The sequence below is a fragment of the Psychroflexus aurantiacus genome, assembly GCF_010820555.1.
In the GTDB taxonomy this organism is placed as follows: domain Bacteria; phylum Bacteroidota; class Bacteroidia; order Flavobacteriales; family Flavobacteriaceae; genus Psychroflexus; species Psychroflexus aurantiacus.
Map to the genome: position 1 here is coordinate 514,241 of NZ_JAAIKD010000001.1, position 57,671 is coordinate 571,911.

48 protein-coding genes (2 of these 48 running past the window's edge) are annotated in these 57,671 nt (G+C 39.3%); 14 read left to right on the forward strand and 34 right to left on the reverse strand.

All coding sequences use genetic code 11. From position 1 onward, the window contains the following. The 3 genes from G3567_RS02240 to G3567_RS02250 all read right to left on the reverse strand — a co-directional run. Window positions 1-622: the 5' portion of an MFS transporter gene (locus G3567_RS02240; protein ID WP_164003668.1), read on the reverse strand. The gene continues 545 nt to the left of window position 1, outside the view; only the first 622 of its 1,167 coding nucleotides appear in the window; the start codon lies at window positions 620-622; the stop codon falls past the left edge of the window. Window positions 623-894: 272 nt separating this feature from the next. Next, complete coding sequence (locus G3567_RS02245; protein WP_164003669.1) at window positions 895-2,736, reverse strand: PLP-dependent aminotransferase family protein; 1,842 nt, start codon at window positions 2,734-2,736, stop codon at window positions 895-897. A gap of 207 nt (window positions 2,737-2,943) precedes the next feature. Continuing rightward, window positions 2,944-3,465 carry a hypothetical protein gene (locus tag G3567_RS02250; RefSeq protein WP_164003671.1) on the reverse strand — a complete coding sequence of 174 codons (522 nt, stop codon included), beginning with the start codon at window positions 3,463-3,465 and terminating at the stop codon, window positions 2,944-2,946. Between the two features lie 190 nt (window positions 3,466-3,655). Between G3567_RS02250 and G3567_RS02255 the strand changes: the two genes are divergently transcribed. Next, window positions 3,656-4,105, forward strand: coding sequence for a GreA/GreB family elongation factor (locus tag G3567_RS02255; RefSeq protein WP_164003673.1), 450 nt, complete (start codon window positions 3,656-3,658; stop codon window positions 4,103-4,105). Window positions 4,106-4,165: 60 nt separating this feature from the next. Here the strand turns inward: G3567_RS02255 and G3567_RS02260 are convergent, their stop codons facing one another. The 10 genes from G3567_RS02260 to rnr form a co-directional block, all read right to left on the reverse strand. Next, window positions 4,166-5,368 (reverse strand): porin, encoded by a 1,203-nt coding sequence (locus G3567_RS02260; protein ID WP_164003675.1) that lies wholly within the window; start codon window positions 5,366-5,368, stop codon window positions 4,166-4,168. A gap of 138 nt (window positions 5,369-5,506) precedes the next feature. Beyond that, window positions 5,507-6,010, reverse strand: coding sequence for a GNAT family N-acetyltransferase (locus tag G3567_RS02265; RefSeq protein ID WP_164003676.1), 504 nt, complete (start codon window positions 6,008-6,010; stop codon window positions 5,507-5,509). Window positions 6,011-6,377: 367 nt separating this feature from the next. Further along, complete coding sequence (locus tag G3567_RS02270) at window positions 6,378-6,953, reverse strand: GNAT family N-acetyltransferase (protein WP_164003677.1); 576 nt, start codon at window positions 6,951-6,953, stop codon at window positions 6,378-6,380. Between the two features lie 174 nt (window positions 6,954-7,127). Further along, entirely contained in the window at window positions 7,128-11,072 is a 3,945-nt protein-coding gene (locus G3567_RS02275; protein WP_164003678.1) for a PAS domain-containing protein, read from the reverse strand. A 171-nt stretch (window positions 11,073-11,243) separates the two neighbouring features. After that, a complete protein-coding gene (locus tag G3567_RS02280) occupies window positions 11,244-11,936 on the reverse strand; it encodes a DUF6090 family protein (protein ID WP_164003130.1) in 693 nt (230 codons plus the stop codon). Window positions 11,937-11,961: 25 nt separating this feature from the next. Beyond that, a complete protein-coding gene (locus G3567_RS02285) occupies window positions 11,962-12,729 on the reverse strand; it encodes a hypothetical protein (RefSeq protein ID WP_164003679.1) in 768 nt (255 codons plus the stop codon). Window positions 12,730-12,882: 153 nt separating this feature from the next. Then, entirely contained in the window at window positions 12,883-13,611 is a 729-nt protein-coding gene (locus G3567_RS02290; protein WP_164003680.1) for a hypothetical protein, read from the reverse strand. A 142-nt stretch (window positions 13,612-13,753) separates the two neighbouring features. Next, window positions 13,754-14,407, reverse strand: coding sequence for a hypothetical protein (locus G3567_RS02295; protein ID WP_164003681.1), 654 nt, complete (start codon window positions 14,405-14,407; stop codon window positions 13,754-13,756). A gap of 139 nt (window positions 14,408-14,546) precedes the next feature. After that, window positions 14,547-15,248 carry a hypothetical protein gene (locus G3567_RS02300; protein ID WP_164003682.1) on the reverse strand — a complete coding sequence of 234 codons (702 nt, stop codon included), beginning with the start codon at window positions 15,246-15,248 and terminating at the stop codon, window positions 14,547-14,549. A 356-nt stretch (window positions 15,249-15,604) separates the two neighbouring features. After that, a complete protein-coding gene (rnr, locus tag G3567_RS02305) occupies window positions 15,605-17,830 on the reverse strand; it encodes a ribonuclease R (RefSeq protein WP_164003683.1) in 2,226 nt (741 codons plus the stop codon). 401 nt (window positions 17,831-18,231) lie between these two features. Between rnr and G3567_RS02310 the strand changes: the two genes are divergently transcribed. The 4 genes from G3567_RS02310 to G3567_RS02325 all read left to right on the forward strand — a co-directional run bounded on the left by G3567_RS02310 (window position 18,232) and on the right by G3567_RS02325 (window position 20,925). Further along, on the forward strand, window positions 18,232-18,471 hold the full coding sequence (locus tag G3567_RS02310; RefSeq protein WP_164003684.1) for a DUF2007 domain-containing protein: 240 nt from the start codon (window positions 18,232-18,234) through the stop codon (window positions 18,469-18,471). Between the two features lie 673 nt (window positions 18,472-19,144). Then, a complete protein-coding gene (rpiB, locus tag G3567_RS02315; protein ID WP_164003685.1) occupies window positions 19,145-19,576 on the forward strand; it encodes a ribose 5-phosphate isomerase B in 432 nt (143 codons plus the stop codon). A gap of 6 nt (window positions 19,577-19,582) precedes the next feature. Further along, complete coding sequence (locus G3567_RS02320) at window positions 19,583-20,479, forward strand: cation diffusion facilitator family transporter (RefSeq protein WP_164003687.1); 897 nt, start codon at window positions 19,583-19,585, stop codon at window positions 20,477-20,479. Then, window positions 20,479-20,925 (forward strand): GNAT family N-acetyltransferase, encoded by a 447-nt coding sequence (locus G3567_RS02325; RefSeq protein ID WP_164003689.1) that lies wholly within the window; start codon window positions 20,479-20,481, stop codon window positions 20,923-20,925. Before G3567_RS02320 ends, G3567_RS02325 begins: the two co-directional genes overlap by 1 nt. A gap of 5 nt (window positions 20,926-20,930) precedes the next feature. Here G3567_RS02325 and G3567_RS02330 read toward each other — a convergent pair whose 3' ends face one another. The 3 genes from G3567_RS02330 to G3567_RS02340 form a co-directional block, all read right to left on the reverse strand. Next, window positions 20,931-22,559, reverse strand: a complete 1,629-nt coding sequence (locus G3567_RS02330) for a S41 family peptidase (RefSeq protein WP_164003691.1) — start codon at window positions 22,557-22,559, stop codon at window positions 20,931-20,933. Beyond that, window positions 22,556-22,912 (reverse strand): ribonuclease P protein component, encoded by a 357-nt coding sequence (gene rnpA, locus G3567_RS02335; protein ID WP_164003692.1) that lies wholly within the window; start codon window positions 22,910-22,912, stop codon window positions 22,556-22,558. Before rnpA ends, G3567_RS02330 begins: the two co-directional genes overlap by 4 nt. Before the next feature lie 67 nt (window positions 22,913-22,979). Beyond that, window positions 22,980-24,161, reverse strand: a complete 1,182-nt coding sequence (locus G3567_RS02340) for a phosphoglycerate kinase (protein WP_164003693.1) — start codon at window positions 24,159-24,161, stop codon at window positions 22,980-22,982. 78 nt (window positions 24,162-24,239) lie between these two features. Here G3567_RS02340 and G3567_RS02345 point away from each other — a divergent pair, with 78 nt between their 5' ends. Beyond that, complete coding sequence (locus G3567_RS02345; protein WP_164003694.1) at window positions 24,240-25,379, forward strand: DNA polymerase III subunit; 1,140 nt, start codon at window positions 24,240-24,242, stop codon at window positions 25,377-25,379. A 51-nt stretch (window positions 25,380-25,430) separates the two neighbouring features. On the opposite strand, the gene G3567_RS02350 is transcribed toward G3567_RS02345, so the two are convergent. From G3567_RS02350 to G3567_RS02375, 6 genes are all read right to left on the reverse strand, one after another. After that, complete coding sequence (locus tag G3567_RS02350; RefSeq protein WP_164003695.1) at window positions 25,431-25,982, reverse strand: OmpH family outer membrane protein; 552 nt, start codon at window positions 25,980-25,982, stop codon at window positions 25,431-25,433. Between the two features lie 189 nt (window positions 25,983-26,171). Next, entirely contained in the window at window positions 26,172-26,993 is an 822-nt protein-coding gene (locus tag G3567_RS02355; RefSeq protein WP_235923438.1) for a class I SAM-dependent methyltransferase, read from the reverse strand. A gap of 22 nt (window positions 26,994-27,015) precedes the next feature. Beyond that, on the reverse strand, window positions 27,016-28,887 hold the full coding sequence (gene mnmG / locus G3567_RS02360) for a tRNA uridine-5-carboxymethylaminomethyl(34) synthesis enzyme MnmG (RefSeq protein ID WP_164003697.1): 1,872 nt from the start codon (window positions 28,885-28,887) through the stop codon (window positions 27,016-27,018). Between the two features lie 5 nt (window positions 28,888-28,892). Beyond that, complete coding sequence (ybeY, locus tag G3567_RS02365) at window positions 28,893-29,324, reverse strand: rRNA maturation RNase YbeY (RefSeq protein WP_164003698.1); 432 nt, start codon at window positions 29,322-29,324, stop codon at window positions 28,893-28,895. Next, window positions 29,308-32,658, reverse strand: a complete 3,351-nt coding sequence (locus G3567_RS02370; RefSeq protein WP_164003700.1) for a DUF4175 family protein — start codon at window positions 32,656-32,658, stop codon at window positions 29,308-29,310. The genes ybeY and G3567_RS02370 overlap by 17 nt, the downstream gene beginning before the upstream one ends. A 166-nt stretch (window positions 32,659-32,824) precedes the next feature. Continuing rightward, window positions 32,825-36,238 carry an amidohydrolase family protein gene (locus G3567_RS02375; RefSeq protein ID WP_164003702.1) on the reverse strand — a complete coding sequence of 1,138 codons (3,414 nt, stop codon included), beginning with the start codon at window positions 36,236-36,238 and terminating at the stop codon, window positions 32,825-32,827. Between the two features lie 333 nt (window positions 36,239-36,571). On the opposite strand from G3567_RS02375, the gene G3567_RS02380 reads away from it, so the two are divergent. Together G3567_RS02380 and G3567_RS02385 are read left to right on the forward strand one after the other, a co-directional pair. Further along, window positions 36,572-36,853: a hypothetical protein gene (locus G3567_RS02380; protein ID WP_164003705.1), complete on the forward strand. Its 282-nt coding sequence runs from the start codon at window positions 36,572-36,574 to the stop codon at window positions 36,851-36,853. A 344-nt stretch (window positions 36,854-37,197) separates the two neighbouring features. Continuing rightward, window positions 37,198-37,860 (forward strand): biotin transporter BioY, encoded by a 663-nt coding sequence (locus tag G3567_RS02385; protein ID WP_164003707.1) that lies wholly within the window; start codon window positions 37,198-37,200, stop codon window positions 37,858-37,860. Between the two features lie 590 nt (window positions 37,861-38,450). Here the strand turns inward: G3567_RS02385 and G3567_RS02390 are convergent. Both G3567_RS02390 and G3567_RS02395 read right to left on the reverse strand, forming a co-directional pair. Next, window positions 38,451-38,777 (reverse strand): helix-turn-helix domain-containing protein, encoded by a 327-nt coding sequence (locus tag G3567_RS02390; protein WP_164003708.1) that lies wholly within the window; start codon window positions 38,775-38,777, stop codon window positions 38,451-38,453. 204 nt (window positions 38,778-38,981) lie between these two features. Next, a complete protein-coding gene (locus G3567_RS02395) occupies window positions 38,982-39,359 on the reverse strand; it encodes a hypothetical protein (RefSeq protein WP_164003710.1) in 378 nt (125 codons plus the stop codon). 138 nt (window positions 39,360-39,497) lie between these two features. On the opposite strand from G3567_RS02395, the gene gltX reads away from it, so the two are divergent. Then, entirely contained in the window at window positions 39,498-41,015 is a 1,518-nt protein-coding gene (gene gltX, locus G3567_RS02400; RefSeq protein ID WP_164003712.1) for a glutamate--tRNA ligase, read from the forward strand. 70 nt (window positions 41,016-41,085) lie between these two features. After that, window positions 41,086-42,045 carry an SPFH domain-containing protein gene (locus G3567_RS02405; RefSeq protein ID WP_164003714.1) on the forward strand — a complete coding sequence of 320 codons (960 nt, stop codon included), beginning with the start codon at window positions 41,086-41,088 and terminating at the stop codon, window positions 42,043-42,045. Between the two features lie 81 nt (window positions 42,046-42,126). On the opposite strand, the gene G3567_RS02410 is transcribed toward G3567_RS02405, so the two are convergent. From G3567_RS02410 to G3567_RS02425, 4 genes are all read right to left on the reverse strand, one after another. After that, window positions 42,127-42,342, reverse strand: a complete 216-nt coding sequence (locus tag G3567_RS02410; protein WP_164003716.1) for a DUF6327 family protein — start codon at window positions 42,340-42,342, stop codon at window positions 42,127-42,129. Beyond that, a complete protein-coding gene (locus tag G3567_RS02415; protein WP_164003718.1) occupies window positions 42,339-42,737 on the reverse strand; it encodes a phage holin family protein in 399 nt (132 codons plus the stop codon). Before G3567_RS02415 ends, G3567_RS02410 begins: the two co-directional genes overlap by 4 nt. Window positions 42,738-42,755: 18 nt before the next feature. Continuing rightward, window positions 42,756-43,100: a YtxH domain-containing protein gene (locus tag G3567_RS02420; RefSeq protein ID WP_164003720.1), complete on the reverse strand. Its 345-nt coding sequence runs from the start codon at window positions 43,098-43,100 to the stop codon at window positions 42,756-42,758. A 126-nt stretch (window positions 43,101-43,226) separates the two neighbouring features. Then, window positions 43,227-44,765, reverse strand: a complete 1,539-nt coding sequence (locus tag G3567_RS02425) for a glycine--tRNA ligase (protein ID WP_164003722.1) — start codon at window positions 44,763-44,765, stop codon at window positions 43,227-43,229. 310 nt (window positions 44,766-45,075) lie between these two features. Here G3567_RS02425 and G3567_RS02430 point away from each other — a divergent pair, with 310 nt between their 5' ends. Continuing rightward, on the forward strand, window positions 45,076-45,756 hold the full coding sequence (locus G3567_RS02430) for a ComF family protein (RefSeq protein ID WP_164003723.1): 681 nt from the start codon (window positions 45,076-45,078) through the stop codon (window positions 45,754-45,756). Window positions 45,757-45,802: 46 nt separating this feature from the next. After that, entirely contained in the window at window positions 45,803-47,413 is a 1,611-nt protein-coding gene (locus G3567_RS02435; RefSeq protein ID WP_164003724.1) for an Ig-like domain-containing protein, read from the forward strand. Here G3567_RS02435 and G3567_RS02440 read toward each other — a convergent pair. The 3 genes from G3567_RS02440 to G3567_RS02450 form a co-directional block, all read right to left on the reverse strand. Next, window positions 47,400-48,176 carry an amidohydrolase gene (locus G3567_RS02440; protein WP_164003725.1) on the reverse strand — a complete coding sequence of 259 codons (777 nt, stop codon included), beginning with the start codon at window positions 48,174-48,176 and terminating at the stop codon, window positions 47,400-47,402. The two genes, G3567_RS02435 and G3567_RS02440, sit on opposite strands and share 14 nt — an antisense overlap. 2 nt (window positions 48,177-48,178) lie before the next feature. Then, a complete protein-coding gene (locus G3567_RS02445; protein ID WP_164003726.1) occupies window positions 48,179-49,048 on the reverse strand; it encodes a ChaN family lipoprotein in 870 nt (289 codons plus the stop codon). Between the two features lie 88 nt (window positions 49,049-49,136). Next, the gene (locus tag G3567_RS02450) at window positions 49,137-49,679 is read right to left on the reverse strand and encodes a KilA-N domain-containing protein (RefSeq protein WP_394351386.1); all 543 of its coding nucleotides are present in this window, start codon (window positions 49,677-49,679) and stop codon (window positions 49,137-49,139) included. Between the two features lie 387 nt (window positions 49,680-50,066). Between G3567_RS02450 and G3567_RS02455 the strand changes: the two genes are divergently transcribed. Continuing rightward, window positions 50,067-52,418, forward strand: coding sequence for a S9 family peptidase (locus tag G3567_RS02455; RefSeq protein WP_164003727.1), 2,352 nt, complete (start codon window positions 50,067-50,069; stop codon window positions 52,416-52,418). Between the two features lie 1,575 nt (window positions 52,419-53,993). On the opposite strand, the gene G3567_RS02460 is transcribed toward G3567_RS02455, so the two are convergent. Genes G3567_RS02460 through G3567_RS02470 form a run of 3 tightly spaced genes read right to left on the reverse strand, consistent with a single transcriptional unit; the run spans window position 53,994 to window position 57,137 of the window. Further along, on the reverse strand, window positions 53,994-56,048 hold the full coding sequence (locus G3567_RS02460; protein ID WP_164003728.1) for a M13 family metallopeptidase: 2,055 nt from the start codon (window positions 56,046-56,048) through the stop codon (window positions 53,994-53,996). Between the two features lie 54 nt (window positions 56,049-56,102). Then, on the reverse strand, window positions 56,103-56,570 hold the full coding sequence (locus G3567_RS02465; RefSeq protein ID WP_164003729.1) for a nuclear transport factor 2 family protein: 468 nt from the start codon (window positions 56,568-56,570) through the stop codon (window positions 56,103-56,105). A 45-nt stretch (window positions 56,571-56,615) separates the two neighbouring features. Continuing rightward, a complete protein-coding gene (locus G3567_RS02470; RefSeq protein ID WP_164003730.1) occupies window positions 56,616-57,137 on the reverse strand; it encodes a hypothetical protein in 522 nt (173 codons plus the stop codon). Between the two features lie 210 nt (window positions 57,138-57,347). On the opposite strand from G3567_RS02470, the gene G3567_RS02475 reads away from it, so the two are divergent. Next, window positions 57,348-57,671, forward strand: partial view of an NAD-dependent epimerase/dehydratase family protein gene (locus G3567_RS02475; protein WP_164003731.1) — the start only. It continues 624 nt past the right edge of the window; 324 of the gene's 948 nt are visible here — the first part of the coding sequence; the start codon lies at window positions 57,348-57,350; its stop codon lies beyond the right edge, outside the window.

The window sequence follows — 57,671 nt, forward strand, 5'->3', positions numbered from 1 at the left end:
AGTTTCGGTCGCGAAAAACCTGAAAAAAAGCAGAGAAGTTTAAATTTCGACGCGTTTGGCGATAAGGGCCATCTGGCACCAGGAGCATGATCAATACCCCGCCCAAAAGCGCAAGGGAAGAGGTCACTATCAAAACCGTTTTCCATAAAAAAGCATCGGTCAACTCTTTGAGCAAATGGGGAAAGGCTGTCCCAAGCACCAGGGCACCCACCAGAAAGCCAAGGGATTTGCCTAAGCCTGTTTTGTAATAATCGGCTGCAATCTTCATCCCCACCGGATAAATACCCGCCAGAAAGAAACCTGTCATAACCCGGCATAAAAGCAACGTAGACAGGCTGTGATCTTCCCAGATGACCGCCAAATTGAACACAGCTCCCAAGAGAGCGGACCCAAAAAAGACGCGGGAAGGCGAAAACCGATCTGCAATACTCAAAATTGCAAAAATCAAAGTCCCCAGTATAAAGCCCAGCTGAACGGCAGAGGTTAAATGCCCTAAAGCGCTGGGTGACAAATTGTAGTGGATCACCAGCTCACTCATGACTCCATTACCTGCAAACCAAAGCGATGTACAGCAAAACTGAGCAAACACAATCAGCGGTAATATATGTTTCGAAATCTTCACGCCGTGAAGATATCAAATGCTGAATACGTCCAGTGATAAAGATTAAATAAAATTAAGCGGTATCCGGACTCACTATTTACACCAAAATATAAAAGCCATGTTGATATTTATAAAATCTCTGTGTTCTCAGTGGCTCTGTGGTGAGAACTATAACGGAGGCATAAGACCGCTCTCTGCCGGTAAAGGCCGGCTTTAAAATTAGGTTTTTGAACGCATGTTTCCATCGCGCAAACACAGAAAAAAGCAAGATGAATTCAATTCTGCTTTAAAAGTTACAGCTGCTTCACAAAATCTGAAAAGACCGCTTTGTGACGTTCCAGGTCCAGATCCGGAGAAATGGAAACCCTGGCAATGTAATCCTTATCTTCTTCCTTGGTGGTGCCCTGGGTGGAGGTTGCCGGTATGGTCCAGTAAGAGCCTTTCAGCTGACCGTAACTCACACAGTGTTTGCTTCCGGGAATCCGGCTGATCATCATCGTGATGAGTTTATGGTTTAAATCCCTTTTGTAGGTTTCGCGTTCTTCATCCGTATCGCCTTTGGTTGGCAGATCCAGGGAAAAGACTGAAGGGGTGAAGCCCTGTTCCACCACCTCATCGGGAACGAAATTGATTTTAGCCTCGGGGAGTTCTTTCCTGATGAAATTCACAAACTCACGGGTGTTTTTATAAGCATCCTTTATTCTTTGATTCATGGAGGGTAACTGTTCGGCCAAGATTTCAACCTGAAGATCTGTAGCTTCATTGTCGCAAAGCTGAAAATGCTTTTGGATGCATGGCATCACATCCTCTGCCTTTTCGTTGGCGACACAGTAACCGGCCGTACATCTTCCGCCACTTGGAAATTTGGATCCGCTCACGTAAGAAATGGTTCTAATGTCTGAAAACATTCCCTCCTTACTTAAGAAGTGAACATTGGGACAAAAAGTCTGATCCAGGATAAACACCGGTGGAATAGCGTCCTGGCCCTCCGGATTTTGTCGTGGCTTTCTTAAAGCTGCGGTCAGTTCTTCCAGATTCGGGACTTCTACTCTGGGGTTGGTGGGAATTTCGGCTATGATGTAAGGCACTGCATCTTCCCGGGCCGTCTGGTCCAGAACCTGAGCGGTGCTTTGTACCATATCGTTGTCCTGATCTACCGGCAAGTCCATGATATCTACGCCATCTACCGCTTCCACGACACGTCTGGCCTGGTCATTGGTTCCGCCATAACAGTTGGGAGGAACAATGATTTTGATCCGTTTGCCCGGATGATTGGTTTTGGCATCGTCAATAAGCCCCATCATGATGGCATATTGAACGGAGAGTCCGCAGGAGCCTAATAAGACATCTGAAGTGGCTAAAGTGATGCCCTGCACCTCCCTGATGACCTTCTCCAAATTGTCGGCTCTGCTTGTTTTTACCTCTACAGATGCTTTTATACCGACAAACCTCTGTAAAGCTTCAAAGGAGTCTGCCGGAGTCATCGCAATGGATTCTCTTCGGCGCACATGCTGTATTTCTGAAACGTAAGCTTCATTTTTGTTTCCGTTCACGATCAGGATACTCCCCAGTTTCGGGTATACATTGACGTGAAAGTCAATCCCCGGATTTAATTCGGCCTGACCGACCTGATGCTCCTGAGAAATGAAAACCGTACTGCCTTCAAATTCCGGAATGTCATCGCTGCTTTTGACCTGTTTAAGCTCAAAGCTATACCCGTAAACGCGCTTGAGCGTTTCGGCATCCAAGAAATTGGGCAGGGCTTCGGTATAAAGGATTTGGGTGGGTTTATCCTGAAGTTTGTTGGTGCGCAATACTGCAAAAACAGGCATGGTCTGTGAAGAAAAACTGATGACCTGTTCCGGTTTTATCCCGTGTTTATGGGCGATTCCCCACTCTAAAACCGAGGATAAGGGATGCCCGAGACGAATGTAATCGTAAGCTGTTGGAAGCTTGGCTAATTCAGAGTGATCTGCAGTGTGATTTTGGTACAGGACTTCCAGCTGTTCCAAAAACTCGGTTTTGGCCCTGCTTTCGTTATAAATATCCAGCCGGTGTGTGGTGAGCTTCAGCCAGTCGGTTGGAACCTGGTTTAAAATGTCTTTTATATAGGTTTGTACCTTATGATCTTGCATGCCTTTGGTTTTAAAGAGAGGCAAAATTAAAGATTTCTAAGGGCTTCGGCGGTGGTCTTAACAAGATGTTTTGGGTTGGAGTGGAGAGCGCATATGCGCAAGCTATGAATGCAACTAAAGGCAAACTTAGCCTGAAGTTGAAAGCATAAAAAAAAACATCCGTCTCCGACGGATGTTTTTTACAATCGAGTTTTGAGTTGAAACCCTTTACATTTCTTTCTTAGCAGAATCGTGGGCCTGCATCATTTGCTCATGTTCACTTCTTAACTTTTCATGCGCTTCAATCATTTGGTCGTGTGCTGCATTCATTTGTTCCTGTTCTTCCAATATGGTTTCAACCTCATAATCAAAAGTATTCAGATCGACATCTTCAGTGGCATGTTTTTCTATCAGATCCTGATGCTTCTGAAGCAGGTTTTCATGGAGTTGAATGGTCTTATAATGCTGCACTAAAATATCCTGATGCTTTTCCCTAAAGACGGCGTGTATGCTATCCATCTCGGGCATGCCTGAATACTCATCAGCTTTTTCCTTCATGACGTCGTGCATCTCTTCCATTTTTTTATAGTTTTGATTCATGAACGCATGCGTACCCATCAGTTCCTCGTGTTCTTCCACCATGTCTTTATATTCTTCGGTTTCTATAGGATTTTGGTTACAGCCTATAAAAACAAAAGCCAATAAACTCATAGCTATAGTCAATACATTTTTATTGAGTAGAGTTTTCATTTTTTTGATTTTTTTGATTCATCTTCAATTTAATGATATTTATTTTGAATTTGAAATAATGTTAAAAATTACATATTTTCTGAAAGGAGTCCCTGAGACAGTATAATTTTTTTTTCATCTGAAACACAAGCCCTGATCTGCTTATGGTATCCTATATTTATCGACCTTTAAAATCCGCTAAAACCCACTTATGACTCTCAAAGCAAATCTATATAATCAGTGCCTGGAACTCGTGGAAAAACGTCGCCACAGCATTCTCAACCAGATTGCTGATATCCAAAACAGCCTGCTTTCGGAAACCAAAAGCAGTGCGGGCGATAAGCATGAAACAGGCAGGGCCATGCTTCAGCTGGAACGAGAAAAAGCAGGACATCAACTGGCAGAAATTGAGAAATTAAGCGGCGCGCTTTCTAAAATCAATACTGAAGAAAGACCCGGAAAAGTGGCCGTGGGCAGTCTGGTTTTTACCTCCAAAGCGCTTTATTTTATAAGCATCAGTCTGGGTGCCTTACAAGCCGATGGGAAACCCGTCTATGCCATTTCACCCGGGACACCTGTGGGACAGTTGCTGATGGGCAGACAAGTGGGGGATGAACTGCGTTTTAACGGAAATTCCTTTGTGATCGAGCAGGTGGTTTAATGAGGTCAGGTCAGATTTTTACCTTTTATCCCATACATGTTCTGTTGTTATTTTTTTGGATTATAGCAAATTTAATGGAGCCAAAATGCCGATTTTAAGTTCATTTCTATTGAAACTTCCCACATTGAAATTGGCTTTGGCATATTCCGTATAATCAAAATACCTTCCCACATAGGCTATAAAAAACTGGATATCTATCGTTTTAAAAGGACTATAAGTAAGCGTAGGAATGGCTCCATAACTGGTTCTTACGTGATCCTTCGTGCTGGTATAATTGTCGTATGCCGTATTCGTCATAAGCGTAAGTAAGCCTTTGAATTTAGGGCTGAAACGGTATTCTGCTCTTAACCAGTTTTCCACATAAAGTACGTTTTCTGCAATCGTGTTTTCTTCAAGTAAATTGTTGATAATTCCCTTGGTATCTATTTCTTCATAACTGTACTGAAAATCGTACATCAAACTGAAGTCTTTGTCCTGATATTTATGTCCTAAGGTAAAGAAATAGGTGCCTCTGTTTTTAACTTCGTTGCTGTAACTCGCGCTGTAATTTGTTTCAAATTTGCCGTCAAAAAAGCGTCCGCGCCAGTTGACTACTCCATTGACCGGCCAGATAGGTTCTTCTATATTTTCAGCCACAATATCCCCGTAAAGATCTTTGTAAAGCAGTGTTCTTGAATTTAAAACCTGAATTCGAAACTGATGATTGTCAAACGCCTGGTAAGAGAGACCTGCTCCCGTGACAAAAGCTAAAGCATTGCTGTAAATATCATTGAATTCCAGGACATATAAAGGACTGAATTCATATTCGTAACCTCCATAAAAGGCAAACATTTTACCGATATAGACATCCAGCTTTTCGGCTGCTTTTACTTTGACATAAGCGAGTTGAATATCGTTGCTTAGACGATCTAAAGACTGAACTTCAGAACTACTATTGAACCGATTTCTGAAATTAAACTCTATGCGTTCATGAAGCTGACCTGAAATACTGAGGGCTGTAAATCCATTCTCGAACTGTATGCCATTGTAATACTGGTCTCCACCTCTAAACGTGTAAGCCTGAAACTCGGTGCGCATGTCGAAACCAATGTTTATATTTTCTAAAAGTTTTATTTTATCTTTTGAAAATAGTGGAGCATTACTGCTGTCATTGTCTTGTGAAAATCCGCTTAAGGGGAGTACTAAAAAACTTAATAGGACTCCTAAAATCTTCCCTGTTGATTTTGAATTTCGATGGTTTCTACTAGACTCCTGTAATGGCATTCGCTTGAAATTTTAATCCTTTTGAAAGGAGTTCAGTTTCAAGTTAGTGATTATTTTAAGAACACCTGGTTTCTATTCTTTAAATCGGAAGGTATTAGCATTGAGTTTCAAACTAAAAATGAGTGGAAAGGCTAAGTCTTAGGCTAATGCTTTTTCATAAAGATTGTAAGTCGATATGGGTAATTTCTTAGCCCCTACTTGTTTAAAACCCTGGTTTTCGTAATACCTGCAAAGCTTTGGATTTGTAGAATCCGCATCCAGTCGCAGGTATTTACAATCCATTGCTTTAGCGTCTCTACCAATTCTTTTTATAATTTGAATTCCTATACCCTTCCCATTGTACTCTTCTTTCACCAGCAGGGAATGGATGTACCTGGCCTTTTCGTCTTGTTTGCCCCAGTACAGCAGGTCTTGATCCAGAATTCTGACCATGCCCAGAGTTTCATTATTCTCATTCTGAACAAAAAAGTATTCCTTATTTTGAATCCCTTCCTTTACCCATTCTATTTTTTCTGAAGGCGGGTTTTTCCAGTATTGCCAGTGGTCGATGTTCATCCTGCTGATTTTATCGGCCGCAGCCTGAAACAGGCTTATAACGTCTTCTAAATCTTCTTTGTGTATGAGGGTGAAGGTGAGTTGCATTGTAAAATTATTGATTTTGTTTTCATAGCCTACGATTTAAATCGCGGGCTATGAAATGTATGGTTAAATTGAAATGGTTTTAAGCATTTTCTTTATCCTTTTTTGATGTAATTATAAACTTTTTCAACTGCAGATCCTGAAGCACATAAGATTCTGGTTTTAGTCTAAATATATTCATTTTAAGGTTTCAATTAAAATCTCACATATCCATAATTACCGGTTGACGAAAGGCTTAAAAAAAGATAAGCGATAATATCTGATTTTTACGCCTTAGATTAAATTATGCTAAAGTGTCTCAGCTAATTTAAAGTATTGAAGCAGGAAACTCGAATTCATCAGTTTAGTAGATTAGCTCCAGTGTTTAGATTTATTTTTTGAGCCCTTTATAAAAATCAGATTGAAGCAGCGAATAAATTTCACTATCCAAATACTCTCCGTTATAAAAATAGTTCTCTCGAAAATAAGCTTCTTTTTGAAACCCCATACTCGTCAATAGTCCGCGGGAATTATCATTTCCAGGATTGATGTTGGCTTCTAAACTATGCAGATTAAATTTCTTAAAACCAAAATTGAAAATACACATCATCGCTTCTTTCATCAATCCTTTTTTCCAAAACTCTGGCTTCAGTGTATATCCAATCTCTGCTCTGGAATTTTTAGGATCGATGTTGAAAAACGCAAAATCACCGATAAATTTCCCGGTCGATTTCTCTATCAGAGCCCAAAGCATTCCGGTCCTCTCCTTGTACAGCTTTAATTTTTTAGAAATAGACTCTTCAGACTGTTGGAGGCTTAGATGCCTTTCCTGATCCATATAAACCATGACCCGTTCATCAGAACGGATACCCTGGACCTCTGAGGCGTCTGACAAGTTTAATTGCCTTAGAAGTAACCTCTGACTTTCCAATTCTGGGAATTCCTCGAAGTATAGGTCATTGAGCATAGACGTTGTGGCTGATTAAGTGAAGTTACAAAATACATAACGGTTCTCAGCTATACGAAGGCATGGATTTTAACCACTCAACCTTCTACGAAGAACTGAACTTTAAATATAGCACTTAACTGACCTACAAAGCACGAAATCACTGCTTGCGTATAGGTGATGTTGTGTAAATTTCTACTCCTCTAATGGATCTATCTTTTGCATTAGCATACCCTTTAAAGTCTCCCATTCTTCCTTCAGTTCGGTAAGCAGAGCCTCCAAATGCTCAAAGGAACGATCTGTGGTAGCATTTTCCATTTTTCGTGCAATATCAGCTAATATGTCACAGCGCATGCTAAGAGAAGTACCATTAATTGCATGGGCAATTGTCCTGATATTTGCTAAATCTATTTCATTGTATGCCTGTTCGAGTTGTTCTATCTTTTGTGGTATAACGGTAATGAACATCGATATTAATTGTTGAGCCACCTCCATATCATTTCCAATACCTTCTGCTAGTTCGCTAAATCCAAAATGAATTTCACTTTTAGTGTCTATGTTTTTCAAATCAGCATTGACGTTTTTTCCTTGCTGAAAGAATTTATTTAATACTGCTTGTATTTTTGTGGATTCTAATGGTTTAGTTAAAAAATAATTCATTCCTGAGGCAAGACAACGTTCTTTTTCTTCCTTCAATGCACCTGCTGTAAGGGCAATGATGGGAAGGTGATTATTTGGATTGATTTCCAACGCTCTGATTTTTTGGGTTGCTTCAATGCCATCAAGTTCGGGCATGTGTACATCCATAAAGATTAAGTCAGGAGAAATGCTTTGGTATTGCTCAATAGCTTCTAAGCCATTTCTTGCTTCATATACTTCGCTATTGGGCATCAGTTGTGAAAGCATGATTTTGCTAAGCACCATGTTCAAGGGATTGTCTTCTGCAATGAGGATTTTTATTTTTTCGCTTGTTTCGTCTGTTTCTGCTGCTGTTTGTTCAGTTTCTTGGTGTGGGAGAGTTGCTGCTTTTTGATGGAGACGAGAGAGGTAATTGAATAGATCTTCGCTTTTAACGGGTTTATTTAAAAGGAAACGAATTCCTAACTCCTTACTTTTTTGATTCAACTCTGCATTATCTAATGAGGAATGAAGTAAAATGACAGGTTGCTTTTCGATGCTTAGTTTAAATTGATCCTTCATTTGGCGGATAGTGTCTATACCATTGAAATAGGGCATTTCATAATCGCAGATTACCACTTCATAAGGTTGAGAATTTTGCAGTTTCTGAAGTGCCTCAAGTCCATTGCTGCAGGAGTCTGTTGCTATCTGCCATTGCTTGAGCATTTGCTCGAGAATGAGTCGGTTGTTATCATTATCATCAATAATCAAACAGCGTTTTACACCTTTAATCTGTGTGGTATCTAGTTTTACTCCCTCATCAAAATGCGTGATGATTTCAAAATAGAACGTAGTGCCAACATCAGGAGTGCTGTCTATGTGGATTTTGCTTCCCATTTTTTCTGCAATCATTTGCGAAATTACCAGTCCTAAACCTGTGCCTCCATATTTACGCGTGGTGGAACTGTCAGCTTGAGAAAATGATGTGAAAAGTTTTGCTTTTTGCTCCTCGGTAATACCAATCCCTGTATCTCGTACGGAAATTGAAAGTTTACCTTGGTTGCCTTCAAGTGCATGATAGGCTACTTTTAGTGCTACTTCACCCTTTTCCGTAAACTTGACGGCATTGCTTAAAAGATTGGCTAAAATCTGTTTGGTGCGAATAGCGTCAAGATGGGCAAAACGAGGCATAGAAGGGTCGATATCCAATAACAACTCAATCCCTTTGTCAGCTGCTGAGAAGTTGATAATATCGATGCTATTTTCTAAAAGCACCACCATATCAGTTTTCATGACCTCAAGCTCCAACATTCCCGCTTCAATTTTAGAAAAATCAAGAATATCGTTGATAATTCCCAAGAGTGTATGCCCTGATACATTGGCACTATTAGCATATTGTTGTTGAACATGGTTTAGTGGGGTTTTGGTAAGCAACTCCGTAAAACCAATCACCCCATTGAGTGGCGTACGGATTTCGTGGCTCATATTGGCAAGAAACTCAGATTTTGCTTTGCTGGCGGCTTCGGCTTGTTCTTTGGCTTTGATTAGTTCTAATTCAGCCTTTTTACGCTCGTTGATGTCTTGCAATACCCCCAAGAGTCTTACACATTTACCGTCTTTGAATTCACTATTTCCAATTGCTCTTACCCAAAACAATTTGCCTTTGGAACTTGTAAGTTGCAATTCTAAGTCATAAGGAGTACCATCAACCAAAGCTTTTTGGATGGCTTTCTCAAGTTGTGCCCAACTTTCGGGGGCATAATAACTAGCCATTTGCTCATACGTAGGCACAAAACCATGAGGCACTTCATGGATATCACAAATGGTATCCGACCAGCTGATTTCGCCTGTCAAGTTGTTAAAATCCCAGCCACCCACCTGAGCCACACGGCTGGTTTGCAGCAGGAAATCCTTGGTTTTTGTCAGTTCTACCTCCGCTTTCTTGCGTTTGGTAATGTCTTGTCGGATAGAAATGTACTGTACAACCTTACCCGATTCGTTTAAAACAGGCTGAACAATACAACTCACCCAATAATTACTACCATCTTTTTTCCGCTTTTTGATTTCTCCTTTCCAGGTTTTGCCTGCCATAATCGTTTCTTTCTGATTATGCCAAAATTCCCCGTCGTGGTAGTCTGAATTCAGGATATGGTGGTTTTGCCCGATTAGTTCTTCTTCAGTGTAGCCAGATAGCTCACACAACTGTTTGTTTACTTTTACAAATAGGTCTTGTGTATTGGTAATGGAGAGGGCAGAACTCTCGTTTATGGCACTGGTGATGTCTTTTATCTCTTTGCTGATGGCAGCAATTTCTGCTTCCTTCTTTTTTTGCTCGGTGATATTGGTATGCGTACCGACTACCCTGCTGGCTTCCCCTTTTTCGTTTCGCTCTACCACTTTTGCTTTGTTCAGTATCCACAAATACTGACCTGCCTTGTTTCTGAATCGGTATTCGTGGCTGAAGGTGTCGCCATTATCAGGGGTTTGGGTGACTTTGTCGATTTCAGCAAACACCCATTGGGCATCATCGGGGTGCAATCTTTCTGCCCATTCACTGGCTAAAAATGCAAGTTCGCCCATTTCGTAACCTAGCATTTCTACCCAAGCCTTTGAGAAAACAGTAACGCCATTGGCAGGTGTCCAGTCCCAAATACCGTCACCCGAAGCGTCTAGCGCGTAGTTTAATTGTTTGTTTAATGCTTCTCTCTCTAGTTCAATTTTTTTCCTTTCTGTTATATCTTGCGCCACGCCCCTTAGGGTAGTAATATTCTTATTTTCATCAAAAACCGCCTCTCCACGTGCCCAGATCCATACTTGGCTTCCGTCTGTGCGAATGCCCTTAAGTTCTAATTCATAGGGAATACCCTGCTCAATAGCAAGGGCTACAGAAGCCGTTATGGTCTCCCAACTTTCAGGGCTGTATAGTTGCTTCTGCTCGGGAAAAGTGGGCGTAGGAAGAATAGGGTCTAAGCCAAACATTTTGTAAAGTTCCTCAGACCATAACACCTCATTGGTTTTTAAATCAAGCTCCCAGCTCCCTGTTTTGGAAATTTGTTGGCCCTTCCTAAGTTGGTCAGTAGTTCTCTGAAGCAGTAATTCCTTGTTTTTAAGCTCTGTAATATCTTGGTGTGCCCCCAGCATTCTAACAGGTTTGCCCTGCTGATCCCTGATTGCCAAACCACGGCACCTAATCCAGACGGTAGAGCCATTTTTATGCGTATATCGTACCGTTTGGTTGTAAGGGTGATCCGGATTTTCGCAATGTTTGATAAGGTTTTCTGTGGCAAGTTTTAAGTCTTCAGGGTGGATAATATGTTGCCAAGCCGATGCTTTATGCGGCATTTCACGGTGGTCGTATCCTAAAACCGCCCAAAATTTAGGATTCATCCATTCTTCTTCGGGCTGCTCCAAATCCCAATACCACAAGCCATCTAGAGAAGACTCTTGAATAAAATCAAAAATTGACTCATCGGTTTTGATCAGCTCGTAGAGTTCTTTTTTTAGGTAGTTGGGGGATTTCATTTGGAGATATGCTATTAAAATTTTACATAGCTTTTATGTAGATGGTTTGTTGTGTAATAAAGTAACAAATTTAGCGAGTACAAACCAAATATAAAATCCTAGCGGATTTTCAGAAGTAGGCGAGAACAAGCGATTACTTATAGCCAATGTTGTGCTTTCGTTTTTTAATTTTTATTCAATTTTTTGGTTAATGATGAGAAGCAATTCGTTATAGTCCTTTATTACTTTATTTGCGCCTTCTAGAAGGGCAGATGTCATCAATGTACTACTGGCAATAACATTCCTGAAATTCTCACTGTTATATGCATCTACATTTAGATAGTCCTTAGAATTTAATATTCCTTTACTAACCATTATATCTGTCATTACTCCTCGATTAACTAAATAAGGAAGTATATTAGAATGCACATCATTTTCTAGATACTCTATTCCTTTATTATAATATCCAATTGATTCTGAAAGATTCTGCATACTTTTTGTAAGTTCAGACCATTGAAAAATCTTTTTATTAGAGCCAAGTTCGTTTTCAATTATGGGCAGATCAATTCTTTCTAGATAGAAAAAGACCATACTACTAATCTTTTTTATCTTTTCAGTATCAGAAATATTCTGGTCACTACTATTCAAAAATTCAAGACGTTTATCAACTCTTTGTTTCAAGAATTCGATTGCGCTTTCCAGTTCAGTTTTGTTCTCGTTTATTTCCTCTCGAAGATTTACCAATACCTGTTGCGATTGCTTTTCTAATATTCTTTGCTGATTCCAATTATTAATCTGAAGAGCAATCAAAATTCCAATAACAACAAGTATAATCTCACCAACGGCATATTTTAAATACCTGCCTGTATTGCCTTCTGAAAGCATATTTCGCCTAATTTTTCTAAAGAATTTAATCATCTTTGGTTGTTAAGGTTGTAGCTAACTGAGGTCTATCACTGAGTTTTTCATTGATCAGATTGATCATTTCAACGGTCGATTCTAACTGTTTTTTGGTAATACCCTTAATAGCCTCTGAAAATTCCTTACGACCTAATAATTGGCTATTGATAGTAAATCGAAGTTCAGGATCAATTGAATAATCCTGCCGAATACTACCGTCTGGGTTTTGTCCGAATTTCATCCCATTGTTTGAAACGAAAACGCCATAAATATTGTCGATTAGAAATAGATTGTTGTTTGTGATTACTGCCGCAAGATAATCCAGCTGTTGATAGTATCTAATGAGTTCATTCTTAAGCTCTTTGTCTTTAATGAGTACAATATTACCCGTTGATTCCAGATTGTTGAAGGTAGCTTTATTTGCAATAAAGGTACGACGAGTCGTAAGTTCAAATAATAAAGGTGCTATATCCGAAGGAGAGGGAATTGGTTTTTGCATAAACATTAAAACACTATCTGCCTTGGCAATCATTTCAGATTCATTGGCTAATTGACCATCTATGATCTCCTTTTGTATCTCAAGGTCTTCACGAAGGTTTTCCAAAGAAATTCGGAGCAGCTCTTTATCTTGAACACTCTGGTTCCAGTTACCGATTTGTACAGCGATGATGATACCGATCACAACGAGGAGTATCTCACCCACAGCATACAGGGCATACTTCCCAACTTTGCTATCAGCAATGAGGTTCTTACGAATGGTTCTAAAGAATTTAATCATTAGTTAGTGGTTTCTGGTAATGAAGTACAACGGGCTTGCATATGTGTTTGTGGCGGGTAAACAGGCGCAAGTCATTTAGTTATACTTTTTCATTTATAAACATACCAAAATTTTAGATTCAGCAAGAACTTTAGCCATAAAACATATGCGATGTTACCTACCGTTATTCTTGATGTTTATTTCTAAAAAGAATTCATTTTGGTTCAAATAGTTATCTACACTATAACACTTAACAATATATTTATTTTCAGCTATTTCTTTACCCCATTCAGGACCCCAATTATTTGGCTTATATTCTCCAATTTTGATTATTTGTTCATCTTTTTCTTTAAAAAATTCAAATCCATTTTCAGTATATTCAGCGACCAAGTCTACATTCAAAGACATAATGAAATTTTCACTTTTGGCAAAAACAGGCTCGCCAAAAGTTTCAGTTACTGAACCGTTTGTTTTGTTTACAATTTTATAGTTATTACCTTCTCCCCATTGAGTTCTAACTAAATAGAAATTTTCTTTCTCATAAAAATCATATAAAGTATTTTCATACTCACCTTTACTAGGCGAAAGCTTGATCAATTTCCATTTATCTTCATTGTCAATTTTTAAAAATAATTCTGTTGAATCCTTTTTAATAAGATTGTCAAATTTCTCCATAAAAAGTTTTTCTCTTGATCTTGCTCTTACGTGCGAATTATCAGATTTAAATTCGGCATATCCAATCAATTTTTGAAAATTTGATTTCTTTTGTTCAACTAATGTGTCAACTATTTTTAGGGATAATTTAAAATTATCAACTTTAATAACCGTGTCAATTTTAATTTCCTGAGAATTAGCAGTTAGAGCAAGTAGAAATATTATTACTAATATCGTTTTTTTTATCATAATGGCAGGTAACGTTTGGTGTATGGGGTGTATGGTTAGTTGCGTGGTTCGCAACTAATTTAGTAAACAAATACTTGCCAGAGGAAATTCCGAAGGAATTTTCGTGATAAGCACTTGCCAAAGCAATTAATTATACACAGTTTTACCTGCTGCCTTTTATTTTTTCAAATTCGTTTTTTAATTCCGTTTTATATTTTTCTACTTCTTTTGATGTATACATACAACAAAATCCGGCTTGTATTTTCCACGTTCTGAACTTATAATGCCGGCCAGTAGATTTAAATTCCGATTCCGTCATTCGAGTAAATCCTTTTTCGGTTTCGTCAGAGTTTAAATAAATTCCAGAAACCATTTTTATGTCTGTTTCTGGCAAATTTTCATTAAAGTCCGAAGATGTCAATAAAATTCCGCTATTTGGGATTTTAATTTTTTTATTCCAAGTGATTGCTGAAATTGACAAATCTTTCGAGTTTTCAACTCCATAAACTATAGTCACATATTCTTTGTCAAAGTCAGACGGAATAATTAGTGTTTTTGTTCGAAATTGATAATTGTAAATAACCACAACAATTATGCTCACTAGCAATTCTGTTAGGAATATTTTTTTGTAATCCTTTAACCATTTTTTTAATCCAAAGTCAATTACAAAAAGTAAAATTCCAATGACGATAAGTGCAATAACTACAAAAAAAAACCAACCTAAATTTCTTTCCTTGAATACAATGAATATCGCATAAATTATAGACGAAACTGATAAAATCAGAAATGGTGTTATTTTTTTTAGCGTCTTGTTCATTCAGCTTGCAGGTAACGGTTCGCGCATAACATAAGTGGCGACTTAAAATGCGCAAGTTTTTCGGTTAAACTTTTACTTTTATAAAAATACACAAACCTTTCGTTTCAGCTCCAAATCTCGCCATTTTTGTTATGCGCTGTTATGTGCTGGCTTTTTTTCCGTTCATTATTATTTCAGCTGTCCCAGATATAAAATCAGTCAATTTATCAATCAAAGTTTTTAAAAAGTCAATTGATTCAATTTTTACTTGTGATTTTTTGATATCAAATAGTATTCCGTTTGAATTTTCAATAAATGTTAAAACATCATTTTTCGGTGATTTTATTATTCCATTATTGTGAGCTATGGAATTTCTAATCAACTGATACTTTTTTATTTCAGCCCATAGTTCATTTAAATCATCCAAATTCACGTCTAATACATTTGTTACATACTTTCTACATTGTCCAATGTAACCTTGTCCGTTAATGTCTTTAGGTCCAATTTTTAAATTTTCAGCATTTTGGCACCATTCACAGAGCTTAAAAAATTCATTTTCAAAAGTTGAATAAATTGTCAGATAAATTGATTGATTAAGAATGTTAGGAAATTCCGAACTATTTATAATCTCCATTTCGTAAATGTCAAATGCATCTGGCATCTCAGGATTATTAGAGTGTTTTTTATTCCAGGCTTGATACTTTTCGTTTAATTCTTTCTCTTGTTGAATAATCATTCCCGCAGAGTTATCCAAATAATCTTTTATTGGGTCAAATTTGAAATTCAATAAAATTCTTGTGTTATCAAGAAAGTCGTATTTTCTTAATTTTCTAGAAGACATATTTTGGTTTTCAGCTTGCACATAACTCGTTTTATATGTCTAAAAATACATGTTTATCTCAAACCGTAACGGGATAACCTCAGGTTTTTATAAAGTTTATCTCGTAAATACGTTTCATATTAAGCCAGCACTTCCCCTTCAGAGGTTATCCTTACCCAACTGGAGCTTTGGTCAACAGTTGACCTTAAGCAATGTACCGACAGCCTTTTAAATCAACAAAGGCAAGCCTGCCTTGCATTCCTTGGAAGGCCAGGTTCAGAATAAAAAGATCTGTTTTATTCGTTATGGAAACCTAAAAAAGGCGATTTAATGAAGATTGAACTTCATTAAATCGCCTTTTTATAAATACGGATCCTTTAAAATCCTGTTTATTAGGTTTATTCGCTTTCTATCGCGACCTCTTCAACAGAACCCAGCAATTCAAAATCTATGGTTCTTTTGACCAGGTCTGCTTTTTTCACACGGACATACACTTCGTCACCAAGCTGATACATCTTCTTGGTTTTTCGGCCTATGATGGCATAATGCTCCTCGTTAAAGTCGTAGTGATCGTCAGAAATATCCTTCAATCTCACCATACCTTCGCATTTGTTTTCTATAATTTCTATAAAAACACCAAAATCAGTCACCCCGGAAATAACGCCTTTGTATTCGGTTTCTTCCTGGTCCTGGATATATTTCACCTGCATGTACTTGATGGAATCCCGTTCTGCATTGGTCGCCAGTTTTTCCATTTCACTGGAATGCTTGCATTTTTCTTCGTACTCCGTCTCACTGGCGCTTGGGTCCTGGTCCAGGTAACGCTGCAGTAAACGGTGCGCCATGACATCCGGATACCGTCTGATAGGCGATGTAAAGTGCGAGTAATAGTCGAATGCCAGACCATAATGACCTATATTCTGGGTAGAATAATACGCCTTACTCATGGTTCTGATGGTTAAGGTATCCACCAGGTTTTGCTCCTTTTTACCTTTCACATCCTCCAAGAGGCTGTTGAGGGTTTTGGCCACTTCTGCCCTGTTCTGGAAGTTGAGATTGTAACCAAATTTGGAAACAACGGTATTCAAAGCTTCCAGTCTATCCTCCTGAGGTTCGTCGTGACAACGGTAGACAAATGTTTTAGGTGGCTTTCTCTTTCCTATAAACTCCGATACCTTTCTATTGGCCAGAAGCATAAACTCCTCGATCAGTTTATTGGCGTCCTCACTGGTTTTTACATAAACCCCTGTTGGATTGTTATCTTCATCCAGATGAAATTTCACTTCCACTTTATCAAATGAAATGGCCCCTTGCTGCATACGTTTGTCACGCATGGTTTTAGCCAGGCTGTTTAAGGTTAATACAGCTTCTACAATTTCCGGCTCCACCTCGTAAGCCTTTTGAGATAATGAAATATCAGCAGGAATGTGTTTGTCTTCAGAATCGATGATATACTGTGCTTCTTCGTAAGCAAAACGCGCATCGGAATAGGTAACCGTTCTTCCAAACCATTCGCTTTTCACCTTGCCGTCCTGAGTCACTTCAAACAAGGCAGAAAAGGTATATTTTTCCTCATTTGGCCGCAATGAACAGGCTCCATTGGATAAAACTTCAGGAAGCATAGGAACCACACGATCTACCAGATAAATGGAGGTCGCCCGGTTATAAGCTTCTTCATCCAGGATAGTTCCCGGCTGAACGTAATGCGCCACATCGGCGATATGGATTCCAATCTCAAAATTACCATTATCCATTTTTTTGAAGCTCAACGCATCATCAAAATCTTTGGCATCGGCAGGATCTATCGTAAACGTAAGCGTATCTCTAAGATCTCTTCGTTTCTTGATTTCCGACTGGTGTATTTTGGTATCAATGCCATTGGCAAATTCTTCAACTTCCGGTGGAAATTGTTCGGGTAAACCGTAACCTGCTAAAATAGCATGCATCTCGGTTTCATGCTCTCCGGGCACGCCAAGCACTTCTGTGATTTCACCCTTAGGGGAATCGTCTTTATCTTTCCATTGCAGAAGTCTGACTTTCACCAGCAAACCGTCTTCGGCATCGTGCATTTTATCGTTGGGTACGAAAATATCGGTGTACATTTTTGAACTGGCGACCACCACAAAACCGAATTTCTCCTTCTTGTGAAGCACACCTACAAAATCGGTTTTGTTTCTCGTCAGCACGGTGATGACTTCACCTTCCGATTTGGAGCGTTCGCGTTTTTTGAACACATACACTTTCACTTCGTCACCATCCAGGGCGTGATTCAGGTTTTTATTGGAGACATAAATATCCTGCTCCATATCTTCAACCATCACATAGGCATCTCCACGGGAGGTCATATCGATGATCCCGATATGAAAATCCTCTTCTTTGCCGTCAAATTGAAATTTCTTGTCTTCCATATGTTTCAATTGACCTTTGGCGGTCAGCTGACCCAGCAGACGAATGACTTTATTTCTGGTTTTGGTATCTTCTATTTTTAATTTATCCAGGACATATTTGTAGTCAAAACTCTTATCGGATTGCTTTTTAAATAGGTCCAGGATTTTTTTTGATAAACCTCCATCCTGATTGTCTGGGGCTTGGAAAGGCTTTTTGCCTTTTTTCTTTTTACTCATAAGTTGTTAAATAATCTTCGCTAAAAGTAATATATTAAAATTGGAATGCGAAGTTGGCACACTAAATCTTTGTTAAGTCCTTTGTATGAAGGATTTAACAATTTAATGATGTTAAACTTGCATAATAGTAGCTATAATTTAATATTTATTGTTAAATTTTTTATAATTTTAGTGTTTATTCAAAACCAATGTCAGGACCTGCCAAAATCATCTCGGTATTCTTACTTATCTTCCTGCTAGGATTTCTAGCCATTTACCTGTACATACACTTTTTCTTAAACCATCAACTTTAATTCAGTCCCGGAGATTTTAATAGAAACTTCAAGCATGCTTTAAGAAAGATTAAATCTGCTTTAAAGCTTTAGGTAAGCTGATTATATTTCTTATTTTTAAATAAAAAAATGAATGACTTCATCAAGCTCGCCGTATTCACGTATCCGCATGAATATACAGTGCTTAAGCTTTTACTTGAAAAAGAACATATTCGTTTTTTCTTTCAAAATGAAACCGTTATAGGCGTTATTCCTTTTTACTCCAATGCTTTAGGAGGAATTTTCTTAAAAGTACATCCGGAAGATCTCAAAGAAGCTAAGACTATTTTGGAAGATTATAATTTTGAAAATCATCTTCATATTGTTTGAAGTTAATTGAGCTCATTATTTTTTTAAAATCAAATAGTTTAAACTGAGATTCGATTCTCAAAATAGATTTCAAAAGCTGATCTGTTTTCCACTTATCCACAATCTATAATACTATTATTCTTTTTTTATAAATTTTAAAATTAAATATGATGATTACTATTGCTCGTGTATAACTGGAAAACTTTTTTCAATTTCCTTTTGATTTTTTTAAAAGTGAGTTTATCCACAGGTTTTAAGTCTATGATTTTGATCTAAAAATTTGATTATTAGACAACTCTTAAAAAGTTATACACAGTTCTAATTTGAGTTTGAACACTTGTTTTTGAATAACTTTTTTCAAGCTTGCTGTGGATAACTTTAAAAAACGAACGCAAAAGTTTTTCGAAATCTATTCTCTAAAAATTTTGTTAAATCAAATTTTTATCTACCTCTATTTTTAGTTTTAATTTCAAAATTTTTAAGCTTCTTTTTTTACTCAAGTTATCCACATTTTATTAAAAAATACCTCCTGTAAAAGCCCTTCAATTTGAAAGTTATCCACAACTGTAAATACAAATTTTCATTTTTCCCTTAAGCTCCTGAAAGACAATGCCGGGCCTATAAAATTGATCAAAATTCCCTACTTACTGAAATTATACCTTAACTTTGTTTTTTCCATTCAAAAACTACACGCATGACAATTTCTATCGGTAACGATCACGCTGGGACTACTTACAAAACTGCCATTCAAAATTATTTACTGTCTCAATCTATTGAGGTGATTAATCACGGAACAGATTCAGAAGAGAGTGTGGATTATCCGGATTTTGTTCATCCTGTTGCTCAGGATGTTGAAAACGGAACTTCTCATTATGGTATTATCATTTGCGGAAGTGGTAATGGAGCTAATATGACTGCCAATAAGCATCAGGGTGTAAGATCGGCCCTGTGCTGGAATACAGAACTGGTTGCTCTGGCAAGAGAACACAACAATGCCAATGTATTGAGTCTTCCTTCCCGGTTTATTAGCCTAGAAGAAGCACTCGAGTTTGTAAAAGTTTTTCTGCATACGTCATTTGAAGGCGGACGCCATGAACGACGCGTTGATAAAATTGCCTGTCAATAGTATATTTTGAGTCACAGCCATTCACATCAAAAATCACAGAAAAATTTACTTTTTTCTATAGTCCTTAATATTCTCATTACGGCTTCTCAGGTTGTAGGTGGGTTTATAAGCGGAAGCCTTGCTTTGCTTTCAGATGCACTTCATAATTTTACCGATGTGGTTTCTTTGGTGATAAGCTATGTAGCCTCAAAATTTTCTGCAAAGAGCGCCACCTCGGGCAAAACTTTCGGCTATAAACGCGCTGAAATTATGGCTGCTTTTGTGAATTCTTCCAGTTTAATCCTCATAGCCATTATTCTGATTAAGGAGTCTGTGGTTCACTTTTTCAATCCAAGGACGATTAATTCTGATTTGGTGATTTGGCTTTCTGCCTTGGCGATTCTGGGTAATGGACTAAGTGTTTTGCTTCTATTGAAAGACAGAAAAACCAATATGAATCTGTCTTCGGCCTATTTTCATTTGCTTACAGATATGCTTGCTTCCCTGGCTGTTTTTGCAGGGGGCCTGCTGATGAAATTTTATGGTATTTACTGGATAGACAGTGTACTGACGTTTTCAATTGCCGTTTATCTTATTTTTGTGGGTATAAAGCTTTTTAAACGGTCTTTTAATGTGCTGATGCTTTATACGCCCTCGCATATCGAAATTGAGGACATCGTTACCAAAATTAATGCACTCCCTCTTGTTAAAAACATGCACCATGTTCACATCTGGCAATTGAATGAAATCGAACTGCATCTGGAAGCTGAAATCGATTTTGAAGAAGATATTAGCTTATCCAAATTTGATAAGCTGCTGGTTGAAATCGAAGAGATTTTACTCAGGGAGTATGGCATTAATCACATCACTATTCAACCGGAATTCAATAAATCCGACAATAAAAATATAATAGTTCAAGACTGATGGAGACCAAAATTTTACGTTTTACAGAACTTACCGCATCCCAGATGTATGATATTTTACAATTACGCTCAGAGGTTTTTGTCGTAGAACAGGATTGCGTGTATCAGGATATAGATGGACATGATGATAAGGCTTATCATGTTCTGTTTTATGACGAAGATATCCTGGTGGCTTATTCCAGGATTTTACCGCCAGGTTCTTATTTTGAAGAACTGAGCATCGGCAGAGTCATCGTAAAAGAAACGCACAGAAGTCAAAAACTGGGACACGAATTGATGAAAGTCAGCCTGGAATTCGCACTTAAAACCTATCCAAAATCCATGGTTAAAATCTCCGCACAGCAGTATCTGATCAAATTCTACGAAAGTCATGGATTTGTTATCTCCGGAGAAGGTTATTTGGAAGACGGCATTCCTCATATTGGCATGAAACTGGTAAGTCACTAATTTTTTTAGTTCTTTTTATATCCTAAAATCTCCCGGTAACCGCTTTCGTTGTTCAAAATAGCAATGGCGCTGTCTATAACTTCCCCTTCTTCCGTATAATAGGTGTACACGGCCTCATCATACCCCAGTATTCTTAAGATGTTTTCTGTGATAAGTCTTTTCAGGGTCTGGGTTTCTTCCTGAAAGGCTTCTTTTTTCTCTTCATCCAGTTCCTTTTGAAGACCGCTCAGGGAGGATTGAATGGACTTTAGATAATCTTCAGAAGCTGCAATTTCTTTTAGTTCTTCTATCTTTTTATCGGTTTCCGTTTTAAACCTGAAGTTTTTGTCATTGATAAATTTTCTAAAATCATCGACAATAGCTGAATTGAATTTAAAATCTTCAAGTTTCAAATCTGTGTTTTCACTGACATAATTCACTGAAAAATCAAAGATCAGATTCTCTTTTTTCAAAGCCTTTACCCATTTGCTTTCCTTTTCTACATTCACTTCAAGATCGGGTTTGATCCCTCCACCATCATAGACACTTCTCTGGTTTTTGGTTTTGAACTCTGTGTATTCCTTCTTTTCTTTTCTGATGCTTTCTCCATCCCGATAATCCAGTGCCTGAATACATCTCCCGCTTGGCGTGTAATACCGGGATATGGTGATTTTAGCCTGTGTACCGTAATTCAGTTTTTTAGGGCGTTGTACCAGTCCTTTTCCAAAACTTCTGCTTCCGATCACGACGGCTCTGTCCAAATCCTGAAGACTGCCTGCTACTATTTCACTGGCCGAAGCCGAATTTTCATTGATGAGTACCGTTAAAGGAATTTCAGTATCCAGGGCTTTGTTTTGAGTCGCATAGGTCTGGTTATACTTCTCTATAGCCGATTTTGTAAAGGTAATGGTCGTTCCTTTTTCAATAAATACATTGCTCACGTTAACGGCTTCAGAAAGCAGTCCGCCCGGGTTATTCCTGAGGTCGAGAATGAGTTGCGTAGCTCCCTCTGCTTTCAATTTTTGAAAAGCTTCAATCACTTCAGAAGATGCCGATCTTGTGAACTGTGACAAGACGATATAGCCTGTATTGTTTTCTAAAAGTTTATAAAACGGAACGGCCTTCTCTTTAACAATACCCCTTTTTAGAATCAGCGTTTTAACTGTAGAATTTCGATTCAATTCCAAAATGACTTCAGTATCCGTTGCACCTTTCAGCAATTCTCCTGCATCTTCATTATAATCTCTAACCCGGATATTTCCTATTTTGATGATCTCATCTCCCAGTTTAAGGCCGGCTTTATCGGCAGGAGAATCTTTGAGTATATTATTAATTAAAATCGCCTCCGGTGTGCTTATTACCTCTGCGCCAATTCCAGTATAGGTACCGGAGTTTTGAATTCTGGCGTTTTGTATTTCCTGTTCATTCCAATAGACCGTATACGGATCCAGATCGCTCAACATGGCTTCAATAGCCTTGTCCATCAAGGCTGCCGGATTCACTTCGTCCACATAATTCATATTGATCTCTTTATACAGATTGGTGAAAATTTCAATCTGTTTTGCGATTTCAAAAAAATCGTTCTTAAAGGTCGTAAACCCATAGCTTGTTATAGCGACTAGTGTGGTGAGTATGACAAGTTTTATGTTTTTCATTTCAGTTCTTTTAAAAGAGTTGATAGCGTTTCCTGTATCTTCACCGTAGGCATTTTCTTTCTGCCTATGTAAATAAGCATTACAGCAAATTTGCTTCCAGAATCTGTTAATTCCTGTTGATGTAAACGGTAGGCTTCTCGCAATTGTCTTTTGATGCGATTGCGATCTACAGCGGTTTTAAAATTTCTCTTGGAAACGCTTACCCCAACTTTATGAAGTTCTCCCTCATGTTCGGTATAACGAATCAGCAGAGGAAACGCTTTAATCGTTTTTCCATCTTCAAAAACCTGTTTAATCAGTTTTCTGGATTTTAGTTTTTTCTCCTCGGGATAGGTGAACGTTTTCAAATTCATGCGTGTAAACTAAAAAGCAATACCTCTCTCTAAAGGTATTGCTTTTCAAATTATAAAAAATATGTTTTTATTTTAAAGCGTCAATACCGGGCAGGCTTTTACCTTCCAGCATTTCCAGCATAGCTCCTCCTCCTGTTGATACGTAACTCACTTTGGTATCGAAACCAAATTTCTTGGCTGCCGATACACTGTCTCCACCACCCACTAATGAAAAAGCTCCGTTTTCAGTGGCTTGTGCTATTGCCTCGGCAAGGGCAATGGTTCCCTTAGAAAAGGTATCCATTTCGAAAACACCCAAAGGTCCGTTCCACAGGATGATTTTGGACTCCTTAATCACTTCAGCAAAATGTGCCCTGGATTTTGGACCAGCATCCAGTCCCATCCAGCCTTCAGAAATAGCTTGGATATCTTCAATTCTGGTTTCAGAATCATTATCGAACTCCTGTGTCACCACACTATCTACAGGCAAATGAATCTGTACATTCTGTTCTTTAGCTTTTTTCAAAATATCAAGGGCCATGTCCTGTAAATCCTCCTCTACAAGAGATTCACCAATACGTCCTCCCTGTGCTTTTATAAAGGTAAAGGCCATCCCGCCACCAATGATCAGGTGATCTACCTTAGGTAAAATATTTTCGATTACCGTAATTTTTGAAGAAACTTTAGCGCCGCCAAGTATAGCTGTAACCGGCTTCTCTGAAGAATTCAGGACTTTATCCAGGCTTTCTATTTCCTTTTGAAGAAGAAGGCCCATGGCCTTGTCTTCAAAAAATTTAGCGACTATGGTTGTAGAGGCATGCGCTCTGTGAGCGGTCCCGAAGGCATCGTTTACATAAATATCTCCCAGACCTGAAAGTTTTTTAGCAAACTCTTCGTCTCCTTTCTTTTCTTCAGGATAAAATCTAAGATTTTCCAGGAGAAGAATTTCACCGGGTTTCAAAGCTTCAGCGGCTTCTTCAACTGTTTTTCCTATACAATCTTCAATAAACTTGACCTGTACGCCAAGCACCTCAGAAACGGCTGAGCGTATGTGTTTTAAGGAATATTTTTCTTCCTTGCCTTCGGGCCTGCCCAGGTGCGACATTAAAATAGCGCTTCCACCGTCTTCAAGAATTTTAATAATCGTTGGTTTAGCCCCTTCAATGCGACTCTTGTCTTCTACTTCAAAGGCTTTATTTACGGGTACATTAAAGTCTACACGTATTAATGCTTTTTTATTTTTAAAGTTGAAATCATTAATGGTATTCATCTCTCGTTTTTTCTGAATTAACTTCAAATTTAATGAATTAATCTTTCAAAAGGCTCATAGCTTTGTTATTTTAGCCTTATGACTTTCGAAAGCATTCTTGGATTAGAACACCTCAAAAACCATTTGAGAAATAGTTTAAAAAACAACAGGGTTCCCCATGCGCAGTTGTTTACCGGACCCACAGGTTCCGGCACTCTGCCTATGGCCATTGCCTTTGCCCGAGAACTGATGATTCATCACTCTCCCGCTCAGCGGGAATCCTCGATTGTGAACTTCATGGATCAACTTACACATCCCGATCTGCATTTTGTATACCCTATAAACAAGACAGCCAGTTCGCCCTCCAAACCCGTTTCCAAGGATTTTATTTCCGAATTCAGATCTTTTGTATTAGACAACCCATACCAGACCTTATATGACTGGTATATGCAAATTGGTATTGAGAAAAAGCAAGGTTCTATCAATGTTGATGAAGCGGCAAATGTTGTTAAATCGCTATCCCTGAAAGCTTATGAAGGCGGACCAAAAGTGATGATTGTCTGGTGCGCAGACAAGATGAATACAGCCGCTTCCAATAAACTTTTAAAACTGATTGAAGAGCCGCCCAAGAACACCTATTTTATTTTAATTACCGACTCGCCTGAAGATATCCTGCAGACCATTCGTTCCAGATGCCAAAGCCTGGGTTTTCCTCCGCTTGGTGAGGCAGATCTTGTGGAAGGTCTGCTCTCCAAATTTGATATCTCAGAAAACGAAGCGGTTAAAATTTCTCAGCAGGCCGATGGAAGTTTTTCCAAAGCCCTGCATCTGGCAGAACATAATTCTGACGATGAGCAATTCGAAAAATGGTTTATCGTCTGGGTCAGAAGTGCTTTTAGAGCAAAAGGCAACAAACAGGTCGTGAGTGACCTCCTGGACTGGTCGGACCAGCTGGCCGCTGAAACCCGGGAAACACAGAAGCGCTTTCTCAACTACTGCATTCAGTTCTTTCGCCAGGCCTTGCTGAATAATTATAAGGCTAAGTCTTTGGTTTATCTAACTCCTTACGATACACAATTTAAGTTTGATAAATTTTCAGAATTTATTTCAGGAGCCAATATTCCTGAAATCTTTGCAGTTTTGGAAACCGCTATTTTTCACGTGGAACGCAATGGAAACGCCAAGCTGATTTTCTCCGATTTGTCGTTTCAGTTAACGCGTTTTTTCCACAAAAAATAAAGCCACCCGCTAGGCGGGTGGCTTTAAAATATGCAGAGCTTATGCTCTGTATTAGTTCTCTGTAGTTTCTTCTTCTTCTTCTTCTGCTTCTTCTTTAGTTTCCTGTCCAGCATTCATTCTCTCCAGGATATCTTCTGTAATATCTAATCCTTCCTTGGCATACATGATATTTGCCGATTCATTAGATCCAAAAATAAAAGCATAATTTCTTTCCTTTCCGTACTCTGCAACATAATCTTTAACTTCTGAAATGATGGAGTCAATCGCCTGGTCACTTTCCTGTCTTAACATCTGACTTTTCATCTGTTGTTGCTGCTGAAGCATTTGCTGCTTTTTCATCAATTCACTTTGTCTCTGTTCTTTCTGTTTTGCGGACATTCTTCCCATACCTTCTTGAAATTCCTGAACTTCCTGTTGAAATTCTTTAGCAACAGAATCTAACTCCTGAGATAAAGCCTGACTTTTTTTCTCAAATCTGGCTTCTGTGGTTTTCATCTTATAGTAATCCTGAATCAAAACGGTATTATCTACATAGGCAGATTTATCCTGCGTACAAGACATTAATGAGGTAATTACAGCTAAGCTTAAAATTATTTTTTTCATGATATATTTTGTTTAGGCAAATGTAAAAAAAGATGGCAGAGGGCAATGAAATTATTTCAATCATAAAATACTATCTTAAATTTTTTATCTATAAGTTTATCTTATAAATACAGCCCCCTTTTTATTCATTCTAAGCGATTTTATCTTTTTAGAGGACAAATTATACTCCCCACTGGTGTTTAAGGCCGTCTAAGCCTTCTTTTGAAGCAGGAACAGGTTGGATGAGTACTCTTTCGTGCTCATGGCTTTTAAATTTGAAATCAGGCCTGTCAAAATCCCTTTTAATTTAGAATTTGACTTATAAGATTCAGAAACCATGGAAATATAAAAGGCATCAAATGGCATCGGTGTTATTTTGATTAATTCTAAATTGTGTCGTTGTGCCAGCTCTTTTATATTTGTTCTGTTGAAATGCCACAGATGTCTGGGCACATCCCAGGCGGCCCATTTCTCCTTATAATAATTTGCATCATAGGATTTATAATTGGGAACAGCGATAAGTAAAAGGCCTTTTGTATTTAATTTTAATACAAGTTCCTCGATTGTGGTTTCATAATCGTCTACATGTTCCAACACGTGAAACAGCGTTATGGCATCGTAATTCGATTTGGTTTCAGAGAGGCTCTTGTAGACTTGTATGTTTTTTTGTCTGGCCTTCTGATAAGCCAGACTTGTAGGTTCTATACCTTCAGCTGCAACCCCCTTCTTTTTTAGATAAGTAACAAACTCCCCGGTTCCGCATCCAAAATCCAACACGGTTTCAATCGCGTTCGAATACGAGGTTAAACATTTGAATTTAGTTTTGAACATCTGGTTTTTTACCAGATTATAGATGTTGTGAATTAAGGTTTTTGGTTCGGACCGATGCGAGATATAACCCCCAAATTCATAATATTTAGAAAGACCCGATGGTTTAGGGCTGGTTTGTAAAACCCCGTTTTTATCAGGTTTCAAACTGAATTCTTCTTGGGTATAGGCTTCGTCTTTTATGTTTAATTCGGATACTTCCATATGCATTGTTCCACGTGGAACATTATCTTCCCATGTGTACTAAAAGTACAGAAACATCGCTCGGATTGACGCCACTTACTCTTGAAGCCTGAGATACCGTCCTCGGTTTAATTTTCGTTAGTTTTTCCCGGGCTTCAAAGGACATGGATTTTAAAGCAGTATAGTCAAAATGTTCCGGAATTTTTACGTTTTCGAGACGATTCAATTTATCGGCATTCAGCTTTTCTTTTTCAATATAACCTGCATATTTTACCTGTACCTCTACCTGTTCCAAAACTTCATTGTCCAGTTCATGCGTCTGTATAAAGTTTTCTACGCTCTCCAGTTTACGCATGTCCTCCATCGTGATGTTTGGTCGGGCAAACACCTTAAATAATTTGCCTTGCTGATCGACTTTGGAGGAATCTTTAGCCTCTAGAATGGGGTTGATTTCTTCGGTGGTGACACTCTGGTTTTTGAAAAACTCAACGAAGGCCTCCGACTTTTCTTTTTTATCCTCCATCAGTTGCATGCGCTCCTTAGTCGCAAGTCCAATGTCAAAAGCCTTTGCGGTTAGTCTAAAATCGGCATTATCCTGTCTGAGTAAAGTTCGGTATTCTGCCCTTGAGGTGAACATCCTGTAAGGTTCCTCTGTTCCTTTCGTAATCAGATCATCGATTAACACACCGATGTAAGCCTCGCTTCTGGATAGGGTAAATTCTTCTTTTTCCTGAACTTTTAAGGCGGCGTTTATACCGGCCATCAATCCTTGTGAAGCCGCTTCCTCGTATCCTGTGGTGCCATTGATTTGTCCGGCAAAGTATAAACCGTCTACCAGTTTGGTTTCAAGCGTATGTCTTAATTGCGTAGGCGGAAAATAATCGTACTCTATGGCATAGCCCGGCCTGAAAAACTTTACGTTTTCAAATCCCGCACATTGCTTTAAAGCTTTATACTGAACGTCCTCCGGCAGGGAGGTTGAAAATCCGTTGACGTAATATTCCACCGTATTCCAGCCCTCAGGCTCTACAAACATCTGATGCCTGTCTTTATCCGCAAAGCGATGAATTTTATCTTCTATACTTGGGCAATATCTAGGCCCTGTACTTTGAATGGCTCCATTAAACATGGGTGACCTGTCAAATCCTTCTTTCAGTAATTCATGCACCTCAGGTGAGGTATATGACATCCAGCAACTTCTTTGTTTTGTTAAAGGTTGAGTTTCTTTCGAATAAGAAAATTTCCAGGGTTTTTCATCTCCTGGCTGTTCTTCCATTTTAGAAAAATCCAAGGATCTTCCATCCACTCGAGGTGGCGTTCCTGTTTTCATTCGTCCTGCTTCAAAGCCTAGATCTTCAAGTTCTTTCGTTATTCCAAAAGACGCTCGTTCTCCTGCTCTGCCACCGCCAAAGTTTTTATCGCCAATATGGATTAATCCATTCAGAAAGGTTCCGTTGGTCAGTATAACCGTTTTCGCTTTTATCTTTAATCCCAAAGAGGTTTTTACACCACGGATTACATGATTCTCAACGATCAGTCCCGACACCATTTCCTGGTAGAAATCCAGATTTTCGGTTTGTTCCAGGCGTTCTCTCCAGTGCTGAGAAAACAGCATTCTGTCGCTTTGAACCCTTGGACTCCACATCGCCGGCCCTTTGGATTTATTCAGCATTTTAAACTGTATAGCACTCGTGTCAGACACGATTCCGCTGTAACCTCCAAGCGCATCAATTTCTCTCAGGATCTGCCCCTTCGCAATACCGCCCATCGCCGGATTGCAAGACATCTGTGCTATATTTTGCAGATTCATAGTCACCAGCAAGGTGCTGCTGCCCATGTTTGCTGCTGCCGCTGCTGCCTCGCTTCCTGCGTGACCCGCTCCTACTACAATAACATCATACCTATCTTTAAACATAACTTCTATTTGTGTTCCACGTGGAACAATTCTAATTTTTTATTTTCTAAAGCTCTCATTTCAGCTTTCAACTCTTCAGAAGAATCGCTATATCCACAACAATGTAAAACCCCGTGAACCATGACTCTTCTCAATTCCTCTTCAAATTCTACGTTGAAGGTTCCGGCGTTTTCTTTAACCCGGTCTATACTGATATAAATTTCAGCTGAAATGAATTCCTCTTCCGAATAGTCAAAAGTGATAATATCCGTGAAGGTATCATGATTTAAATAGGTCTCATTGATTTCCAACAAATCGATATCACTACAAAAAATATACCCAAGTTCACCCGCTTCTTTTCCCTCGCTTTTTACTACAGAGGTTAGCCAGTTTTCATGCCTTTCTTTATAGGGCAATTCAAAGTCTGTTTTGCTATAAAAGTTAATCGGACTTTCCATTGAAGTAGATATTAATCAGTTTTTTATATTCAGGCTGCAAAGGTAATTGTTGTCGGTTTAAAATCTCTGTTGTGTTAAAATATTCTTTAGCCTTTTCTTTCCAGTCCGAAGACGAAGAGTTGAAGTCTTTTTGGCGGGTTTCAGCTTCACGCTCGTCATCCTGCCCCTGCCGATTTGCCGCTTTTTCGAGTTTTAAAAGCTGATGATTCACCTCTTCCATTTGCTTTAGCAAATCACTGCTGAATCCTTTCATCAGCAATTCCTGTTCCAGGCGATCCAGACTCTTCTCCAGTTCTCCAGAATTCTCTTTCAATCCCAGCTGTTCAATTCTGTTTTCCAGGCGATTTCGCAGTTCCTGCTGCTGTTTGTAGATTTCATAAATCTCACCGCTCATTTGTTCCTGCTGAGCCGGCTTGCCTTCTTGCTGCTGGCCCTTTTCACCTTCGCTGTTTCCTTCGCTGGATTCCTGGCCTTCCTTTCCCTGTTCTCGTTCCTGCCCTGCTTTGGACTGTCCCTGCTGCATCTGCTTCTCCAATTCTTGGTGGGATTTGATGATATCCGACAGTTGTTCTCCGGCTTGTCCCTGTCCCGGTTTTGGTTTACCCTTGCCAGAACCATTCATTTGATTTTGCATCTGGTCCAGAGCACTGTCCAGCATATTGGATAAATCGTTCGCATACATCATGGTGTACTGCTGACTTCCTGTGCCCATTCTTACCTCGTTTTCTGCCAGGCGTTCCAGGGATTTTTCAATGTTGAAATTGATATCAGAAATCGTATTGTTTACCGTTTCCTTTATCATGGGCGTACGCATGGCAAGGGCATATAAACTATCATCCACATGCTTAAAGTTCTCCCTCAATTCGGCTTGTCTTTTTAGCTTGGAGGCGTAAGCCGGATTGGAATTGGAAATGCCTTTAAATTCTTCCATCAGGCTTTCCTGTTCTATTGAAAATACAATCAGATTATCCAGGATTTGTCTTAGCATCTCAGCATCTTCCACCTGCTGCTGCATCCCGGAAGAAGTCATAGCTTTCATCATTTTCTGAGAGAGACGTTTCATGTTCTGAGCGGCTTTTTTCTGCTTTTGCCGGGCCTCCGTTTTGCTGGATTTTTCTTGCTCAGCATTTTCTTTTTCAGCTTCCGAAGATTCCAGCTTTTCTTTCGCCTCCTCTTGATTCCTGTCGATCTCATCCGTTAATTCCTCATCTTTCCCAACCTCCATTGGAGCTTTTAAAGATTCATTTTTTTCATCGAGTTTCTTCAGTTCTTCTTTGAGCTGATCAAATTCTTTATTTAAATCCTCCTGAGCCTTAGAGGTGTTTTCTTCAGCAGCAGATAATTCATTCTGTTTTTCGGCTAAATTTTCTAATTGCTCAGCCAGCTTTTCAGTCTTTTTTTCAACATAAAACCGCTTGGTTAGTTCCAGAAGCTGCTCGAGATTTTTCTCCTGCTTTTTGGATTCCCGGTCAAAAGACTCCAGCTTTTCATTCAGTTCTTCCTGATTGATCTGGTCCTTTAGCTTTTCCAGCTCTTCCAGAAGTTTCTGATTTTTTTCAATCTGCTCCTGATTTTTTTCCAGCCTGTTTTCCAGATTTTCTTTTTCCTGATTCTGCTCTTCAGCATCCATTTTTTTAAAATCCTCCTTCAGCCGCTCGCTGTAATTCTTCATCATTTGCAATTGCTGCTTTTGACGTTGAATGAAATTATCCAGCTTTTGTTTTTCGGTGTAATCCAGTTTGCTATTCTTCTTTTGCCTGTTTTGAAGTTCTTCTAATTCTTCGTTTGTTTTGCGCTTTTCCAGAGTTTCACTTAATTTTTCAACAGAGCTGTCCTGGCGTTTCAAATTGTCTGAAGATTTTTCAAGACGCGTTTTTTCACGATACGAAAAGACGTCGGAGGCCTTGGATTTTCTACCATTCACGGCATCATTATCATAGACTTCAAAGTAATATTCGTAAGAGGTACCCGCCTGCAATTCCAGATCTTCATTGGGGAAGGCATAGGAAAACTCAGCATAGTTGCTTTTGGACAAGGGAAGGTTTACTACCGACTTATCATTCTGATTATCAGGAGTATAATACACTAAAACCAGTTTGCTTAGCCCGTAATCATCGCTTAGTTTTCCGAAGAAATACGACTGCTCCGTCATCAGGCTGTCTTGTTTTCGTTCCACGACCAGCTTGGGGAACTCATCTGCTATGACTTCGATGGAATAATTTAAAACATCATAGTTTTTGAAATTGGCATTGGAGGTCGCTATCGCGTAGTTCTTATTTTTATTCTGAATTTGTTTCAGACTAAACTCCGCGTTTTCGACATCAAACGTCAGGCTGTCCGTTTCGCTTATAAATTGGACCTGGTCTGTCGTTTCTGTCGAGATGATCCATTCAACTTGAGTTCCTTCAGGCACTGAAAGGTTTCCGGTTCCCGAGATGGTTTTGTTTTTTTTAGTCGTATAGTCCGGATAATCCAGGTTCATTTTCATGTCTCTGATCAGTGGAATATCCAGGGCATTCAGCCGGTATAATCTTGAAGTTACCTGATTGGCTTTTAGCTGAAATTCCTGGGCTTCAGAAACATTTTTAAAGGTATAGGTATATAGGCCCGCCTTTTCCTGAAGCCTCGTTTCTTTTCCAGCGATGGAGATAAACACATCCTCCGGCTTTACCTCGCCTATGGTCCCAACCTTCAGCTGAAAAGATTTCCCCTTTTTGGCATCCAGGTTCCTGTTCATAATCGAAAATTGAAAGGGCGCCGGTGCTGCATAAGCGGTATTGTAATTGACGATGCGTTCATAGCTGTAAGAAAACGAATCGCCCAGACCCGAAATCCAAATCGCCAGTAAAACCAAACCGGGTAGGATTAAAAGTCTAAGGTACCTGAGGTTTTGTCGAAAGTCGATTGCCAGTTGAAACGGAATGCTTTTGAGTGTTTTGGATTTTTGCTCTATACTGGCAAGGACCAGTTCGTCATCGGCTCCTTGCGCTTTGAGCTGAAGGATGTTTTTGAGTTTGTCATTCACTTCCGGAAAGTGACTGCCGATCTGCGAAGACGCTTCCGTGAAATCGATACCTTTAGACAATTTGAACAGCTGACTGGCCGGTATCAAAATCAGTTTGAAAAGCAGCACGGCTTCAGCCGCGACTAGCGTCCAGAATAAAAGCGTCCTGATCCCCGAATCGAACCACAGAACATATTCCAGGGCAGCACCAAAAATGAAAAGCAACAGACTCAATCCCACAAAGAGCAAGGTCCCCTTGATTAAAAGATTGGTGTAGAACTTTTGGATAAAGCGTTCTAATTTGTCTTCTATGATTTTATAATGCTGCATGCTCCTGTACTCTGGCTTTGGTATAACTTGCTAAGTTACCAATTAACCTGCTTATTTTTAAAGACTTGTCAATTTTTAACGAGAAGAAAAGTTTTGTAATGCGCACAAAAAAAGGTTCTGATTTCAAATCAGAACCTTTTGCATTAGGTTAATCTCAATTTGCTTTCTACTCTTTTTGGACGCCGGGCAGATTTTCCGGTCTTTTGGTTTGCCATTCAAAAGCTTCCGCTTTTTTCTCGTTAGGCGCAATTTCATCCAGATTATCGGCATCATATACTCTGCCATTCTTAATCACATGAGTCAGGGTGTTAGAGTTTCGTATTTCCTCTAAAGGATTCTTATCCATAAGGAGTAAATCTGCCAGTTTACCATCCGCTATACTCCCCAGATCCCCTTCCAAACCGAGAGCTTCTGCACCCAAGATAGTAGCTGTTCTTAAAGCATCCATAGTGCTCATGCCACCGCTCGCCATCGACCATAATTCCCAATGGAAACCGAGTCCCTGTAATTGACCATGACTCCCTACTCCTGCGAGTCCACCTGCTTCCACAAGATCTTTCATGAATTTGGCATGTTTAGGAAAAACATGTTCTTCTTTCATGAACCAGGCCCCTCTTCGGCGAGCCTTTTTTGCAAGTTCTTTGTAGGGTGTGAAATACTGCAGCTTGTCATCATGGTAAGGCTCCTCGGTCGCGTAATAGAATTCTTCTGCCCAGGGACCACCGTAAGAAACCAAAAGCGTGGGTGTCACGGCCATTTTTGATTCTGCTATGGTTTGAACAGCATCTTTATAAATGCCTACGATTGGTAAACTGTGCTCATGACCCGGATAGCCATCCAGTAATTGAGTCATATTCAATTTGTAATCCAGACCGCCTTCCGTGGTCGGCATTAATTCCAGTTCCTTGGCTGCCATCAGGATCCATTGGCGCTGCTTGCGATTTCCAGCCAGATACATTTTTATGCTTTTGGTATCATAGTATTCGCTATATTGTTTTAAAACCTCTTTGGCATGCTTCAAAGATTTTATGTTATACATCCAATACCCAACTCCTGGTCCGGTGCTGTAAACTCTAGGTCCGTGTATTGCTCCTGAACTCACCATATCAGAATAGGTCAGAACGTCTGTAGTTGCCGTTTGTGGATCTCGCGTGGTAGTCACACCATAAGCCAGATTTGCAGAATAAATCCAAACCTGATTTTTATGTAAGCCCCAGTTAGGCCACATGTGAGCATGCGTATCTATAAAACCCGGGGTGATGGTTTTTCCTGTAGCGTCGATGGTTTTTGCGCCTTCTGGCACAGGTATGGATCCGGTTTTTCCCACCGCTTTGATACGATTATTCTCGATAAGAATATCGCCATGTTCAATAACCCCCTGATCGGTCATGGTGATCACCCTTGCGTTTTTCAATACGATAATGCCTTCAGGACTATCTTTTTCAAAACCGACTTTTATTTTAAGTTCTTTAGCGGTGTAGGCCTCGTCTTCTTTTTCATCCTCTTTCTCATCCTCTTTTTCCTTAACCTCCTCCTTCTCAGAATCCTCTTCTTTAGAGTCTTTTTTCTTCATCTCTTCAGCTTCTTTTTTAGCCGTTGCGAGACTATCGGCATAAGCTTTTCCTTCCTGTAAATTATAGATAAAATGACTGGCACCCAGAGACCAGTGCACGTTTTTGCTGTCTGCGGACCAGCTGGGAAATTCACCTCCCATCACGGTCAGTTTCATGGCAGGAAAAGCTGCTTTATCGGCTTTTGCGACAGAAATCTTAGGGGTTTGTCCATATTTTGGAAGAGTCACCGTATATACATCATTTGCAATTTTCGCTAAAGCGGAAGTTCCATCCGGAGAAATTCTTATTTCTGAAGGTGTAGAGGGTTTGTTTTTCTCTTTCGCAGTATTCGGCAGAAGGTTGTGAGTGCCGTCATGGGCATGGGTCATATCCACGGAAGACCCATAGGTGGTTATCCCGGTCAACTGTAAATGCTCTTTTTGATCGGTCCCGTCCCATCGGATTGAAATCAAGCCTTTGGAACCTTGGTTTAAATAAATCCGGTCTTCTTCTTTTGTGAAATGCGGCGTATTCCGGCCTTTGGCCTTATCTATCAAATTCACTTCTCCGCCTTCGGTTGAAATCCAGGCCAGATCCTCCATCATCAAAGAACCAAAGGGGTCCACCGCATCTTTATAGACCTGATTTGCTCCCCGGCTGAATACAATTCTGTCTTGAGTATACGACCAGGCCGGATCCAGGTAAAGTGCCGGATTCTGTGTAAGCTTTACCAGCTTTCCTCTGCCATTGGAATTCACTTTGTACAAGTGTCCTCCTTCTGTTTCTTCCCAGGTTGTAAAAACAATTTGTTTGCCATCAGGAGACCAGACCGGCATCGCTTCAGTAAACTCATTTTCAGTCAGTCTTTTGGGTTGACCGTCAGGCAGCTCCATGACGTATAATCTATTGAGTGCAGTGAAAGCGAGTTGTTTCCCGTCAGGCGAAGGCACAGCATCTCGAATTTGAGTGGCAAAGGCTTCTTTATCATCTTGGATCGGATAATTGAATTTTAGTCTGGGACCTAATTCCAGTTTCAGATCCACTTCAAAAGGAATTTCCGAAGCCGTTTTTGACATAATATCTATGTTATGAATCTTACCACCATAAGAAGCTATTAAATGCTTGCTGTCTGGAGTGAAGGTCATGGCAGGATAGACACCTAGCGGGGCAATAGATTCCTGTTCATCTCTTTGTACAGGATAAGCCAGCCATTCTTCGTCCCCGGTTTGAAGATTTCTCCTCACCAAACCTGTTTCAGTCTCGAAGCGCGTTCCATACACCAGCCACTTTCCATCCGGTGATAAGGTGGGTGTAAATGCTGAGCCGTATCTGGAGGTAATGGTGGCCATATCGCCGTCCTCCAGATCGTAAGTCCCGATTTGATACTGGGGAAACTGAGCATTGTAATTCCAGGCCGATTTTCTTTGAGAAAAGTAAATCAGTTTACCGTCAGGGCTAACGGCAGGGTCTGTGGTTTTTAGATTCTCCGGCTTGTCGATGAGCTGAGCACCAGAACCGCCCTCTCTGTGAAAGATATGCAGCTTTATATTTCTCCTTCCTTTGGCCCCTACAAGGTATTCCCCATCCGGAGTCCAGTCTGCAGAAAAGTAATTTTGATTGTTGTCCTTAGTGATTTGAGTCATCTCTTTAGACTCCAAATCCATGGTCCAGATGTTATCAGAACCGCTTTTATCGGAGATAAAAACGATGGATTTTCCATCCGGGGTAAATTTTGGATGCACATCATAAGGCATGCCTTCGGTAATTTTGGTCGCCTTACCCCCAGACACCGGGAGTGTGTACAAATCTCCCATCATATCAAAAATAAGGGTCTGTCCATCCGGGCTGATATCCAGAGAAAGCCAGGTGCCCTCGTTGGTTTTGAACGCGATGCTTCTTTCCGGCTCCAGCGGCAAGTCTTTGGTAGCCTTTTTAATACTGTCCTTCTCCTTGTCTTCCTGAGCAAATGCAAGGCTGCTAACGGCTAATACAGCAATCAGTAGGCTGCATAATTTAAATTTTTTCATCACTTCTGTGTTTTATAAAGCAGAAAAGTAATGAATTTTAAGATAAATGCCTGCTATGGGAAGAGGCTTATAATTCATCTTTTATTAAACTATTTGCATAATAAATTCAAATCTTATATAAACTTATAGGTTTTGTAAATAGTTTATTCACTATTTGAATAAGATAATGCTCAAGGTTCAGCTAGTTTTGTATGTCATCAATACTTAACTGATCTTGAATTTGGCGTGTTTTTTACAGAGAGGGAAGTGAGTTATGCCAGGTTTTTTGAAAGGCATTATTTTCAATGATCTGGATTCTGGTCGTGATGTTCTTTACCCTAAACGTGAGTTGATATGGTACAAAGGAAACATGTTAAGAAGCTGATTTTAGTCCTGATTTATTCGTTCTTCAACCTGCATGACAGCAAGAAAGCCAAAGAAAAAGCGCTTTTGAACTTACCGGAAATACCCTTAGATGAGTTGAATGAAAATCAGCTAGACGGTATAAAGCGGCTCGTAGTTATGGATATGGAATGTACCTACTGTGCTTATCAAATGGAAGACTTAAAACTGGTGAGTAAGGCGTTAAAATCTAAAAATTGTAGGAATCTCGGAGCAGCCCCCTCAACATACTAAAAGCCTATACGGAACAGGACCCTTTTTTATCAACCCTCAACCCTTATCACTCATGACTTCAATAGCACTATGGCTTTCCACTACGGTATTGGAACTACTCCTCATGTTTTGATTTATGATGCCGGAAACCATCTCATGAAGCAGCATAAAGGCTTTATAAATCTGTTATACCACATTTAATCAACGTAACGGTCAAAAATGGACTGACCATCCAAAGTCGGAAAATGTGAAAGTTGAAACCGATGTAAAAGAAAAGTAGACCGAGTTATTGAAAATCGAAAGAGTAAAAAATTATTATAAAAAGTAAAGTCGCTGTATAAATGACTTTACAAAAATCAAAAATTATGGATATTTTAAAAACATTAAGAAAGTCATATTTTACTATGTTTCTTGCATCATTAGTTTTATTAATCTCTTGTAGCCAATACGATGATGAGATTATTGATACAAACGAAAAGCTAAGTTTATCAAATTATATTGAAGAACATTTAAAACTAACTACTGAGCTTATGATTCTGCTAGAAAGTGAGCGTAATATTGACAAAGAATCTTTTTTAAAGTCGATGTCTAAAAAATCAAAATCTATATCGGAAAATTCAAAACCTGAAGAAATAATAGGTACTTTAGTAAATGCAAATTTTCAGCAATCTAATGTTATTTCAGAATTATTTTTAAAAATATATTATAATAACCTTAATTTCATAAATAGTAATCCAGATTTAAAAAATCTCAATAAAAATGAAATTGAGAATATGATAACAGTTGAAATAGACAAAAAACTGATTCAGTTTCTGAGCAATAAAAGCAGTGATAGTTGTAAAGAAACTTGGGTTAAGGCACTCTCTAGATGTAAAAGGAATGCCGCAATATCCATGGGTGCTTCATTAGCTGTAGGTGCATTTACAGGTGGTACAGGCTATCTAGTCGGATTTTTTGTGTCGGGGGTTGTTGCGGGTATTTGTGCTAGTGATGCAGATGCAGATTATTCAGAATGTATGGGCTGGTAAAAAATGATATTAATTAACAATGAAAATAAAATATTTATTTTATATTTTTTTAGCCATTATTTTGTTGATACAAGTTTTCGATAAAAATGATGAGTTTCTCATATTGCAATATTTATTACTTGCTATAATTGTTATAGCTCTAATTCTGAAATTAATTAAAAAGAGTAAGAAGGAGTAATAATGCTGGGTTAATAAAACGAGGTATATATTCAATAGTGGCTTTAATTTATTACAAAGCTTGTTTTTGATTTTAGATGAGTTTAGGTCTGCTATGGACAGGCGTACAGAAAATTTTGCTTTAAACTGCATTGCTAAAATAAAGCAGGAGATAGCCGTATTTTTTATTATCCACAGGTTGAATATTGTACCAAAAATAGCGGACAGAGTTGCGGTTTTAAAGCATAAATCCGTTACCTTAAACGGCACCCATCAGTAGCTTTTAAAAACTTCTAATTTTTATAGCTCGTATTGGAAAGAGATCTTGCCTTTATAATCCAACGGCTTTTTAAGCTTAGAGATTATCCTGAAGAACTCGTGTTTTAAAAACCCTTAAACTGAATTGAAAAATCATACTAAAGTAAAGCAGAAATTCAACCTCGAAACTTTTGCAGTAGCTCCCTTAAAAAAGCAACTTCACCTTTTAAGGTACTTATGTATTCTTTGTTATCTAAATAGGGATTTGACTTGGCCTGATGCGTGTTGTCATTTTTTAGATTGAGTTCCTTAGCCTTTTGTCCAATCAATTCACTGACATTGGTTTCCAGTTGCTGGGCAATCTGAAGCAGTCGCACTATACTGATACGATGATCGTCTTTTTCTAAACGAGCGTAGGTCGGCTGAGTTATACCTAAAGTTTCTGCCATATATTCCTGAGAGAAGCCTTTTTGAACCCGTATTTTTCTGATATTTTGGCCCACAAAATTCAAAACTTGAATATATTTTTACTAAATATAGATGTTTTTATTAAAGTTATGCTAATACTTGCCCTTTTTTCTTATTAATTTAACAAATATAAGGTTATATTGTTGAGCTTTTTTAATTTATACATAACCTCAAAGCCAGCTCACTTTTTAGAATAAAAAATTAACCTGAGCAGTCACAGTTGGCGGAATGTCTGGCCACTAGTTGTCATCCTGTTTAAAGTTTAACCTGGCTTTTGCCAGTCCTTCGCTGCTGGTATCCAGGTACAGCTCATAGCTTTTGGGCAAGTCAATATTTTGGGAGGTCCCGGGTTCTACAGTTTGGGTTTTGAGGTTTTTTTGACCTTTCTGCTGCGTTCTGACGGCAAAGGCTATGTCTCCGATGTTTTCCACCTGAACGATGCAATCCTGGCCTTCAAAAGGATTGTTAGCGGCATCCTGGCCCGGGCCTTTGCCGGTGATGCTCATGCTCTGGGAAGGTTTGAGCTCAAATTCTACCTGAGCAGCGGCTTCTTCACTACTGAAAAGGCTTACCACACAGCAGAGCATCAGGCTGGTGAATAGTTGAGTGGGTTTCATAAGTTTTGGTTTTGTTTGCAACTGAATAAATATACGCTTTTATTTGATTGGCCCCTGCTTTGAAGTTCAATTGACCTTAACCGGTATTTCCTTAGTGGTGAACATCAATATATTTTATCTTTGTGAAAAAACAGACAAATGGATACGAAAGTAAGAGTAAGATTTGCACCAAGTCCAACCGGCCCGCTGCACATCGGTGGCCTAAGAACGGCTTTATATAATTACCTGTTTGCCAAAAAACATGGTGGTGATTTCCTGTTAAGAATTGAAGATACCGACCAAAACAGATTTGTAGAAGGTGCGGAAGATTACATCAAGGAAAGCCTGAACTGGTGTAACATCCCTTACGATGAAGGGCCTGAAAAGCCCGGAGACTGCGGTCCTTACAAACAAAGTGAGCGCAAGGCGATCTACGAGGAGTACGTCGATAAACTTATCGATAACGGCCGTGCGTATTATGCTTTCGATACCGAAGACGAACTTGACGCCAAACGGAAAGAAGCCGAGCAGCAGGGCACTAAATTCAGCTATGGTCCAAAGAATAGAGGCGGGCTTAATAATTCTTTGAATTTATCTGCCGATGCGCTTAAAGCTAAATTAGCCGAAAAGCAAAACTATGTCATCCGTTTTAAAACTGAAGCCCATAAAACTCTGGAACTTCACGACGAAATACGCGGGTATATCGAAGTGGATACCGAAGTTCTGGACGATAAAATACTCTTCAAAAGCGATGGCATGCCTACCTATCATCTGGCCAATATTGTAGATGACCATTTGATGCGCATCACTCACGTGATTCGTGGTGAAGAATGGTTGCCTTCCCTACCACTTCACGTGTCTTTATACGAGGCTTTTGGCTGGGACGTACCAAAATTTGCACATTTGCCTTTGATTCTAAAACCCAGCGGCAAAGGAAAACTGAGTAAACGTGATGGCGACCAGCTTGGATTTCCTGTGTTTCCTATCGAATGGAAAGACCCGGAAACAGGAAATATATCTGCGGGTTACCGTGAGGAAGGTTACTTGCCGGAAACCTTAACCAATATGCTGGCTCTTCTGGGCTGGAACGACGGGACCGATCAGGAATTCTTTTCTCTTGAAGAGATGGCTGAAAAGTTTGAGTTGACCCGGGTGCATAAATCAGGTGCAAAATTCGATCCTGAAAAAACAGACTGGTTTCAGCACCATTATTTGCAGGAGCGCCCCGTTGAAGAACTGGTAGATCAGTTTTTGCCTGTCCTGGCTCAAAAAGGAATTTATCCCGATAAAACCTATGTGCAGGAGGTCATCAACACAATAAGAGAGCGCGCGACCTTCGTTTCAGAATTTTGGGAATTGTCTTTTTTCTATTTTGAAGCTCCAACCGTATTTGAACCCAAATCTGCCAAGAAAGCCTGGAAAAAGGATTCCCAGGAATGGATGCGGGCTTTAATTGGAAAACTGGAAGGTCTTGACGATTTTTCTCAAAGCCACGTTCAGTCTGAAGTCAAGGACTGGATCAACACTCAGGATCTTGGTTTCGGAAAAATTATGCAGCCGTTGCGTCTGGCACTGGTAGGTGCGATGCGTGGTCCGGATGTATTTCATATCGCGGCATCTATCGGTAAAGAGGAAAGCATTTCCAGGCTCAACTTTGCCATTGAAGAATTGTCCTGATTTTTGAAAAATAAAGAAGCATTAATAGACTAAAAAGGTCTATTTTTAGTGAATAATTAAACAATTTAATATGGGATCAATAGTAGGTATTTTTATGGTGGTGATTGCTTTTTTCATCCTTATAAGCGGTGTTTTTACAGTTAAGCAACAAACCGCTGCACTTGTAGAGCGTTTTGGTAAATTTTTAAGCATCCGGAATTCAGGATTGCATTTCAAAATTCCGATAATTGATAAAATTGCAGGGCGGATTAATTTGAAAATCCAGCAGCTGGACGTCAATGTGGAAACCAAAACCAAAGATGACGTGTTTGTACACCTGAAGGTGTCGGTGCAGTATCAGGTGACCCGGGCTAAAATTTATGATGCTTTTTATAAGCTGGAAAGCCCAAGTGCGCAGATCACATCCTATGTTTTTGATGTGGTAAGAGCCGAAGTTCCTAAAATGAAACTGGACGACGTGTTTGAGCGTAAAGATGATATCGCCAATGCTGTGAAGACAGAGTTGAATGATGCCATGCTTGATTACGGTTATGACATCATAAGAACGCTTGTCACCGACATCGATCCGGACGACAAGGTAAAAGATTCTATGAACAGAATAAACGCCTCAGAGCGGGAAAAAGTGGCTGCTGAATTTGAAGGCGAAGCCGAACGCATCAAGATTGTGGCTGTAGCCAGAGCGGAAGCCGAAAGCAAACGTTTACAGGGTCAGGGTATTGCCGATCAGCGAAGGGAAATCGCCCGGGGTCTGGAAGAAAGTGTTGAGGTCTTAAACAATGTGGGAATCAATTCTCAGGAAGCTTCAGCCCTGATCGTGGTCACACAGCATTACGATACCTTACAGTCAGTCGGGAGCCAAACCAATTCCAATTTGATCTTATTACCCAATGCTCCGGAGGCAGGCAGTAATATGCTGAATGATATGATAGCCTCGTTCACTGCCTCCAGTCAGATTGGTGAGGAGATGAAAAAGCAAAATGAGCGTAAAGAGCGCAAAGCTATGGAGGAAGGAAAACCGGGAAAGAAGTAAGTAACCCAAACCTTTAATCAACAAAAAGCGGCTTGAAAATATGATTTTCAAGCCGCTTTTTATTCGTTTTAACCGAATAGTTTATAAACCAAATTTGCGTAAAATCTGAGTTCCTATTCTGGCATAAACTGTTTTTTGCCCAAAATAAGCAATCAATTCTGCTGCGATATTAGAAAATGATAAAGCTCTTTTGATGTATGCCAAATCTATATTGGCCTTCTGCTTACTAATTTCAACTTCAAGCTTTAATATTTTTAAATCTTTATCAATTTCTCTGATGGAATTATACCTTTTCATAAATCTGAAGATTTTGTCAAATCCTGCCTTAACTCTTCATCCAGCTTATCGCCAGAATTCAGAATCTTATTTAAAAATTTTAAAACAGGCTTTTCTAAAAGTTTTTTACCAAGTAAATTAACTAGTATAAGGATTATAATATAAACTCCTCCCACGATAAAAAAACCGTAAGAAACAGATCCCAACTGGTTTCCAATGAGAAATGATAAGCCAATGGATAGAAAAAGCAGAACTAAAACTAATATTCCGATTTTAATAATAAACTGACCTCCCGTAATTAAACTTAAAGCCGTCTTTTTAAGAAGATCTAATTTATAATAGTCTAAGGAATGGTTTATCGCTTCTTTAGTATCTTGAGTAAAATTTTCAAAATGATTGCCTAGAGAATTCTTCATGAAGAATATTAAAGTGATTTATTTCTTTTTCAACTCTTTCTGTAGCTCAGCGTTTTTCTTTCTGAGTTCTCCAAGCTCTCCTTCAAGGGACTTAAGCATATCGTCTGCTTTGTTATTCACCGTTGAAAAGGTTTTATCTAACTTTTCCTCAAGGGTTTTTTTTGCTTCTGAAGCAAACTCTGACAGATGAGAAGACGTCTCCTTGTATTTTTTATTCAAGTTATCTTGCAGGTGATCAGCTTCATCTCTAAGCTGTTTTCTTGTTTTTTCACCACTTTGTGGAGCGTATAATAATCCTAAACCTACACCAACTGCTGTTCCTGTTAACAATGCTAAGATTGTATTTCCTGTATTATTTGCCATTTTATTATTATTTTTTTGATTTAACACAAATCTAATGCTAATTCAAGGGTTTCCTTGTTAAAACACGGTTAATAAATGGCTTAGTCTTAAGTTAGTTTTGAAATAGTCTAATATATTTAGGAGTTTTTAAAAATCCAGCCAGGTTCTAAAATCGATATCTTTTTGAATAATGGCTTTTACTTCAGTGATCGGAACGCGTTTTTGTTCCATGGTATCGCGATGTCTTATAGTCACACACTGGTCTTCTTTGGTGTCGTGATCTACTGTAATACAAAACGGGGTACCTGCGGCATCCTGCCTTCTGTAACGCCTTCCTACAGCGTCTTTTTCATCATAAATCACGTTGAAATCCCATTGTAGATCTTTCAAAATGCGTTGAGCGATTTCCGGCAGGCCGTCTTTTTTGAGTAAAGGAAAAATTGCCGCTTTTACCGGAGCCAGTATGGAAGGAATTTTTAAAACCGTTCGGGTACTTCCATCCTCCAGGGTTTCTTCCTGTAAAGCACTGGAAAAAACAGCCAGAAACATTCTATCCAAACCAATCGAGGTTTCAATGACGTAGGGCACATAGTTTTCACCCAATTCCGGATCGTAAAACTGAAGTTTTTTTCCGGACAGGTTTTCGTGAGCTTTCAGGTCGAAGTCTGTTCTGGAGTGAATGCCTTCGAGTTCTTTAAAACCAAAGGGAAAATTGAACTCTATATCGGTAGCTGCATTGGCATAATGCGCCATTTTTTCGTGATCGTGAAATCTGTAATTTTCTTCGCCAAGGCCTAAAGACTGATGCCACTTGGTTCGGACTTCCTTCCAGTGCTCAAACCATTTGAGTTCCTCTCCGGGTCTTACAAAGTATTGCATTTCCATTTGTTCAAACTCACGCTGACGAAAGATAAACTGTCTGGCTACAATTTCATTTCTGAAGGCTTTTCCAATCTGAGCGATACCAAAAGGGACCTTCATACGGCCTGTTTTTTGCACATTGGAGAAATTCACAAAAATCCCCTGTGCGGTTTCGGGTCTTAAATACAGATCTGAAGCCGATTCTGCAGAAGCCCCCAGCTTGGTTCCAAACATTAAATTGAACTGCTTTACATTGGTCCAGTCTCTGGAACCGCTCACAGGACATGCTATTTCTAACTCTTCAATCAATGCCTTCACATCATCAAGATCCTCATCGGTAAGGGATTTTGCAAGGCGCGCCAGAATTTCCTTGGACTGTGTTCTGTATTTGACCACCCGAGGATGTGTCGTCACAAATTCCTGTTCATCAAACTGATCTCCAAAGCGTTTTTTGGCTTTAGCGATTTCTTTTTGCGCCTTTTGCTCCAGTTTTTCGACATAATCTTCAACCAGCACATCGGCACGGTAGCGTTTTTTTGAATCCTTGTTATCAATCATGGGATCGTTGAACGCGTCCACATGTCCTGAAGCTTTCCAGGTGTTGGGGTGCATCAGGATAGCGGCGTCTAAGCCCACAATCTCTTCATGGAGTTGAACCATACTCTTCCACCAATAGGCTTTGATGTTGTTTTTGAGCTCTACACCGTTTTGCCCGTAATCATAAACAGCACTTAAGCCGTCGTAGATTTCGCTGGAAGAAAAAATATACCCATACTCTTTGGCATGGGAGATAACCTGTTTGAATTTGTCCTGTTCTTGTGCCATACCGCAAAAGTATAAAAACAAGGCTTTATTTGGAGGTTTAGGGGATAAATTATTAGGGGGATATCAGCTTTATAATTGCTTTTTAGCACTAATACCTAATCAGAATTTAATTTCACGCAAAGCTCACCAAGAAATCACGCTAAGAAGCGCAAAGTATAACATGATATTGATTCGTAAATTGGCCGTCTTTTCGAATCAATTAGCCTTAAATGTGTCAAATAAATAGCAAATAAATACTTTCAGTTGATTTGGTCTAATAAATCAAGACGTCTATTTTTTAATTAACTTTATTCAGTCATTTCATTATCAGATGCTTCAGGATTTTAAAAACTTCTTATTTCCCAAGCTGTGCGCCTGCTGTGATGCAGTCTTATTGAAGGATGAACCGTTCATGTGTACATTCTGCAGGAATGAACTGCCGCTCTACCCCAACTTTTTTGACGGGGACCACGATTTGCATAAAATCCTTTACGGCCGGGTCCTTGTCGATCAGGCGGCGAGTTTATTTTATTTTGAAAAGAAAGGAATTATTCAAAATTTAATTCATGACCTTAAGTACAAAGGCAATGAAGAGCTGAGTTTTCATCTGGGGGAATGGTTAGGGCAGATACTCCTGGAAGCAGGCTGGCAGAGTAAAATCGATATCGTCATTCCTGTTCCGCTCCATAGCCAACGTATGCGTGAGCGAGGCTACAACCAGGTAGAGGGTTTTGGAAGAGCTATTGCTGATAAGCTTTCGGCAACCTATAATGATGGTGTTCTTAAAAGGAAGTCCAATTCTAAAACTCAGGTGTTTAAAAACAGACTGGCCAGAACGGAAGTCGTTCAAAACCATTTTTATGTGGTAGGAAAATCAGATTTGAAGGATAAGCAGGTTTTGCTGGTCGACGATTTGGTCACAACAGGAGCCACACTCGAAGCCTGCAGTCTGGCATTAAAAGATTTAGGAGTACCCAAACTCAACATCGCAACAATAGCGATAACCAAATAAACAAATCTATATTTTGTTGTTTCTTTGCATAAACTTATCTTCAGTCATGAGAATTCATTTTTTTCGATCCCTTTTTATTCCTGTTTTGTTGCTCATCCTGTCGTCCTGTGCGCAGCGAGGGCGGCCGGACGGAGGTCCTAAAGACACGGAGCCGCCCGAGTTTCTGAATTCCAGTCCGGAAAATTATTCCACCAATTATGACGAAGAAGAGATCGTTATTAATTTTGATGAGTACCTGGTTTTAAAGGAACCCCAACAACAGATTTTGTTTTCTCCACCTATAGAGCCCCGGCCAAGCATTTACCCCCTGGGTCCTGCGAGCCGATACATCAGACTCGACATTCCCAAAGATTCTTTGGAAGAAAACACAACCTACACGGTCAATTTTGGAACGAGTATTCAGGATAATAACGAAGGCATCGTGCTTCCCTATTTTAAATATGTTTTCTCAACCGGAGGTTATGTAGATTCCCTTCAGGTGGAAGGGAATGTTTTTGACGCGTATAACCGACTTTCAGATGAAAACATTTCGGTGATGCTTTATGCTTTAGATTCTACCTATTCAGATTCTGTGGTGTATAATCAATCTCCGCGTTACATCACCTATGTAAGAGACTCTACCTCATTGTTCAGCCTGGATAACCTGAAAGCCGGCAATTACAAAATGGTGGCGATTTCAGATAAAAACAACAATTATAAATTTGATCCGGCTCAGGATAAAATCGGATTTGTAGAAGATACAGTGAAAATCCCAACCAATCAGCTTTATGATATTTTAGTGTTTAAAGAAGTCTTAGATTTTGAGGCTTCCCGCCCCAGTCAGATTTCGAGGCAACACCTGGAGTTTGGTTTCCAGGGTCGGTTGGAGGATTACAAAATCGACCTGATTTCTGAAACCACAGAAGCTTTTGAATCTCGATATTTCAGGGATGAAGACAAAGATACCCTTCACTATTGGTTCAAGCCCTATCTGGAAAAGGATAGTTTGCTGTTTACTTTTAGCAACCAGGGCAAAATTGACACCCTTGAAATCAGACCAAAACAAATCGAGAAAGATTCTTTAATCATTTCAGAAGTAAAAAATGACAGAAACAAGCTTTTAACCGATTTCAAACTGAAAGCCAATACCCCGATTTCGAGTTTTCAAAAAGATTCTATCCAGCTATTCAGACAGGATTCCATCCCCGTCGATTTTAAATTAAAAATGGATACGATATACAACCATTTGGTATTTGAGTTTGAAAAACAAGGTAAAACGGCTTACCAAATCAATCTTCTGCCGGGCGCGGTCACCGATTTTTTTGAAGCTCAAAATGACAGCTTGAGTTTCAGGTACAATACAAGGCCGTTAGCCGATTTTGGAAATCTGGCCCTGACGATCAATAATATTGATGAATACCCCGTTATTGTTGAGCTTATAGACGAACGTGGAAAGGTAGAATCTTCTGTATATGAAACTGAAAAATCAACCGTTTTCTTTAAGCTGGTAAAACCGGCTAACTATTACATCCGTTTAATCTATGATCTCAATGCCAACGGAAGATGGGATACAGGAGATTTTCTGAAAGGCATAAAGCCAGAACCCGTTCTCTATGAAAATGAGCCGGTGAAAATACGAGCGAACTGGGATGATGTACTGAGTATCAACCTATACTAAAGGAGTCCTTGTCCCTTAAAAAGCCTAATTTATCTCTTAACTGATGCAGATGAGACTTCTCGAGGGTGAGGCTTTGTATGGCTTCTTCTTCTGGATCGTGTTCGCTCAGAGATTTGCCAAGGGCGTCATAAGCTGACGAATGGCCAACGTAAGGGAAGCTATTGCCATCGGTGCCAATGATATTAAGACCAATGCAATAACTCATGTTTTCAACAGCTCTGGCCTGCAATAAAATATCCCAGGCAGAGACGCGCTTTTCAGGCCAGTTAGCGACATAAATCAAAACCTCATAATCATCCTTATTTCTTGCCCAGACCGGAAAACGAAGGTCATAACAAACCTGTAAACATAGTTTCCAGCCTTTATACTCCACAACACATCTTTGGTTGCCCGGCGTGTAGGTTTCATGTTCCTTTGCCAAAGTAAACAGGTGTTTTTTATCATAAGCAGACACCTTTCCCTCGGGTTCTACAAAGAACATCCTGTTGAAATACTTCCCGTGTTCTTTTATCATTGCACTACCTGTGATGGCAGCCTGATGCGTTTTAGACTGAGTTTTCATCCAGCCTAAAACCTCCGCTACTTCTTCAGCATTAGCTTCGGCATTCATGGAAAACCCGGTGGTAAACATCTCCGGCAGAATAATCAAATCTGTATCTGAGGGACATTCTGAAAGCTTTTTTTCAAAATGGGCCTTGTTGGCTTTGGGATTTTCCCAGGTGAGTTCGGTTTGTATGTAGGTGACTTTAAGGGTTTCGCTCATAATTAATAGGTTTTTGTCATGTTTTCATCCACAACGATAATAAAATTGGCTTTATTGAGGTGTTCTTCGCCTAAATTATTCAGTTCATTTTGTTCTACGGTAGAGATGGTAAGAATATTCACATTGGGGTTGTAGGTTTTCAAATACCAGTAAATCCCTTCAAAATCATTGGAATGGTAACTGCCGTTGAGGTGAAAAAACACCTGATTGGGCTGTAAGTTCTTCAGGATAAAATGCGCCATGGTCGCATCTTTTATGGCCTGTGCTTTCACCAATTCTTCGCCACCATGACCGCCCATCATGTCCAGCATGTTCTGGTAGGAACTCAAACTCATGTCAAACGGAATGGGCAAAGGAGGCATTAACTCATATTCAACTTTGGAAAGCGAATCCAAAGCTGAAAAGCCTCCATTTTTATACACTTGTGTCGCATAAGGTCTGGGAATATTAGTGGCGATAAACGGGGTTGAGGTTGATTTTGCAAAGTCCACAATTGGCTTATAATCTGTGGCATAATTCTTCCATACCCTTGCTTTTTTACTGAATTCGCTTTCTGCCAGACTATCCCTGAGGTAAAGATCGAGGACCTCCTGGGTGTCGGTTTCGAACATTTCTGCCCCCAGAATAAGATTGATGCTGTCTTTTTTCAAGTCAGAAACCAGTTCAAACTGAAGCCAGTGCGAAATCGGATTGTTGTGAAATTCACCAAACAACACCACATCCGTTTTGGAAAGACTATCCAGAATACGTTGATACGTGATGGGTTTCCCGGCCTGGCTAAAGAGTTCAAAAGCCTTTTTCTCTTGAGCCTGTGTACTGAAAAAGCTTATTAAATACAATAGTGTAAAACTTGAAATGAGTACTTGTTTCATGGTTTTATCTGTTTTCTATTCACCAAAGATTTCATCTGATTGATAGCGATTTGATTTAATTTTTCAGACGTTTTGATTGAGTTAAGTCTTAATCAATCAATACAGCATTGAGACTTTCCAGGTTAGACAAGACAACTAAATGTTCAATAGTGGCCTTATCTCTTATATTCCCTTTTTCCTGAGGCTTTTCTTCTCGCCATTCTTTTGCTGTTTTTCCAAATAAGGCCTTATTCAAAACATCAGCTTCACTGGCATATACGTAATTGATTTGCGTTGGACTCAAACCTTCAGGGATTAAATGATCTTTGATCACATCTGTAGGGATATGATAATTCACTTTAGCGAGGTGTTTTTGGTAATTCCATTCTAATTGTAACCTATTGCTTTCTTCCTCTTTAGGCCGTTGGAATTCTTTTATGACATAAAGCTTGAACTCTATAGAAATCCAAGACGCAAATTCAAAGACTATGTCTCTATGTGCGTAGGTTCCACCGTATCGTCCAGGTTTTGAAACAATTCCCATAGCATTGGTTGCTTCAATCCACCGCTTAGGAGTTAAAACGAAACTATTAAGTCCTGCTTGTTTTTTAAACCCCTCGAATTCGAGGGGTTTAAAATTAGTATTATACATACTTTCCCAGAACCCAAGCAGCTCAATTGTGTTTCTATTTCTTAACCAGTTTTGAATAATAGTATCAGTGTGCAGAGTCTTTGTATTTAGCAATATCTGTTAAGGAGATGTAATCTTCTTTTTCATATTTAAAGAGACTTATGCTCCAGCCTTTAACCTCTATTTTTTGATTCTTTGCCATAGGCACTAATTTAATGATAAACAATTTAGCATTATTTTCCTTGAGAAAAACCACAGCTAAAAGTTGAACATGAGCAAAAGCATTAAACCTATGTTGAAATTTTTGGTCATAGTTACAGCATCAAGGTTTAAAGTTAGTAAGATTTCGACTCTTAGCTTTCTGCGAAAACCTGTTATATTTGAATAATTCTCAAAATAAAATACCCCATGACTCTATCTCTACGAATTCTTAGTGTGGCACTTCTGGCAAGTCTTAGCGGATTTGCACAATCTGACCTGTCTGTTCAAAAAATCATGCAAGATCCAAACTGGATGGGTACCTTCCCTTCTGATGTCGCCTGGAACGAACAATCTGATGTGATTTACTTTAATTATAACCCGGAACAAGAGGTATCAGATTCGCTGTATAAAATAAATTTAAAAAACACGTCTGAAATTCAAAAAGTCAGTCTGGATGAAATCAAAACGAGAGTTTCTTCCAGCGGCGATTATAACGCTAAACGCACGGCTAAGCTTTTTGTCAAATCAGGCGATTTATACCGCTATGACATCCGTAAAAATCAAACTCGTCTGGTGTTGGATTTAGGAGAACGCATCAGCAGTCCAAAGTTCATCACCGATTCTGAATATGCCTTTATCGCGAACAACAATCTCTATGTTTATAATGTAGATCTGGGACAAATTCAGAAGAAAACCAACATACAATCAGGAAGTTCCAGAGACAAGGACTCCAAGAAATCCGAGAAGAACCAGTGGCTGGAAGAGGAGAATTTAAGCCTTTTGGAAGAAGTCAGAGTTCAAAAAGAAAACCGGGAGTTACGAGAAAAGAACATAGCTTTACTAGAGGAAGATGAATACACGTTTTATTTAGACAAGCAGCGGGCTTTCAACTTCAGCATAAGCGAAACGGGTGAGTTCCTGACCTTTCAGACGTATACACCAGAGTCTGGAGATAATACGGGAGTCCCCGATTATATCGATGCATCTGGCTACACCGAAATGCTGAATGCCAGGAGCAAAGTCGGCGACCAGACCACTCAGCGAGATCTGTACTTGTATCACATACAAAAGGATACCGTCTTTAAAGTGGATGTGTCTTCGCTGCCAGGGATTACCGATTTACCAGGATACACTGAAAATTATCCTGACCGGGAATGGGAAGAAAAGCAAAGAGCCGTAAGCTTTTCGGATGTGAAGTTTTCATCCCAGGATGCGCATGCCGTGGTAGCGATAAGAGCACAGGACAACAAAGACCGCTGGATTTCTTTGCTGAATCTGGATACAGGCAGCTTGAAAAATCTAGACCGGCAACACGACGAGGCCTGGATTGCGGGACCTGGTATTGGCAGTTATTACGGTGGGGGCACCTTGGGGTGGCTGGCAGACGATACGCACATCTATTACCAGTCTGAAGCGACAGGGTATTCCCACCTTTACCTTCATGATGTGGACAAAAACAAGCAAAAGCAACTCACCAGTGGAAATTACGAAGTCTTTGATCCCCAATTATCCAGGGACAAAACCTCCTGGTTTTTTACGTCTTCGGAGGTGCATCCCGGTGAACGCCATTTCTACAAAATGCCGGTGATGGGAGGAAAAGCAGTTCAGCTGACTTCCATGGAAGGCAATAATAAGGTGGAACTTTCCCCAGATGAAAAACACATGGCCATCTTGTTTTCCAGTTCAAACACGCCGGAAGAGCTTTATTTGAAGCCCACCAAAGCAAGCGCCAAGCCAAAACAACTCACAGAAGGTCAGTCGGAAGCCTTTAGTGCCTATACCTGGAGAACACCCGAGCTTATCCAGTTTGAGGCTGAGGACGGCGCCAAACCCTATGCTAGGCTTTATAGACCCGAGGAAAACGTCAATAATCATGCAGCAGTCATTTTTGTACATGGCGCGGGCTATTTGCAGAATGCTCACAAGTGGTGGTCGAGTTACTTTAGAGAATATATGTTTCACAACCTGTTGACCGATCTTGGTTACACGGTATTGGATATCGATTACCGGGGAAGTGCGGGTTATGGCAGAGACTGGCGAACCGGAATCTACCGACATATGGGCGGTAAAGACTTATCGGATCAGGTGGATGGCGCCGAATATCTGGTAGAAAACTTCGACATCAACCCCGATAAAATCGGGATTTATGGCGGAAGTTACGGTGGTTTCATCACCCTGATGGCCATGTTCAACGAGCCAGATACCTTTGCTGCAGGAGCCGCCTTGCGTTCGGTGACCGACTGGGCGCATTATAATCACGGCTATACCTCCAACATCTTGAACGAGCCAAATCTGGATCCGATCGCTTACAGACAATCGTCACCCATTTACTTTGCAGAAGGTCTGGAAGGGCATTTGTTGATCGCTCACGGGATTGTGGACACCAATGTGCATTTTCAGGATGTGGTGCGGCTTTCTCAACGCTTGATCGAGCTGGAAAAAGAGGACTGGGAACTGGCTGTGTATCCAGTCGAAGGGCATGGTTTTACTCAGCCCAGTAGCTGGACGGATGAGTATAGACGGATTTTAGAGCTTTTTGAAAGAACGATTGGAAAATAGAGAGAAGATATTAGATATCAGAAGTTAGATGTTAAGGAAGACTATTTGGATTCGAGAAACAGGACAACTTAAACCTCACAAATCATAGGGCGTACCTAAGGGCAGGCTGGTTTAAGTACAGCTTTAGGTTTTACCTATAGATAGTCCCTAGCTGGACAGGTTTTTAGACTTAAAAGGGGTGTTTAATTTAGCTTTTGAAACAACAAAACCGCCTTGTTGGAAGACGATTTTGTTTAACTTATTTTTCGTATAAATAATGTCAAGAAAATGAGAGTAGAGATTATTAAAAATCCACTTATCAAATCATCGCTTCCATAAACTATAATTACCAACATAATTATAACAGAAAGTAAATACAGAATATCTCTCATAATCAAAATTACTGAATTTTACTACAATGTAATTCAAGAAGATAAGCTGCTGAAGCTATCATAAAGCCTGCTAATTGATATATGAAAAGTAGCAGGCAAGAACGTTAGTAGTTTCAGTTTTAAACAAAGTTAGCAGAAAAGCACACCTTTTTGGCTTGCACTTAATCGCTATTTGTTATACCAGGTTTGTTTTATTTAAAATAAAGTAAAACATGAAAAACACCAAAAGTATATTCCTTACTATAACTTTCCTTTCAAGTTTTCTAATTTTTTTTAAAGTCTGTAAAAGAACAATACATGATATAAGGCTAAAAAATAGTATATATAAATAATCAAAAATAGTCATAGTTTTTAAATTTTAACCCCACATACAATCTGCAAAATCATAAACTACTAATGCCGCTCCTGTAAAGCCCAAAGGTTCGTGTTGCCAGTTTTCCTACGGCCCTTAACTGTTATTTTCTATAAACCCCGTTTGTACGTTTTTCATTAAAGATAAATTATTAACAAAATGAAGATTATATTAAATATTAATTTAAAAATGATGCTAATTTTATGTTTGTACATTTTGTTATTTTCATCACTTATATTAAATATTAAGTAAATCAAATATATTATTAATGGTATATTCACTAAAAATGGGACTAACGCAAACAATTTAAAACTTGCATTTAAAATTGATTTTCTGAATAAAAAATCCACAATATACCCAACAACAAAAAGGACATTAACAATATCATTAATTGATCTAAACCTATTCATGGGTTTCATTTTATTCATACAGGCAATCTGCAAAATCATATATCATTAATGCGATACCTATATATCCTAGGTATCTTTTGCCGATTAACTTAAGGGCGTCAATCATTGTCTCAACTGTTCCTAAAGCTAATGTATTTGTGTAAAGTTGCACACAAACAGAATCTTGGTATCATCTATATTTTAATTAAACTATTTATCTCAAGCATAAACGTATAGAAATTACGCATAATTAAATCAAAATATCAATACCTCAAAAATCAACAAGCTTGGTTCAAGGATTTTTGGAGATTGCTTTGTTCAAATATGATTTTTAATCCGCCTGGATAAAAAAGGTATCAAAGAAGAACAGATGACGGGTAAACCATGTAAAAGCAAAAAGCGGTTACAACTTGAGTTGTAACCGCTTTTTATTAGTGTTGACGTTGTTTGGAACAACGAATACTTACCAAATTCTCACGCGTTCTTCCGGAGCTAGGTAAAGGTCATCTCCTTCTTTGACATCGAAAGCTTCATAAAAGGCATCTACGTTTTGTAGCGGCACATAAGCTCTGTATTGCCCTGGAGAGTGCGGGTCTGTTTTGACCTGAGTCCTCAAAGCTTCATCTCTAATTTTGGTTCTCCAGACGGTTGCCCAGGACATAAAAAAGCGCTGCTCTGGTGTAAAGCCATCAATTTTCCCTGGCTTTTCTTCATTTTCATAGTGCAGCATCAGTCCGTCGTAAGCTCCTAACACACCCCCTAAGTCCCCTATGTTTTCTCCCAGGGTAAACTTACCGTTGATGTAGACACTGTCTAAAACTTCAATGCTGCTGTAAAGCGCAGCCAAATCGTTTCCGCGTTCTGTGAATTTTTCAAGATCTTCATCCGTCCACCAGTTTTTAAGGTTTCCTTCGGCATCAAACCTGGCACCACTGTCATCAAAGGCATGAGAAATTTCATGTCCAATAACGGCGCCAATTCCACCGTAATTGACAGCAGCGTCTGCCCTGTAGTCGTAGAAAGGCGGCTGTAAGATCGCTGCAGGAAATACAATTTCGTTATATAAAGGATTGAAATAAGCATTCACTGTTTGTGGAGACATACCCCATTCAGTCTTATCTACAGGTTCTCCTATCTTGCTGAGGTTGTCTTTAAAATTCCATAGTCCAACGGCCTGCATGTTTTCGTAATAGGTGTTTTCAGGGCTGACCTGCAGATCGCTGTAATCTTTAAACTCGTCCGGATAGCCAATTTTCACTGTGAATTTATTCAGTTTTTCAATGGCCTGGGTTTTGGTTGAATCCTGCATCCATTCCAGATTTTGGATTCTACTCTTAAAAGCTGAAATAACGTTGGCTACCATATTTTCAGCTTTTTCTTTGGCTTCCGGTGGAAACTTTTGATCCACGTAAAGCTTACCTACAGCCTCACCAATAGTTCCGTTGACGACAGAAAGGGCTCTTTCGTCTAATGGTCTTTGAGCTTTAGCACCACTTAAGGTTTTGCTGTAAAACTCCCAGTTGGTTCTGGCAATTTCAGTAGACAATTGATTGGCTGCAGCATTGATTGTGGACCACATCATCATAGTTTTGAGATCATCTAAAGAGGTTTCTTTAACTATTAAATCCAGGGCTTCCATGTATTTTGGCTCCATGACCAGGACGGTATCCGGTAATTTTTCAACTCCAAGATCTGTCATAAACTGTTTTAAGTCAATATTTTTAGTGACTTCATCAAGATCATTTACTGCATATCGATTGTTGAAATTTCTAAAATCTCTTCGGGCCACTTTATCCAGTCTTGGACCGGCAAGCTGAGTTTCCAATTTTAAAACGGTTTCTGCTTTAAATTTCGCATCGTCTTTTGAACCGCCAAAATACGAAAGCATTTTCACGATATAATCCTTGTATTGATCTCTTATCTCTTTGGATTTTTCATCTGTATCGAGATAGTAATCTCTGTCTGGTAAGCCCAGACTTCCTGTACCTACATAAGCGATATTGGTGTTACTGTCGTTGGGATCTGAATAAGCAGAGACTCCAAAAAACGGTGAAGAAATCGCTGTAGGATATTCAGCTAAAAGCTTTTGGATATCCGCTTTGCTTTGAATACCTTCAATTAGATCCAGTTTATCCATAATAGGGTCTACACCAGCTACATCCCTGGAAAGAGTATCCATGATGGAATTGAAAACAGCAATGGCTTTCCCCTGATCGGAAGTGCTTGAATAGCTGCCGGATTCCTCGGCGGTTTTTAAGATGTCTAACACATTGGTATCTGTAGATTTTCTCAAAATTTGAAATCCACCCCAGGAGGTTCTATCGTCAGGAATTTCAGCCGTTTTCATCCAGCCTCCATTGACATAAGAGTAAAAATCATCCTGTGCATTTACAGTCGTATCCATATATTTTATAGCAATGCCCCGGCTTTCGTCCAGAGATTCATTTTTGGAATCCTGGCACGAAAATAGCAATGTTGAAGCGCCAAGCGCTACAAACATCAATTTTAATTTATTCATAACTTTTAATTTAAGTTGGGTTTAAAAATACAACTTTTTATGATGAAAGAAAATTTACGGCTGAGACTCTAGGTATTTGCGGTCTAATTTTGACTTTTGCTTAACAAGATCATCCACCAAAGGGTTAGGTACAGCCAGTGATAGCACAAAGTGCTTGATTTTCCATTCTCCGGATGGAGTCTGTATAAGCACTCCAGACCCCCGGCATAAACCCATGTGGTCAGAATTTAAAACTTCGTCAAACCAGGCGATGTTCTGATCCTGATTTAGATAGACATTTCGATTTACAGGTTTAAACGTCCAGGCTTTACCAGCCTTGAAATAGGGTTTTGAAAAAGCTTTAAACTCATCATAATTCCAAACTTCGGAAGCGTCGGAGCCTACAAAAACGGCATCTTCGGTCATCAATCTAAAATAAGTCTCAAAATTCGCTTCTTCAGCGGCCTTATGCCAGGCATCGATAGTGGTGTTTATGCTTTGTTTTTGAGCAAAACTCATGCTCATAAAACATAGTGCAAGCATAGAAAAGAGGGACTTTGATCTCATGTGTTCTGGGGAGTAAATAGGTTATTCTACAGTATTGTTTTCAAGGATAAAAACTTCATTCAGCTGGATATTGAGGTTATTGAAATCCAGCTTTAATTTTGCACTTAAGTCTCCAATTTCATTTGGGTTGGGTTCAATGTGTTTGGCATTCTCAGCAAGTAACTTTGCATGCGTTTCAAGCGTTACAATCCTGGCATTGACAGGATTTGAGTCAAAGACAGGCGGAACGGTAACCGACAAGGAATCTACCACATTTTTTATGGTTTCAGAATTATTTATGACATCGGAGATCATATATTTTTCAAGGCGCTGCATTTCAGAATTAAGGGCAATGTACATCATCCAGTCTTCAGTCTCCCTTTTGGCTTTTTCCGACAACTGAACAGAGGGTATACTGTCCAGGTTAATTCTTTCCTGCAATTCAGTGGCAATCACTACTGAGGTCTCGCTATTGGTTTCTTCTTGTTTCTGATCTGCACAGGAGACTGCCTGGGCCAGTAGAGCAAAGATACTTAAGCCTGTAAGTAAAGATTTTAAGGTCATGTGTTTATTTGTATTTTTTTTGATGGTCACACCCGCCTGAATGACTCAGTATGGCATGTGTAAGCTTTGATGATTATTTTAATCTTGCAGGTCTTATCCTGAATAATTTACAGATCAAATGTAGAGGATGAATCTTTAAGTTTTTCATAATTACGAATTTTTTATTCTCATATCTTTTTCAAAGCTTAAATTTGAACAAAATTTAAAAATATGCCTTCTAAGATATTAATTGTTGGTGCCTGTGGACAAATTGGCTCTGAACTCACTCTTGCTTTACGAAACATTCATGGTGAACATGCGGTGATTGCCAGCGATATAAAACCTTCCACTTCTCCGGAACTCGCTTCCGGGCCTTTTGAAATTCTGGATGCTACAGATTACGACAGCTTTAAAGCTGTAGTTACCACACATAACATCGATACCGTGTATATGATGGCGGCGATGTTAAGCGGTACCGCAGAAAAATTTCCGGAAAAGGGCTGGGATCTTAACATGACCTCCTTATTCAATGTTCTGAACTTAGGGAAGGAAAAA

What these genes read in the sequence shown, in the direction of transcription:
- G3567_RS02280 (WP_164003130.1), bottom strand. Translation starts at nt 11,936, where the DNA reads ATGCTTTCAGAAGGCAATACAGGCAGGTATTTAAAATATGCCGTTGGT.
- G3567_RS02260 (WP_164003675.1), bottom strand. Translation starts at nt 5,368, where the DNA reads ATGCCATTACAGGAGTCTAGTAGAAACCATCGAAATTCAAAATCAACA.
- G3567_RS02415 (WP_164003718.1), bottom strand. Translation starts at nt 42,737, where the DNA reads ATGAAGAATTCTCTAGGCAATCATTTTGAAAATTTTACTCAAGATACT.
- G3567_RS02345 (WP_164003694.1), top strand. Translation starts at nt 24,240, where the DNA reads ATGACTTTCGAAAGCATTCTTGGATTAGAACACCTCAAAAACCATTTG.
- G3567_RS02245 (WP_164003669.1), bottom strand. Translation starts at nt 2,736, where the DNA reads ATGCAAGATCATAAGGTACAAACCTATATAAAAGACATTTTAAACCAG.
- G3567_RS02255 (WP_164003673.1), top strand. Translation starts at nt 3,656, where the DNA reads ATGACTCTCAAAGCAAATCTATATAATCAGTGCCTGGAACTCGTGGAA.
- G3567_RS02460 (WP_164003728.1), bottom strand. Translation starts at nt 56,048, where the DNA reads ATGAATAAATTAAAATTGATGTTTGTAGCGCTTGGCGCTTCAACATTG.
- G3567_RS02325 (WP_164003689.1), top strand. Translation starts at nt 20,479, where the DNA reads ATGGAGACCAAAATTTTACGTTTTACAGAACTTACCGCATCCCAGATG.
- G3567_RS02270 (WP_164003677.1), bottom strand. Translation starts at nt 6,953, where the DNA reads ATGCTCAATGACCTATACTTCGAGGAATTCCCAGAATTGGAAAGTCAG.
- G3567_RS02285 (WP_164003679.1), bottom strand. Translation starts at nt 12,729, where the DNA reads ATGATTAAATTCTTTAGAACCATTCGTAAGAACCTCATTGCTGATAGC.
- G3567_RS02290 (WP_164003680.1), bottom strand. Translation starts at nt 13,611, where the DNA reads ATGATAAAAAAAACGATATTAGTAATAATATTTCTACTTGCTCTAACT.
- G3567_RS02385 (WP_164003707.1), top strand. Translation starts at nt 37,198, where the DNA reads ATGGATATTTTAAAAACATTAAGAAAGTCATATTTTACTATGTTTCTT.
- G3567_RS02465 (WP_164003729.1), bottom strand. Translation starts at nt 56,570, where the DNA reads ATGCTTGCACTATGTTTTATGAGCATGAGTTTTGCTCAAAAACAAAGC.
- G3567_RS02420 (WP_164003720.1), bottom strand. Translation starts at nt 43,100, where the DNA reads ATGGCAAATAATACAGGAAATACAATCTTAGCATTGTTAACAGGAACA.
- G3567_RS02275 (WP_164003678.1), bottom strand. Translation starts at nt 11,072, where the DNA reads ATGAAATCCCCCAACTACCTAAAAAAAGAACTCTACGAGCTGATCAAA.
- ybeY (WP_164003698.1), bottom strand. Translation starts at nt 29,324, where the DNA reads ATGGAAAGTCCGATTAACTTTTATAGCAAAACAGACTTTGAATTGCCC.
- G3567_RS02310 (WP_164003684.1), top strand. Translation starts at nt 18,232, where the DNA reads ATGAATGACTTCATCAAGCTCGCCGTATTCACGTATCCGCATGAATAT.
- G3567_RS02330 (WP_164003691.1), bottom strand. Translation starts at nt 22,559, where the DNA reads ATGAAAAACATAAAACTTGTCATACTCACCACACTAGTCGCTATAACA.
- G3567_RS02355 (WP_235923438.1), bottom strand. Translation starts at nt 26,993, where the DNA reads ATGGAAGTATCCGAATTAAACATAAAAGACGAAGCCTATACCCAAGAA.
- G3567_RS02340 (WP_164003693.1), bottom strand. Translation starts at nt 24,161, where the DNA reads ATGAATACCATTAATGATTTCAACTTTAAAAATAAAAAAGCATTAATA.
- G3567_RS02295 (WP_164003681.1), bottom strand. Translation starts at nt 14,407, where the DNA reads ATGAACAAGACGCTAAAAAAAATAACACCATTTCTGATTTTATCAGTT.
- gltX (WP_164003712.1), top strand. Translation starts at nt 39,498, where the DNA reads ATGGATACGAAAGTAAGAGTAAGATTTGCACCAAGTCCAACCGGCCCG.
- G3567_RS02440 (WP_164003725.1), bottom strand. Translation starts at nt 48,176, where the DNA reads ATGAGCGAAACCCTTAAAGTCACCTACATACAAACCGAACTCACCTGG.
- rpiB (WP_164003685.1), top strand. Translation starts at nt 19,145, where the DNA reads ATGACAATTTCTATCGGTAACGATCACGCTGGGACTACTTACAAAACT.
- G3567_RS02445 (WP_164003726.1), bottom strand. Translation starts at nt 49,048, where the DNA reads ATGAAACAAGTACTCATTTCAAGTTTTACACTATTGTATTTAATAAGC.
- rnr (WP_164003683.1), bottom strand. Translation starts at nt 17,830, where the DNA reads ATGAGTAAAAAGAAAAAAGGCAAAAAGCCTTTCCAAGCCCCAGACAAT.
- G3567_RS02455 (WP_164003727.1), top strand. Translation starts at nt 50,067, where the DNA reads ATGACTCTATCTCTACGAATTCTTAGTGTGGCACTTCTGGCAAGTCTT.
- G3567_RS02265 (WP_164003676.1), bottom strand. Translation starts at nt 6,010, where the DNA reads ATGCAACTCACCTTCACCCTCATACACAAAGAAGATTTAGAAGACGTT.
- G3567_RS02375 (WP_164003702.1), bottom strand. Translation starts at nt 36,238, where the DNA reads ATGAAAAAATTTAAATTATGCAGCCTACTGATTGCTGTATTAGCCGTT.
- G3567_RS02250 (WP_164003671.1), bottom strand. Translation starts at nt 3,465, where the DNA reads ATGAAAACTCTACTCAATAAAAATGTATTGACTATAGCTATGAGTTTA.
- mnmG (WP_164003697.1), bottom strand. Translation starts at nt 28,887, where the DNA reads ATGTTTAAAGATAGGTATGATGTTATTGTAGTAGGAGCGGGTCACGCA.
- G3567_RS02410 (WP_164003716.1), bottom strand. Translation starts at nt 42,342, where the DNA reads ATGAAAAGGTATAATTCCATCAGAGAAATTGATAAAGATTTAAAAATA.
- G3567_RS02425 (WP_164003722.1), bottom strand. Translation starts at nt 44,765, where the DNA reads ATGGCACAAGAACAGGACAAATTCAAACAGGTTATCTCCCATGCCAAA.
- G3567_RS02470 (WP_164003730.1), bottom strand. Translation starts at nt 57,137, where the DNA reads ATGACCTTAAAATCTTTACTTACAGGCTTAAGTATCTTTGCTCTACTG.
- G3567_RS02430 (WP_164003723.1), top strand. Translation starts at nt 45,076, where the DNA reads ATGCTTCAGGATTTTAAAAACTTCTTATTTCCCAAGCTGTGCGCCTGC.
- G3567_RS02380 (WP_164003705.1), top strand. Translation starts at nt 36,572, where the DNA reads ATGGTACAAAGGAAACATGTTAAGAAGCTGATTTTAGTCCTGATTTAT.
- G3567_RS02435 (WP_164003724.1), top strand. Translation starts at nt 45,803, where the DNA reads ATGAGAATTCATTTTTTTCGATCCCTTTTTATTCCTGTTTTGTTGCTC.
- G3567_RS02350 (WP_164003695.1), bottom strand. Translation starts at nt 25,982, where the DNA reads ATGAAAAAAATAATTTTAAGCTTAGCTGTAATTACCTCATTAATGTCT.
- G3567_RS02395 (WP_164003710.1), bottom strand. Translation starts at nt 39,359, where the DNA reads ATGAAACCCACTCAACTATTCACCAGCCTGATGCTCTGCTGTGTGGTA.
- G3567_RS02370 (WP_164003700.1), bottom strand. Translation starts at nt 32,658, where the DNA reads ATGCAGCATTATAAAATCATAGAAGACAAATTAGAACGCTTTATCCAA.
- G3567_RS02405 (WP_164003714.1), top strand. Translation starts at nt 41,086, where the DNA reads ATGGGATCAATAGTAGGTATTTTTATGGTGGTGATTGCTTTTTTCATC.
- G3567_RS02450 (WP_394351386.1), bottom strand. Translation starts at nt 49,679, where the DNA reads ATGTATAATACTAATTTTAAACCCCTCGAATTCGAGGGGTTTAAAAAA.
- rnpA (WP_164003692.1), bottom strand. Translation starts at nt 22,912, where the DNA reads ATGAATTTGAAAACGTTCACCTATCCCGAGGAGAAAAAACTAAAATCC.